Raw genomic sequence first — 57671 nt, 5'->3', positions numbered from 1 at the left:
TGCAAAATGGTTTTCTCTATTCTTATGATTCTGATCAAGAAAATAATGTTTATTTAAATCGTTACAATCCAACAACACAGTTATCTACAAATTTGGGTTATTATAATAGTAATGATATAGGAATTCTATTTCCAGATGGAAGTTGCTATGATTCAGACAACAAAATATTCTATTTTATTACACAAGATGAAAATGTAAAAAAATTAGTCAAATCGACAATTACAACTAATGGCTTCTCTTATAACGTTACCCCTTTGTCTGGACCAAATATCATTGGAAATATTGGCTTAGAATACAGTAATGAACAAAATAATATTTATATCATATACCCACAATTTAATTCAAACACCAGTACTTCTACTTTAAATGTAGGTATATTAAATTCTGAAACTGGAGAGGTTTCTAACTTAGTAAATATAGTAGAAGTTACAGGACTTCAGGTTTTCAACAGAACATATGATCAAGCAACTGAAACATTGGTTTTTATTGCTATTGATTTAGATAACCAACAAAGATTATATAGATACAATACAATTACCAATCAACTCGTAAATCAAGCTTTACCACAAAACACAATTATAGAAATTGAAGCCGACAATTATGATTATGCATTAACCCGTTTTGGAATATTAGGAAATACTGAAAATTTTTTAAACTCAATTACTATTCATCCTAATCCAACTAAAGACATGTTGACTGTACATTTCAATAACTCAGATTCTGAATACGAAATTTTTGATCTAATAGGAAAATCGGTTCAAAAAGGCACGATTCAAAATGGACAAAAAATTGATGTAAATCATTTTAAAAAAGGTGTTTATATTATCAACCTCAAGTCGAATTCATTTAATGAAAATAAAAAAATTATTGTTGAATAAGCTATAATTACATAAACAAAATAGTATCATGTAATGAAATAGTTTTACACAAAAATGTATTTTTTTATGGTCAAGACAATTCAAAATAATCCTTTAGTGTGGTTACAAAAATGATTCAGTTTTATAGTAAAAAATATACTATAAAACTGCATCTTTATTTCAATTTCTCTAGAGAATTTATATGTTTTCTGTACAAAAATTTATTTATTTCTCTAGGGAAATTGATTAATTTCCCTAGAGAATTTATTTTTTAAAACAGTACATTCAAATAATTAAGCAGTAAATGGCACAAAAATAATGGTTTCAACGGTATAAATTTCTAAAAAATTAACTCATTAAATTTCAATTAGATCCTTGATTTATGTAATTAATAACCTAAATAGTATAACATTTAAAGGCTAAAATTGACTAACCTTTGTTTCATAAATATTTAAACAATGAAACAAAAAAACGTTCTAGTAACTATTGCGATAGTTTTAGCTACTTTAATTATTTGTTGCGCAGAAGATGATTTTCAAGAGACTGCTGGGATGTGCCCAATGATCATTGATAAAAATCCAGATAAAGCGGCTACAAACATACCTCTTAATCAAGTAATCACGGTTACTTTTAATGAGGAAATGAACCCTTCAATTTAAAATCTATGGTGAAGGTGAAAACGAAAAAGTAGCACCTTTTGAAAATAAATATCCTGAAGAACGATTTTATAATAGAACTATAATTATAGATATCATAAAATAAATATTAAAAAATCCGATTTGAATTCAAATCGGATTTTTTTTAACAAGTTAGGCGTTAAAGAGCCTTATTTTGTTATAAAAAATCACTACCTTTGGTAAGTACTTTACAAAAATTATCATCAAAAAATTATGAAACAGTATTTCGCAAACATAATTGAAATGATAAAATCTTTCTTAAAAGAAATTGGCGAAATATCTTATTTTGCAGGTCGATTTTTTAGAGAATTTCTATTTCCACCCTACGAATTTAAAGAATTCTTACGCCAATGCTATTATATTGGTAACCGTTCACTATTTTTAGTTGGGGTAACGGGATTTATTATTGGATTGGTTTTCACGTTACAGTCGCGACCTACCTTGCAAGAGTTTGGAGCTGTTTCTTGGATGGCTTCCATGGTGAGTGTTTCTATAATTAGAGAAATTGGTCCAATCATCACCGCTTTAATTTGCGCGGGAAGAATTGGATCGGGTATTGGAGCCGAATTAGGTTCTATGAAAGTTACCGAACAAATAGATGCTATGGAAGTTTCAGGCACCAATCCGTTTAAATATTTAGTCATAACCCGAATTCTAGCTACTAGTCTAATGTTGCCGCTGTTAGTTATTTTTGGCGATGTGTTGGCTATCTATGGTTCCTATTTAGTGGAAAATGTAAAAGACAATGTATCGTTTCAACTTTACTTTAATCAAGTTTTTAATATATTAGAATTTAGCGATCTTATTCCGGCAACCTTAAAAACATTTTTCTTTGGTTTTGCCATTGGATTAATAGGTTGCTACAAAGGGTATTATTGTAAAAAAGGCACGGCTGGCGTTGGAAAAGCAGCCAATGAAGCAGTTGTTTATACCTCTATGCTCCTATTTGTAATTGATTTTATTGCCGTTTTTGTAACCAACATTTTTTATGACATGTAATATGGAAACAAAAAAAGAGCCCATAATAGTAATAAAAGATTTGCATAAAACTTTTGGAACCAACACCGTTTTAAATGGCTTTCATATGGTTTTAAACGAAGGAGAAAACTTGGTAGTAATGGGGAAATCAGGTTCTGGAAAATCGGTGATGATTAAATGTGTTATTGGATTAGAAACACCCGATAGTGGCTCTATTTTTGTAATGAACAAAGAGATTAATATGCTTGAACGCGAGGAAATTGACGAACTTCGCACCGAAATTGGCTTTCTTTTTCAAGGAAGTGCCTTATATGATTCAATGTCAGTTCGAGAAAATTTAGAATTCCCATTACGAAGACACACCAAAAAATTTGGCAAAATTGATGACACCACTCCGTTAGTTATGGAAGCATTAGAAAGTGTAGGTTTAGCAAGCGCAATTGACTTAATGCCAAATGAACTTTCTGGCGGTATGAAACGTAGAATTGCCTTAGCTAGAACCTTAATACTAAAACCAAAAATAATTTTATACGACGAGCCTACAACAGGTTTAGACCCAATAACTTCAAAAGAAATTATACTTTTGATGCAATCCATTCAAGAAAAATACAATACTTCCTCTATTATCATTACGCATGATGTAGATTGTGCCAAAGCAATCGCAAATCGAATGGTTTTATTAATAGATGGAATTAACTATATTGAAGGGACTTTTGATGAATTAAACGCTTCAAACGATCCGAAAGTGCAAGCCTTTTTTAAATAAAATAGTATGGAAAAAACAGATCGACAAAAAATACGATTGGGTTTATTTATCATTATAGGTTCGCTATTTTTTTTAGCAGCAATCTATTTTGTGGGAAATAAGCAAAATTTATTTGGTAATACAAGTAACCTAAAAGCGGTTTTTGGCAATGTAAGCGGCTTACAAGTAGGAAATAACGTTAGATATGCCGGAATGGATATTGGAACCGTTAAGAGCATTGAAATGGTGAATGATACAACTATAAATGTATCAATGGCCATTGAAGATAAAATGCTAATACACATTAAAAAAGATGCCATAGCCACCATAGGTTCTGACGGATTAGTAGGTAATATGATTATTAATATTATTCCAGGAAAAGGAAATGAAAATGCTGTTATTCCTGGCGATATTATTCAATCTTATAGTAAATCTAGCACTGATGAAATGCTAAAAACATTAGATGTAACCAACAAAAACGCAGCACTTTTAACTGCCGACTTATTAAAAATAACGCATGAAATCAACAAAGGAAACGGAACCGTTGGTGTACTTCTTCGAGATTCATTAATGGCGCAAGATTTAAAAGCTACAATGAATTATTTAAAGGAAACCACAAAAGGAACCACTGCATCTGTAGCTAATTTAAATAAAATGATTGCTGATTTGAATCAAAAAGACAATGTAATTGGCGTTTTAAAAGATAAAGAAGTGGCATCACAAATGAAAACTATAATTACCAATTTGGAAAAATCGAGTACTGAAATTGATAAAGTGGTAACCAATTTGAATGCTACTATTACCAACATCAAAGAAGGTAAAGGAGCTATAAATTATTTATCAAACAATCCTAAACTTGTACAACAAATTGACTCAACTATTACAAATGTAAACAAAGCTAGTATAAAATTAAATGAAGATTTAGAAGCTTTAAAACACAATTTTTTGTTTAGAGGCTATTTCAAAAAACAAGCTAAGGAGAAAGCGAAGCAAGGGAAATAGCTATTGATGTAAATAGCTGCTGAAACAAATTTTTTATTCAGAAAAATCAAAATCATACATAAATTCATTAAGTAGACCTTCAGAGCTTTCTAATCCAACGATATCCATTAGCTCTTCGTAATAAGTGCATATTCTTTCGCGATTTTCTGTATCTAATTCTAAATATATTTTTGAGAATCTTTTTAAGCCTTTTTCAATTGCATTTTGGTATTCATTATCAGAAGCAATTCCTTTACTCGCAACATTTTGAAAATCTTTAGCCGATTCATTTATCAATTCGGTTAATATTGGTTTCAATTTTTCGTCTCCAATTCCCGGATAAAATATTTTCGAATCAGGTAAAAACTTTTCTTTTGAAATAAATTCTTCAAACTTACTCATAGCGGTATTTGGAGTGTTAATTTTATTTTGACCACATGAATTAAATGTCGTTAAAAAGATAATTGAAATTAAAAAAGTAAACTTTTTCATTTAGTTGGTTATATAATTTATTTAATCTATTCGCTACGTTCAAGTCTCCTTCGTCGAAAGGAAAAAATTAAGCCTACAACTTCTCCTTCACCAACTTCAAAACCAATTCAAATTGCTCTTTTTTACTAAGTGATGAATTATCAATTTCAATAGCATCAACCGCTTTTACAAGTGGCGAATCATCTCTATGAGTATCAATGTAATCACGCTCTTCCACGTTTTGAAGTACTTCTTCAAAAGTAACGTGTTGTCCTTTTTCTACTAATTCATCAAAACGGCGTTGTGCTCTAGTTTTCGAACTTGCTGTCATGAATAATTTTAATTCGGCATCTGGAAAAACAACGGTACAAATATCTCTTCCATCCATCACAATACCTTTGTCTTTGCCCATTTCTTGCTGTTGTTCTACTAATTTAGCACGCACTTCAGAAATTTCGGCCACTTTACTCACCATGCGTGAAACTTCAATGGTTCTGATTTGCATTTCAATATTTTCGTTATTCAAATACATTTCAGCAAATCCTAAAGTAGGATTGAATTGAAAACGCAAATTAATCGTTGGCAATTGAGCAATCAAACTGGGTTTGTCTAAATGTGTTTCAGAAACCAAGTTGTGTTGCATCGCAAAATATGCTACAGCACGATACATTGCACCGGTATCTACATAAACATAACCTAATGCTGCAGCCAATTGCTTAGCCAATGTACTTTTTCCTGTCGACGAAAAACCGTCTATTGCTATGGTAATTTTTTTCATATTTTGTCACGAAAACGCTATGGCGCTAGTTTCTATTTAATATTTTTCTAAACTAATAATTTTAAAACATATAAGTCATAAAAGTTTTTTAAGTATTACTTTATGAATAATGAAGTTCATTTAAGCTAATCACTAATTACTTTTCACTAATCACTCTTTTCTACTCCAAATCAATCATCAATCCAAACAAACTGGTATTGGCTGCTACGGTATATCTTGAATACGAATAATCAAATTTAACCTTTCCAAATCGAATTCCAAAACCAACGGAAATTCCAGAGAAATTTCGTTGCTCTAAAATTCGTAACTCTTCACTTCTTCTAAAATTATACCCTAATCTAATATTAAAGCCTTTCTCTGGAAACAATTCTGCTCCTAAAATTAAATGGCGTAAAGCATTGTTAAAAAAAGACACTTTTTCTTCTGTAGTACCTCCATCTAAGTTACTCTCTGCCCTGTTTGGATTTGAAAAAGCTATATTCCATTGTTGTAAATTTTCAAAGGTCATGTGCCAACGAATGGGAACATTTTCCATCAATTGTGAAATTCCAGCATCTATAGCTAAAGGAAGTTTTTCATTGGTATCTTCATAAGGTTTGATTTGAAATCCTAAATTTCTAACCGTTAAACCATAATTAATGTCGTTATCATAATCAACATATAAAAATCCTAAATCTACAGCAGCTCCCCATGAATTATAACTTTCTAAGGTAGATGAAATTAATTTTGCATTGGCACCCACATACATATCTGTCCATGGCAAATTATAAGCATATCCAAACGACAAAGCGGCTTCGCTTCCAGTAAAATCGGATGTTTGGTTGCCTAATTCGTCTCTTCCTTCAAAAGTTCCGTAATTGATGTAACTAATTCCTGCGTGAAAGGTTTGTAAATGTCGGTCATAAGTATACGCGTAAGCAGCCGTTCCGTAGGACACTTCGCCATAATAACTTCCGTAATTTGCAGATAATCGATTGTGCATTTTTGCATTAATTGTAGCCGGATTATAAAACGCTTGATTTACATCGTAATCAACGACTGTAACCGTTTTTCCTCCTAATGCAGCTTGTCTTGGTGATTGTGCTAAGTTTAAAAACTGATATACACTTTTACCTCCTATTTGACTAAAAGTAGTAGTCGATAGTAGAAATAATAAAAGAATTACAATTTTTCTTCGCATTGTATGGTTTTAATCTTACTTATAACGCAACTGCGAAGATAAAATTATATCAGATAGTAAACAAAAAAAGAACTCTCAATAAATGAATTAATGAGAGTTCTTATTGGTATACTATTAAATTCCTAGTATTTATTTTTTAAAATCCAATGATTTTGCATTTTTTACCTTTTGTTGGGTAATGGCAATATCTAATACTTCGCTCATTTTATCCACATAATGAAACGTTAAACCTTCAATGTAGTTTGGTTTAATTTCCTCAATATCACGTTTGTTTTCTCTACATAAAATGATTTCTTTGATATTGGCTCTTTTGGCAGCTAAGATTTTTTCTTTGATACCACCAACAGGTAATACTTTTCCTCTCAAGGTAATTTCACCTGTCATCGCAATATTTTTCTTGATTCTTTTTTGAGTAAATGAAGAAACCATTGAGGTTAACATAGCAATACCAGCACTTGGTCCGTCTTTTGGAGTGGCACCTTCTGGCACGTGAATATGAATGTTGTAATTGTTTAAAACTTCAGGATTTATGCCTAAAAATTCAGCATTTGCACGAATGTATTCCAAAGCAATTGTCACCGATTCTTTCATAACCGTTCCTAAATTCCCAGTCATGGTCATGGCTCCTTTTCCTTTCGAAATTAAGGATTCAATAAATAATATATCGCCTCCTACAGAAGTCCAAGCTAATCCAGTAACTACACCCGCTACATCATTATTTTCGTATTTATCGCGTTCCATTCGAGGCGATTTTAATACTTCTAAAATATCGGCATCCGAAACTTTTACGTTGTAGGTTTCGTCCATTGCAATTGATTTTGCGGCATGACGCACCACTTGAGCAATTTTTTTCTCTAAACCACGAACACCTGATTCACGCGTATAACCAACTACGATTTTTTCTAATTGTTTTTTTCCAATTTGTAAATCTTTTGCGGTTAATCCGTGCTCTTTTAATTGTTTTGGTAATAAGTGTGTTTTTGCAATCTCGATTTTTTCTTCAATTGTATAACCCGTCATTTCGATAATTTCCATACGATCACGAAGTGCAGGTTGAATGGTTGACAAACTATTGGATGTTGCAATAAACATCACTTTTGATAAATCGTATCCTAGTTCCAAGAAATTATCATGGAATTCTTTGTTTTGCTCTGGATCTAAAACTTCTAACAACGCCGATGATGGATCGCCATTATGACTGGTCGATAATTTATCAATCTCATCTAAAACAAACACTGGATTTGATGTTTTTGCTTTCTTAATATTTTGAAGAATTCGTCCTGGCATAGCACCAATATAAGTTTTACGGTGACCACGAATTTCTGCTTCGTCCCGTAAACCACCTAACGACATTCTGATGTATTCTCTTCCTAAAGCTTCGGCAACCGACTTTCCAATGGAAGTTTTTCCCACTCCTGGAGGTCCGTACAAACAAAGAATTGGCGATTTCATATCGTTACGCAATTTCAAAACTGCTAAATGTTCGATGATCCGTTTCTTTACTTCTTCTAAACCGTAATGATCTCTATCAAGAATTTTCTGAGCGCGTTTTAAGTCGAAATTATCTTTTGTAAACTCGTTCCAAGGCAATTCTAAAAACAACTCGATATAATTGCGTTGAATACCAAAATCGGGTGAATTTGGATTGGTTCGTTGCAATTTAGATAGTTCTTTTTCGAAATGTTTTGCTGTTTTATCGTCCCATTTTTTCTTTAATCCTTTGGCGCGCATTTCTTCAATTTCAGCTTCATACGAAACACCTCCCAATTCCTCTTGGATGGTTTTCATTTGTTGCTGTAAGAAATATTCGCGTTGCTGTTGGTCTAAATCAAATCGAACTTTGGATTGAATATCGTTACGAACTTCTAACTTTTGAAGCTCTAAGTTCATAAAACGTAAGGTTTCAAGCGCTCTATCTTTTAAATTAGGAATCGATAATAATTTTTGCTTTTCTTCTACTGAAAGATTCATATTCGAAGAAACGAAATTGATTAAAAACGGATTACTTTCAATGTTTTTAATAGCAAAAGTAGCCTCAGTAGGGATATTTGGACTTTCCTTAATAATTTGAATAGCTAATTCTTTGATTGATTCTACAATCGCTTTAAACTCTAAATCTTTTTTATTTGGACGTTCTTCCGTAACCTCTTTAATTTTAGCTTTAAGATATGGCTCTTCTTGCGTAAAATTCTCAATTTCAAAGCGTTTTTTCCCTTGAAGAATTACGGTTGTATTTCCATCAGGCATTTTTAAAACACGCATGATTCGGGCCACTGTTCCAATATGATGCACATCGCTTGGTGATGGATCTTCTTCGTTTTCATCAATTTGCGCCACTACACCAATAATTTTTCCTTTGGCATTGGCATCATTAATCAATTTAATTGATTTATCTCTTCCTGCGGTAATAGGAATTACAACTCCAGGAAATAAAACAGTGTTTCGTAAAGGTAAAATGGCTATATCTTCAGGTAAAGCCTCATTATTCATTTCTTCTTCATCTTCCGGCGTCATTAAAGGAATCAATTCTGAATCGGGATCCATTTCCTGAAGTGACAAATTGTCAATCGCTAATATTTTGTGATGTGGCATATGTATAAATATGGTCTTTTTGTCAGTATATTAAATTATTATCAACTATTTAAAATTACAAATAACAAGCTTATTTTATTGATAATCAAATCATAAATTAACCTTAAACAGCAAATTCAAAAGTTATAGTTCAAGATGTATGCCATAAAAAAATCCCGAAACAATCGGGATCTAAAATTTATTACATCAATTGTTTATTTCGTGAAAACTATTTGGAGATTAGATGTTAAATAAATTGGTTCTCCACCTGAAGTAGTTCCTACAACTTCTCCATTTTGAACTGTTGAAACTATTGTGTTTCCAGATAAAGTAGCAACATCTGTATATTCAACGCCTTCATCTAAATAAGTTATAGATAATTGATTACCCGATAAAGCCCAAGTTCCTGTAAAATTTCCTTCATCAAAACATTCAATTGTTGAAGTTGCTCCATCCATATTAATATCAATACCCTTACTATTTGCAACAAAAGTATTATCACCGTTTAAAGTAATAAAACCCCCATTAAAACAATTTGTTTCATCCATTTGATTAGTTGAAGCAGTACCATCTCCATTCAAATCGGTAGGAATTGAAGAATTAAAAGCGGTCATATAATAGGTGCCTGTAACCGATGAACTTGCAGAAATATCAATTGCTGGATCAATTGGTTCGATATCACAAGAAACAGTTACTAATGCTATTGATAAAATTAAAAATTTTACGCTTGATTTTATAGATTTCATAATTATATTTTAAAAGTTTTCAAATATAAAAAGATATTTTATTTTTTTGGTACTCTGAGTAATAAAAGTAAACCTATTATAAAAAATAAAATTAGAAATAAAATGGCATTTTGAATTTTGCCTGTAACATCGGCGATATAACCATAAGTGAACATACCTATTACAATTCCTATTTTCTCTGCTACGTCATAAAAACTAAAAAATGAGGTTGTGTCTTTAGAATCTTCAGGAATAAATTTTGAATACGTTGATCGCGATAAAGATTGAATTCCTCCCATAACCAATCCTACGAATACTGCAGCTATATAAAAATCATTTGGCGTAACTACAAAATACGCATAGGTACAGATTAAAATCCATGAAAAATTTAATACAATTAAAACAAATATGTTTCCATAATGTGTAACTAGTTTTGATGTTAACCAAGCACCTAAAACAGCCACTAATTGAATCAATAAAATACTAACTATTAATCCTATTGTTCGTTTACTATCACTTCCCCATTGCACTTCTTTTTCCCCAAAATAAGCGGCAATAATCATAATGGTTTGCACTGCCATACTGTACACAAAAAAAGCTCCTAAATAACGTCTTAAGGATTTCAATTGTTTAATTTGTTGCCAAACTTTTTGCAATTCTTTAAAACCATTAAAAACTACATTTTTATGCAGTTTGTTTTCATTCTTATTATTTGGCAAATAATGGTAAGTATACTGACTAAAACCTATCCACCAAATTCCAACTAATAAAAATGAATATTTCATCATTTGCAGTCTTTCAGCATCATTCTCTACTGACATCACCATCGCTAAACAAATCAATAATAAAATAACACTTCCAACATAACCCAAACTAAATCCTTTTGCACTGATTTTATCTTGTTGTTCTTTGTGAGCAATATCGGGTAAATACGAATTATAAAAAACTAAACTTCCCCAAAAACCTATTAAAGCTAACAAATAAGAAACCAAACTTAAAACAACTGTATTAAGTGAAAAGAAATACAATGAAATACATGAAATAGCTCCAATGTAACAGAAAAGTTTCAAGAAAAACTTCTTATTTCCCATGTAATCAGCAATACCAGATAATAATGGTGATATAAATGCAATGATTAGAAATCCTATTGCTGTTACATAACTTATTAAAGCTTCGCTTCTAACCGAAAAACCAAGTAATACAATTTCTTCAATGTTTTTTTGACGAAACAAAGCGCCATAATACAACGGGAAAATAGTAGACGAAATTACCAAAGCATAAACCGAATTTGCCCAATCATAAAAAGCCCAAGCGTTTAGAAGTTTAGAATCTCCTTTAAGAAGTTTTTGCATAGCGATTATTTTAAAATAAAAATCCCGACAGTGTCGGGATTCAAATATAATAGTATTTTTTTAATTATTTAAAAGTAACTCCAAACTTAGCTGCTTCTGCTTTTGCTTGTGGAATTAACTCCTTAATTTTTGCAATTCGTGTAGCATTACTTGGGTGCGTACTCATGAATTCTGGCGGTGCTTGACCTCCAGATTGAGAAGCCATTCTTTCCCAAAATGCTACAGCCATATCAGGATTGTAACCAGCAATTGCCATCAATGTTAATCCGATCATATCTGCTTCGCTTTCATGAGCTCTACTAAATGGTAACATCCCTCCAAATTGAGTGGTTGCGCCATAAGCTGTCATGGCTAATTGTTGCGTTTCTTCTGATTTATTTCCTGTTGCTAGACCAACACCAAGCGCTCCTGCTTGTTGTAAAACTCCTGCGCTCATACGTTGTTGCCCATGATTAGCTAAGGCGTGAGCTACTTCATGCCCCATAACTGCTGCCATACCCGCATCATCTTTACAAATAGGCATAATTCCAGTATAAAAAACAATTTTTCCTCCTGGCATACACCATGCATTGACTTCTTTACTTTCAACTAATTTATATTCCCAAGCATAACCATCTAAATAACCTGCATTCCCATTTGCATTTAACCAGCGTTCAGCAGCAACTTTAATTTTAGAGCCTATATTTTCTACTCTTTTCGCATCTGATGTACCAGTAATTACTTTATTTTCAGAGAGAAACTGATTGTATTGTTGAAACGCAGAAGGTAAAATTTCGCTATTTGAAACTAATGCCAAGGTACTTTTCCCTGTAAATGGATTTTTTGCACAAGAAACTACAAATGCAAAAGCTATCAGTCCAACAATTTTAATTTTTAAATTCATCGTAATTATTTTTCACAAATTTACGTCTTTTTAATTTTCACTTGTTGCTTAAATCCAATTTTCATGTCTTTTTTAACTATTTTTTATAATCTCTTTTTTTACACCTATTTTATATATGTTGTACCTTGCGTAAAATTTTACAAAATGCCCAAAAAGAAACAACAGCAATCTCAAGTCATAGAAATTCCAAAAGCTATTTTGTTTACAGCTAAATTTTTACAAGCTATTTCTACTCCTCTTACCATTAAATTTGCAGCTAAACTTTTTACAACCCCCATAAAACATAAATTACCGAAGCGTGAACTTCATATGGAACACGAAAGTGTCCAAAAAAGCATACTAGTTCCCGAAATTCAAAAAGAAATTGTAGTGTATGAATATGGAAAAAGTGATAAGAAAATCTTATTAGTGCACGGTTGGTCTGGAAGAGGAACGCAATTAGTTAAAATTGCAGATGAATTAGTAAAAATGGGCTATATGACTATTAGTTTTGATGCTCCGGCTCATGGAAAATCGAAAGGAAATTCATCAATTATGATTGAATTTATTGCTTCGATTTTAGAAATTGAAAAACAGTTTGGACCGTTTGAATTTGCTATTGGGCATTCACTAGGCGGTATGTCGGTTTTAAATGCGATAAAACAAAATCTTAACGTAAAAAAAGCTATCACTATAGGTTCTGGCGATATTATTCAAGACATTATTGATGATTTTATAAGTAAATTAAAACTTAAGCCTGTCTTTGGAATTAAACTAAGAGATCATTTTGAAGCAAAATATGGTGGGAAAATGGATGATTATTCAGCATATAAAGCTGCAGAAAAAACAAACATTCCTGTTTTAGTTATTCATGATATAGATGATGATGATGTTTCAGTTAAAGCAGCTTACAATATTCAAAAACACTTGAAAAATCCTGAAATTATGATTACGCAAGGATTAGGCCATCGTAAAATTTTAGGTGATGAAGCTGTAATTCAAAAAATAAAAGAGTTTATTTCAATGAACTAAAAAATTCTACTTCTCGACTACCTTACAAAGTTAGACACTATTCTACGGGATTTTTTAGTTCATTAATTGTTGAAGTGGTTTCAATTGATCTAAATTAACTTGTGATTTTTGGAGCAAACTAAGCATGTTCATAATATGTGTCGGATTAATATCTTTTCCAAGAACACGTACTACTGCAAATCCATTTTCTTTTTTACCTACTAAGACTACAAATTCTTCAATATGTTCATCATCTTCGCCCACAAAATAAATAGCAGCACCATCATTACCAGAACCTGCTTTCATTAATTGCTGATAGCTTTCATCTTTTAAAATGGTTTTTACTTCTTTTATTTCTTCTTCATAACCAACACTATTTGTAGAATCAGTTCTAAAAGCTAAAATATTCATTTTTTCAAACGATTTTAAAGCCGCTATTTCTGTTTCAGACAATGCCATTTTATCGGTTTTAATAATACTAGGAGCTAAATCAACAGCAATAAACTTAGAAGATTCTGTATTCTCTACGAAATACTTTTGAAGTGAAGGCTTGTCTTCGCAACTGCAAAGTAACATCACAACAGAAACTAGCAATAATAACTTTTTCATGGCTTATTTTTTAGAAGCTTTTTTCAAATCATCACCACCTGGCAAGCTCATTTTTTCTGTTAACATAGAAATTTCATCCAAACTAAAATTACCTGTTAAAGATAAAACAACTGTACTAGCATCTTTCATATTCGCACCTTCAATAAACATTAAAAGTTCTCTAACAATATTTTCGTTAGCACCTGATTTTACATAAATCTTTACGTTTTTTCCATCGCCATTAACACGCATTAATTCTTCTAAAGGGTTCGATTTTAAATAACTATTTACAGTTGCTTTCATATCTGCACTAATTTTTGCATTACTAGTTGTAAACACTTTTAAGTTGTCTAATTTTTTTAGTAAATTAAAATATTGCTGTAATTCTTTATCTTTTGGATCAGCTTTAACTTTACTCATCATTTGAAACATCGTTTTATTTACAATAACCGATTGAATCATTGGATTGTCTTCATATTTATCAAACGCTGTATTTTGAGCAAAAGAAACCGTTGATGCCAATAAAAACGCTATAACTACTACTAAATTTTTCATTCTTTCTCTTATTTAAAAATTGTTTTTTTTGTTTTTTCGTATTCTTCTAAATAGACTACACTTTCCATGCCAATATTTACTTGTTCTGAAACCATTAACAATGCTTTCTGTGTCGCGGCAAAGGCTTCTTCTGGATTATCGTACGTTCCTAAATCTTCATTCTTAGGTTCAGACGGATAAAAATAGAAGGTTGCCAATCCAAAAAGTACAACAAAACTTGCTGCGATACCCATCCATTTTACAGTTCTTTGTTTTCTGGGTTCTAATGGAAGTTTTTGCTCGAATTGCGTTCCTTTTTGCATTTCAAAGTAACCAAACAGCGATTGATATTTTGCCAAATGTGGCGCCACATCATTGGAAGAAAAATAGGCCTTTAATTGTTTTTCTTCTGCTATTGTAGTTTCTCCTTGAAAGTATTTTTCCAATAATTGTTCAACTAACTTGAGTTCCATAATTATGTGTTTTTTCTATTTGTTCTCTTAAGGTTTTTCGTGCTCTTGATAAAGCTACTCGAACCGCTGTTTCATTCATTTCTAATACTTGAGCAATTTCTGAAAATTCGTATTCTTCAATTTCTCTTAGTTGTAATATCAATCGTTGTTGTTCGGGTAAATTGTTTATTAACTTTTCGGCCCACTGCAACGTATTTTGATGTTCAATTTGTGTTTCAACACTAGCTTGCTTGTCTTGATAATTGTTATGTACAATTTGCAAATTAGTAGCTCTCTTGCTTTTTAGTTGATCCAAACAATAATTTTTGGTCATCGTCATTGCCAAGGCTTCCACACTATTATATTGTTCCAAAGAACTGTTTTTATTCCACAACCTTACCAAAACTTCTTGAGTAGCATCTTCTGCTTCCTCCGTACTCACGAGCATTCGTTTCGCTAAACGAAATAACTTATCCTTAAAAGGAGTAATTATTTGTACAAACTCGTTTTGATTCATTTTAGTTAGTTGGTTTATAATGAAGACGAATGTAATTTATTTTTGTTACAAAAAGAAAAAAGGTTTTGATAAATAAATACCAAAACCTTTTAAAATCAAATAATTAAACTTTATCTAAAACAGAAAATTCAAACCTAATTTGTAATTTCTTCCTCTGGTATTATAACCAATTACTTCTTGAAAATCGTCGTTTAAAATATTAGTTACTGCTCCAAATATTTGCAAACGATTTGGTAGCAACTCGTATGAAATATTAGAATTAACCAATTGATAAGTTGCTAAATTAACAGCTTGTGTTGCCCAAATATTCGAATCATAATAAGCATCACTTCTTTTATCAACAAATTGATAATTGATTCCAAATGTTCCTCTTTTAAATTTGTAATTCAAATCTACATTTCCTTTGTGTTTGGGAATTAAACGGTTTAATTGTTTTTCAACTTCTGTGAAAGTATAGTTTCCTCCGATATTAAATCTTTCAGATAAATTGTATCGAATACTTGCTTCTACTCCTTTTGCATTGAAAGTGGCGTCAATATTAATATAGTTTGATACAAAAGTTACTGGATTGGTGTAAAATCCAAACGTATTTCCCTCTTCTCTATAAAAACCAACTGCATTAATGGTTAATTTCTTGTCTAATAATTGCGATTCAAAACCTAATTCTGCCGTAGCATTTTCTTCTGGAGTTAAATCTAAATTTCCATAAGGACCATATAATTGATATAAACTTGGCGTGATGAAAGCTGTGCTATAAGAAGCTAAAACTTTCAAAGGTAAGTTCTCAAATGAATAACTCGGATTGAAATTATACACTACTTGATTTCCGTATTCACTATGTGTATTGAAACGAGCTCCAGCGTTAATGTTCAAACCAAATTCAGAATTAAACACAACAGTTGCATAAGGATCTAATAAATTGAACTTTGCTCCTTCTCTTGCTACATCGGTATAAGCGTCTTTTTGCGTCATATCGAAATATTGATATTGAGCGCCAACCACTAAATATACTTGTTTACTGAAATTGTATTTATTAAAAGCGTCGATAGATGCCGTTCTACCAGTATAGTTGTATGTATCAACTGTTCCAGACCAAGAATTTGAGATATTTATTGTTCTATCTATAGTAGATACTCCTGCATTAATTGCAAATTCTCCTTTATTGTATTTGTATTTTGGCAAAAAACCAATTCTAAATTGTTCCGAAAAACTATTGTTGTTCAAATCATCAGAATTTGCAATAAAACCATCAAACGAATTGTCAAACGTATTTTTAATTCGGTCGTAATTTCCAAAAAACTCAAAACTTAATTGATCATTCGCCTTGAAACCCATTTTCTGTAACACATTTACTCTTGAAAATGAATCTTCTTCAAAATTTTCTCCTGCTGCTTCCGACATTCCTTTGGTCTCCGTACTATTTAAAGTGGTCATGTACGAAACTTTATTAATGGTTCCGTTAAGCGATACACCCTGATTGAAATCTTGTGCACTTGTTTTTGAAGTTTCCGAAGTATTTTGCGTTCCCATATTCATGTACGCATTCCCTGAAATTTCTTTTTTTGCTGATTTTTTTAACGTAATATTGATAACTCCAGTTGCTGCTCCAGTTCCGTATAACGTACTTGAAGCGCCTTTCATTACTTCAATTTTCTCGATTTGTTCCACTGGAATCAAACGTAAATCATACTCCAAATTAATTCCTGAAGCATCTGTTACTGGAACACCATCAATGTAAATCGCAACTTGACGATTACGACCACCACGAATGTAATAGCCTAAATTTTTTCCACCAAACGATTGATTCCCGTTGATTTCCACTCCAGCCACTTGACTCAAAACGTTAGCCAAATTTTGACCTTTTTTTGCTTCTAAGTCTTGCGATGTAATGACTTCAATAATTTTACCTGATTTTTCTTTGCTTTGCGCAAATTTAGTGTCCGAAACGACCACTTCTTTAAGATTGGTCACCTTTAGCGTATCTGTTTCTTGTGCATACGCAAAAGCAGTAGCTAGTGTAAATACACTTAAGCCAATAAACTTTTTGTTCATTTTAGGGTTAATAAAAACATGCTGAAATAATTTTTTCAACACATAGAATCGTAGATGAAATAGAACATAAAAAGGCATTTCATTTAACATAGACAACATAGTGCTATGTGTAAAAATCATTTTCTAAAACAGCCTTTAAAATAAACTAAACACTATGTGACTATGTGTTTAAACCAATCACTTCAATCAATAATTAATAATTTGGGAGAAAAGCACAGAATTTACCCATACTCAAACTTTTTTTCCCGAAAGTTTGTTACTCAATGAATGTGGCAGGTCTCCTGGCTTGCGTCTTGTTATCAACCTTCTCATTCGCCAAGGCGAACAATGGTATTGTAGATAATAACAAGCTTAATAGCTTACAGTTGCGGGTACAGCTTAGGTATTACACCTAATTCCCTTTTAATGTTGTTTTGAAAAATTCAGAAACAACAACCAAAATTCGAGGGCAAAGGTAAGTATTTTTTAAAAGTTTACAATCTTAATTTATATCTTTGAATTTCATATTTTTAAATAAATTCAAAATGAGAATTTTAGTTTTAAGTTTGTTCATCTTTAGTTTTACATTTACACAAGCTCAAAAAATTGAAGTGCGTGAAGTTAAAGTTTCAGATCCTCAAAATGTTTTAGTCCAAGAAGCAGATACAGTTAGAGATTTAGAGTTTGAAAATACGGCAATCCCTTTTGCAGTAGTTGAACAAGTTCCGCTTTTTGGTTCATGCGAAAAAATTGAAAAAAACTTGCAAAGAGAATGTTTTCAAGAAGAAATTAAAAAACATATTGAAAAACATTTAAAATATCCTGAAGAAGCGAAAGAAAATAAAATTGAAGCTCGAGTTTTCGTTACATTTGAAATTGAAAAAGACGGAAAAATATCAGTTGAAAGAGTAAAATCGAACTTAAGAAATGAATATGGAATACTTTTTGAAGCAGAAGCAAAAAGAATAATTAATTTATTACCCAATTTTATTCCTGCAACACAAAGAGGTAAAATTGTTAAAGTTATTTACGCTATTCCAATAAATTTTAAATTGTAACTTACTTCTTCTTATTCATCTTACGCCACAACCAAATAAAGCCAATTACAAAATGTGCTAAAATAATTGTTGCTACTGCATAAAGGAAAGCATTTGAATCTGTTCTCATGTTTTTTTATGACAAATTTAGTGGTTTTATTAGTTTCTTTCTGTCTTATTTGTTACACAAAGTTACATGAAAAAACCTTTGCATCTTTGCGAGCAGAAAATAAAAAACTACTTTTGCAAAAAACATTTTCATGCGCCATTATATCTTTTTAGTTGTTTTATTTTTAGGATTTATCCAATGTAAAGAATCGGAAAACTCAACAAGTCTTTCTAATTCAGTCCAAAACTATATTCAACATGCGGAAGGATTTTCTATTGAAAAATACGATGGCTTTTCGGTTGTAAAAGTTTCTAACGCTTATCCTGAAGCTAAAGATGATTATACATATATACTTCATAAAAAAGGTGTTCAAATTCCAGATAGCTTACAACAATTTACTTCGATTGAAGTTCCAATTAAAAAAGTAATCGTTACTTCAACAACTCATATTCCAGCTTTAGAATCATTAGGAGTAGAAAATACTTTAATTGGTTTTCCAACCACACAATATATTTCTTCTGAAAAAACAAGAGCAATAATCGATGCTGGAAAAGTGAGGGATTTAGGTTCCAATCAAGGATTAAATACAGAAGTTATTTTAGACATTCAACCTGATGTAATCGTAGGATTTAGTGTGGATGGCGATTTAAAAACCTACAAAAACTTAGAAAAAAACAGTCAGAAAATAATCTTTAACGGCGATTGGACCGAAAAAACACCTTTGGGAAAAGCCGAATGGATTAAGTTTTTTGGTGCTTTATATGATTTAGACAAAAAGGCGACAGAAATCTTTAATTCGATTGAGAAAGAATACAATTCGGTAATAGCATTAGCTAAAAACACTAAAACCCAACCTAAGATTTTTGCAGGAGCTATTTACGAAGACCAATGGTTTTTACCGCAAGGCGATAGTTGGGCAGCCTATTTCTTAAAAGAAGGCAACGGAAATTATTTGTGGAAAGATTCTAAAGGAACCGGAAGTTTAGCTTTGTCCTTCGAAAGTGTTTTAGACAAAGCAAAAGACGCTGATTTTTGGATTGGTCCAGGACAATTTACTTCGATACAAGAAATTTTAGATAACAACCCAAATTACATTCATTTCAAAGCAGTTAAGAACAAAAAAGTGTATTCGTTTAGTACTAAAAAAGGCAAAACAGGTGGCGTAATTTATTACGAATTAGCGCAAAATAGACCTGATTTAGTTTTAAAAGATATTGTAAAGATTTTACACCCTGAAGTGTTGCCAAATCATGAATTGTTCTTTTTTGAAAAGTTAAAGTAAAATTGAAACCTAGCTTCAAATTGAAACACATAGTCACATAGCTCAACTTTATGTCGATTTTAGGCGTTTCACTTTACATAGTCAACATAGCTATGTGGTAATGAAATAGCTTTAACAGTAATTTACTTTAATTTTTTCTATGTGCCTATGTGTTTAAAATCCCAAAAAACGTAATTTAGCCAAAAATTCAGCGCATGCCATTAACCAAAAAACAAAACCTTCTTTTTATACTCTTGCTTGTAGCAATGGTGTTTTTGTTTTTGGTTAATATTAGCTTAGGTTCCGTTTCTATTCCTTTGAAAGAAGTGGTTAACGGACTTTTATCGCAAGAAATGAGTAAGAAAAGTTGGGAAATTATTCTGTGGAATTTCCGCTTTCCAAAAGCCATAACAGCTATTTTAGTTGGAATTGGACTTTCAATGAGTGGTTTATTAATGCAAACGTTGTTTAGAAATCCATTAGCTGGACCTTATGTTTTAGGATTGAGTTCTGGAGCAAGTTTAGGAGTGGCTTTTATCATTTTAGGAACAGGCTTTTTACCTACTTTTCTTTCTACTTTCTTTTTATCGAATTACGGATTGATTTTAGCATCAAGTTTAGGTAGCTTTTTAGTTTTTATGGCCGTTTTAATAATTTCACAAAAGCTGAAAGACACCATGGCCATTTTAATTGTAGGATTAATGTTTGGAAGTTTTACCAGCGCGATTGTTTCAGTTTTGTCGTATTTTACTTCGGCTGAAAAATTACAGAAATTCACTTTTTGGTCGATGGGAAGTATTTCAAATTTATCTTGGAATGAAATTTCACTTTTATCTGTTTTTGTTTTCATTGGAATAGTTATTAGCTTTATGGTTATAAAACCTTTAAACGCATTACTTTTAGGAGAAAAATACGCTCAAAGTATAGGAATCAACTATAAAAAAACCCGTTTTTTAATTATTATAGCAACCAGTATTTTAGCAGGAAGCATCACCGCATTTGCAGGTCCGATTGCTTTTATTGGGTTGGCGGTTCCACATATGGCGAAATTGTTGTTTCAAACGAGTAATCATTTTGTGTTGTTTTGGAGTACGCTTCTGCTTGGTGCGATTGTTATGTTGTGTTGCGATACGATTGCTCAAGTTCCAGGAAATGATATTACATTACCAATAAACGCAATAACATCAGTAATTGGAGCACCTGTGGTGATTTGGTTATTAGTTAGAAAGAAACGTTTTTAAATTAAAACAAAAAAAATAAAACCACATAGATACATAGGTATATTTTATGTTGAGATTATTATAGAAAACTTGTTTTTACAGATAGAGTAAATGAAATAATTTTAATCTATGTTTCAATGTGGTAAATTAAAAAAAATATGACACAGAAATATTTAGACGAACTCACATTTAAAGTTATTGGAGCGGCTATTGAAGTACATAAAAACATGGGAAGTGGATTATTAGAAAGTGTTTATCAACAATGTATTATAGAGGAATTAACCAATAGAAATATAAATTTTGTTTCCGAATTTAAAGTTCCTGTAGTTTATAAAGGAAAAGAACTTGATATTGAATTCCGTTGTGATTTATTCGTTGAAAATTGCTTAATAGTCGAGTTAAAGTCTGTTTCTGAAATAAAACCAATTCATGATGCTCAAGTTTTAAATTATATGAACTTATTAAAAGTCCCAAAAGGAATTATAATTAACTTTAATTGTTTCAATATATTCCGAGAAGGTCAAAAAACTTTTGTAAACGAATATTTTAAAAAATTAGAAAAAGAATAAAACTATACAAAACTTTAGTTTCTAGATAAAACTCTTAAAAAAATCAATGTTTCTATGTGGTAAAACCTATTTCAAAAGTTTGAAAAAGAATAAAACTATACAAAACTTTAGTTTCTAAATAAAACTCTCTAAAAAAAACTATGTTTCTATGTGGTAAAACCTATTTTTGTATTTCATAATGACCCAACAAAATTTCACCATACAAACCAAAAACCTTTCGATTGGCTACAAAACCAAATCGGAAACAATTACTATTGCTCAAAACATCAATCTTGGTTTAGAAAAAGGCAAATTAATTGCTTTAATAGGTGAAAACGGAATTGGGAAATCTACTTTATTAAAAACATTAACAGGAATTATTCCTCCTTTACAAGGCGAAGTTTCTTTACTCCATAAATCGCTTCAAAGTTACAAACCACTTGATTTAGCACAAGAATTAAGCATCGTATTAACTGAAAAATTGCCACCAAGTAATTTAACCGTATACGAAATCATCGCTTTAGGTAGACAACCTTACACCAATTGGTTAGGCACTTTATCTGAAGAAGACAAAACTAAAATTGAAGAAGCGATTACATTAACAGAAATCCAACATTTAATTCATAAAAAACAAGACGAAATTAGTGATGGTCAGTTGCAAATTGCTTTGATCGCACGCGCTTTGGCACAAGACACTTCCGTAATTATTTTAGACGAACCTACAACCCATTTAGATTTAGTGCACAAAGCAACTTTATTGAAATTGTTGCAAAAACTCACACACGAAACGGGTAAAACCATCCTTTATTCTACACATGACATCGATTTAGCGATTCAAATGAGTGATGAAATGATTATATTTACACCAACTCAAATAGTTCAAAACCAACCTTGTAATTTGATTCAAACTGAGATTTTCAATACGTTATTTGATAACGAACATTTGACTTTTGATGCAACTATAGGTAAGTTTAAAATCAAATAAATTACAAATCAAAACCACTAACTTCGAGAACTTCACCTGCTTTTAAATCATTTAAATGAATGTTTCCCACACGCACTCGAACCAATCGTAAGGTAGGAAAACCAACAGCTGATGTCATTTTACGCACTTGACGAAATTTTCCTTCTGTTAAAGTTATCGAAACCCAAGAAGTTGGCCCGTGACGTTCATCTCGAATCTTTTTACCGCGTTCGCCTAAATCTGGAATCGTTTCCAAAATAGATGCTTTACATTTTTTGGTAATGTATTTTTTTCCGTGAAAACCAATTTCTACACCATTTCTAAGTAGTTCAACGGCTTCTTCGGTTACAATTCCATCCACTTGAGCATAATATTCTTTTTCTACTTTTTTACTTCGGACGATTTCGCTCATCATGCCGTCTGTTGTTAACAGAAGTAAACCTTCAGAATCTTCATCTAAACGACCAATTGCCATGGTATTTTCGGGAAAATCATACAATTCTCCAAGTAATTTTTTAGGTCTTTTTAGTTCATATATAAACTGCGACAAATAGCCATAAGGCTTATGAATAAGGAAATGATGATGCATGCTAAATATTTGTTGCAAAAATACATTTTTCAAATTTGAAGTTTGATTTAATTCCGTATTTTTACATTTTACAATTCATTTATGCCAGAATCAATGCTTATTTTAATTACATTTATTGTTGCACTTGCCATAGGAATTTTCCTTGGAAAGATGCTTTTTACTGCCCAGTCACAATCCGAAAAATCAGGTTTAGAAGAACGAATTAATGGTTTTTTAGGTCAAATAGAACAATTAAAAATCCAGTTTCAAACCGAAAGAAATCAGTTTGAAAAATCGCTTTTACAACTTAGTTCTGAAAAAGAAAACCTTCAAAAAGAAAAAGAATCGTTAGCCATTCATTTAGCCAAAAAAGAAAATGATTTCGATAATCTTTTAGAACGTAATAAAGAACAAAAGCAAGAAGTAGAGCAACTTCAAGAAAAATTTACCAAAGAATTTGAAAATTTGGCTAATAAAATTCTAGAAGAGAAAACGGTGAAATTCACCGAGCAAAATAAAGAGAATCTTAAAAATATTTTGTCGCCTCTACAAGACAGAATTCAACTTTTTGAAAAGAAAGTCGAAGACACGCACAAAGAAAGCATTGATTATCATGCTGCTTTACGTCAGCAAATATTGGGACTTCGTGAAATGAACGAACAAATGAGTAAAGAAACCATCAATTTAACCAAAGCGCTAAAAGGCGATAGCAAAATGCAAGGAAATTGGGGTGAATTGGTCTTGGAACGTGTTTTAGAAAAATCGGGATTAGAAAAAGATAGAGAATATTTCGTTCAACAAAGTCACACTACTGAAGACGGAAATAGAGTTTTTCCAGATGTTATCATCAATCTTCCTGATGGCAAGAAAATGATTATCGATTCAAAAGTAACGCTTACGGCTTATGAACGTTTCATCAATGAAGAAGATGACAGCTTGAAAAATCAGCATTTAAAAGAACATGTAGTTTCTATTAATCGTCATGTGGAACAATTGGGTAACAAAAATTATCAGGATTTATACCAAATGGAAAGTCCCGATTTTGTATTGTTGTTTATCCCTATTGAATCCGCTTTTGCTGTAGCGTTGAATGAAGATACAACCTTGTACAACAAAGCCTTTGAGAAGAATATTGTGATTGTGACGCCTTCTACCCTTTTGGCAACATTACGCACGATTGATAGCATGTGGACGAATCAAAAACAACAAGAAAATGCCATTGAAATTGCGCGTCAGGCTGGTGCATTGTATGATAAATTTGAAGGTTTTGTTGCCGATTTAATTAAAATTGGCAAGAAAATGGATGAAGCCAAGATAGAATACGGAAACGCTATGAACAAATTGGTTGATGGTAAAGGAAATTTGGTAAACAGTGTTGAAAAATTGAAAAAAATGGGAGCCAAAGCTAAAAAATCACTTCCAGAAGCTGTTTTAAAAAGAGCTGAAGAATCTGGCGAAATTGCGTTACTTTCTAAAAACGAAAACGAATAAAAAAAACTATGTTTCGAAAAATATTGCTTTACATCGCCTTATCACTTACTTTAATCTCAGTGACCTATTTTTCCTTTATTTACTACATTCCTTACAGCGAAGGGGTACGTTCTGGGGAATTAATCAAAATTAGTCACAAAGGATTTATTGTGAAAACTTGGGAAGGCGAATTGAGTCAAGGAATATCAGGAGCTCAAATCTTTGCATTTTCAGTAATGGAAAATGAAGATGTAGTAATAGCAGAAATGAAAAAATGGCAGGGCAAAAAAGTTACTTTAGAATTTGAAGAACGCTATAAAACTTTCTTTTGGTGGGGCGACACTCGCTATTTTATTACCAAAGTTACTCTAGAAAATTAAACATATATGGAAACCGTAAATACAGTTGAAGCATCAAAAATTACCTTGTCGGAATTAATGTTACCCTCGCATTCTAATTTTAGTGGTAAAATTCATGGTGGCTATTTACTAAAATTAATGGACCAAATTGCTTTTGCATGTGCTTCAAAATACTCGGGTTGCTATTGTGTAACTGCATCTGTGGACACAGTTGATTTTTTAAATCCTGTTGAAATTGGCGAATTAGTCATTCTGAAAGCATCAGTTAATTACGTTGGAAAAACTTCAATGATTGTTGGTATTCGAGTTACATCAGAACACATTCAAACTGGAATAAAAAAACATTGTAATTCGAGTTATTTTACTATGGTTGCCAAAGATGAAAACGGAAATAATGTAAAAGTTCCTCGTTTAATTTTATCCAACATGAATGAAGTTAGACGATTTTACGATGGAGTCAATCGAATAAATAATAAAAAAAAGCATAAAGAATTAGAAATTAACTTTGATTATAAATCGGCTCAATCATTAGAAAACCTTAAAAATTATAATGTTGAAATTTCTGAAAACCTGATTAACAATATATAACGTTCTGAAAAATATATTGTCATTTTAAAAAAAAAGTTATATTTGTCATACTATAAACAAATAAACCCCTAATAATATGACAAAAAAATACGCTTTTTTATTATTTTTTGCCATTTCAATTATTTTAATTTTTTCATGTACAGATCATGATGATGAAGAATATATCGCAGTTTCTCCTGTTACTGTAGATTTAACCCAAGTTCCTTATCCAAATCTATCAGACTATCATTTTTTTGAAGGTGAAATGAAAAATCAAATTCCTTCACTAGATGTTATTCCTTACGAACCAATTTCTTCACTATTTACTGATTATGCCCATAAAAAAAGATTTATTTGGTTACCAAACGGAACCAAAGCAACTTATAATGGTGATGATAAAATTTTAGAACTACCTGTAGGAGCGGCAATTATTAAAACATTTTATTATGATAATGTACTCCCTTCAAACACAACTAAAATAATTGAAACACGCATAATGATAAGAAAATCTGATGGTTGGATATTTGCAGATTATGTATGGAATGAAGAACAAACAGAAGCCTATTTAGATTTAAATAGCAGTGTGAAAAATGTTTCTTGGCGAGATGAAAACAATGTTACTAGAAATGTTGAATACCGAATTCCAAACGAAGCACAATGCATTGTTTGCCATAAAACCAAAAGTTATATCAATGGAGTATATAATCAAATCAACATTCCAATAGGCATTAAACCACAAAATTTAAATAAAACATACACATATGGTTCAGAAACTGTAAATCAACTTACAAAATGGATTAATCTAGGTATTTTAGAAAATAATTTTAATCTTCCTTCCGAAGAAAATACTACTGTAAATTACAACGACATAAATAATTCTTTAGAAAAAAGAGTGAGATCGTATTTTGATATAAATTGTGCACATTGTCATAAAGAAAATGGTCATTGTGATTACAGACCAATGCGATTTGCATTTTCTGAAACAAACAACAATTTATCCAATATGGGTGTTTGTGTAGATACACAAGATATGCAAGATTTTTCCCCAGAACTAAGTAAGATTATTACTCCAAGAAGAACAAATCAATCAATGTTATATCATAGAGTAAATTCGATTGATGAAACATACAGAATGCCACTTCATGGAAGAACTATTATTCATACTGAAGGGGTGTCACTTATAGAAGAATGGATTAATTCATTAGAAGATTGTCGATAATAATATTTAAAATATGAAAAAAAATTACTTTTTAATAGTATTCGGATTGTGTTTTGGAACTATTTTAGCACAAGATAATTGTGCAACTGCATCACCAATTACATCCGCTGGAGTTTACAATATTAGTGCAGTTAATGGAACAGAACTGCCACAAGTTACTTGTACTTATACAAATACATCAACTACTGCTGCTGAATGGTATGCTTATACTCCTTCCGAAGATTTTATAGTAACAGTAACTTCTGATTTAGTAGAAAATATTTGCTTAGATACTCGTTTACGTATTTATAGTGGCACTTGTGCTGCCTTAACGTGTGTAGTTGCTGACGATGATTCAGGAACCATTTCTTGTACTACAAATTCTAACACATACTTATCTCGCGCGTCGTTTAATGCTGTCGCTGGCACTACTTATTACATTGTTTGGGATAATCGATGGGCTTCTACAGGTTTTAATTTTCAAATTAGTGAAATTCCCGCTGGATATAACCCATGTGCTGCTGCAACGGCTATAACTGCTGGTACTACAACAGTTAATGCAATTGACCAAACCAATATTAATACCGCTTGTTCCTCAACTACTTTATCTAAATGGTATTCATATACACCATCTACTAATGCGATGGTTACCGTTTCATCAGACCTAATAACTAATATATGCAAAGACACTAATTTTAGTGTGTATACAGGTAATTGTACAACGGGATTAACATGTATCACTAATGATGATAATTCAGGAATAATTGCTTGTAATTCAGGGAATACTAATTCTAACCTTTCAGTAAAAACATTTGAAGTAGCTGCTGGAGTTACCTATTATATTGTATGGGATAACAAATGGAGTGCTACAGGATTTGATTTTACTATAACAGAAGTTCCTATTATTATTCCAATTACCTATACTACAGAGAGTATTTCTACTATTAATAGTTCGTATAATATTTGTGTTGTAGATATGAATGGTGACTTTAAAGATGATATCGTAGGTATTAGTGCTGCTAATATGAGAATTCATTATCAAGCAAACACCCCTGGAACATATACAATAACCGATCATCCTTTAACAGGTTCTGTTTTATTACCATATTGGAGTATGGCTGCAGGAGATTACAACAAAGATGGCTATAATGATATTGTTTTAGGAAATGGAAGTGGGGCTACAATCTTAACCTCAAATAGTAATGGAACAGCCTTTACAACATATACACCTGGACAATATATATTTTCTCAAAGAACTAACTTTTCTGATTTAAATAATGATGGTAATTTAGATATTTTTGTTTGCCATGATATTGCTCCTAGTTGTTATTATTTAAATAATGGAAATGGTAATTTGTCATTTTATCAATCAACTGTTACCGCTGGTTCCATGAGTATTGCAACTTCAACAGGGAATTATGCAACGCTTTTTACTGATTTTGATAATGATGGGGATAGTGATGTATTTGTGTCTAAATGTTCTGGACCTCCATGTGAATTGTATCGTTATGACGGAAATAATATTTATACCAACATTTCTGCCATTGCAGGTATTAATGTAACTCCTATTCAAACTTGGTCGTCAGCTATTGCAGATTTTGATAATGATGGGGACATGGATATTATAATAACTGCTAGTGCAAGTTTACACAAATATTTTAGAAATAATCTTGACACTACCAATACTACAGAAGAGGCTTTTTCTAATATTACCTTAGGCTCGGGTTGGGATACTAATACATCTACTAATATTGATAACATAGCATATGATTTTGATAACGATGGTTTTGTTGACGTTTTAGGAGGAGGAAGTAAAATTATGTTTAATCAAGGTAATAGTACATTTTCACCTATTAATTATACTGGAATTAGTGTTGGAGCTGTTGGAGATTTGAATAATGATGGATTTTTAGATATTCAAAACGGTACAACAATACGATATGCGGTACCAAACGGAAATAATTGGATTAAATTTTCTTTACAAGGGATTCAAAGTAATAGCAATGGAATTGGAGCTAGAGTTGAAATTTATGGTACATGGGGCAAACAAATTAGAGATATCAGAAGTGGTGAAGGTTTTAGATACATGAGTTCGTTAAATGCTCATTTTGGAATTGGAACAGCAAATAGTATCTCACAAGTAATAATTAGATGGCCCTCTGGATTAGTTGATGTTATAAATAATCCTTCAATCAATCAATCACTACATATTATTGAAGGTTCAAGTCCATTAAGTTTAGTAGACAATGGAAACTCACAAATTATTTTACATCCAAATCCAAGTAGTGAGATAATTACACTTGCAAATATCGAAATGCTCAATATTAAAAATATTTCGATCATTTCTACATTAGGAAAAGAAATTAAAAAAGTAAAACTTTCTAACTCAAGTTTCTCAGTTTCAGATTTATCAGAAGGTCTATACATCTTACTCATTGAAACTTTAGAAGGCAAGAAATACTCCGAAAGCTTTATAAAGAAAAATTAAATATAGAATGAACCGAGCAAAGCTCGGTTTTTTTTATTGAATTTTTAAAATTTTAATTAAAATTAATATTCATCTATATTTATACTACAATAAAATAATTTATTACTTTTACGAAACAAAAAACAAATCCAAATGAAAAAAATCGCACAAATTGCACTAACAACCTTGTTATTTGTAGGAGTTACTGTTAATGCACAAACACAATTAAAAAAAGGCTCAGTAACTTATAGTATGACAATGCCAAACGCAACAGAAGAAATGGCAGCAATGGGTGAAAGCACAATTACAGTTCATTTTGACGAAAAAATGCAAGCTACCGACATGAGTATGATGGGCGGCATGATGTTGATGAAAACTATCGTTCCTAATGAAAACAAAAAAGACTCAAAAATGACTGTTGAAGTTATGGGTATGAAATACGAAATTACAGATGCTGGTGAAGATGCAAGTAAAGCAAGTAATAGCGTTGGTAATCTTGAAAATGCAAAAGACATTGTTTACGATAAAAAAGACACAAAAGAAATTGCAGGTTTTAAATGTTATAAAGCTACCGTAAACATGAATGATGGGACAAAAAGTACTTTTTATATAACAGAAGCTATTGCACCACAAATGGTAGCCCCTGAATCAAACATAAAACTTGCTGGTTATCCATTGGAAATCACAACTCAAACTGCGCAAGGAGACATGGTTATGAAAGCTATTAAATTTTCAAAAGATGTTCCTGCGGAAGCATTTAAAGTTGGAGAAGGTTTTACAAAAACTACTATGGCAGAATTTCAAAAACAAATGGGCGGTATGTAATACTAACCAAATAATTTATAAATAAAAAAGCCATCTCATTATTAAAATATGAGATGGCTTTTTTGATTCTTTTACTTTCTATTAAAAAGCAGCTGAACCAACCATCGTGATAACAGCACCAATAATTATAAGTAAATACAAAGAAAATATAACTATAATAGAAATTCCTAAAAATTTGTGATGTGATTTTAAATTCACAAAAGCATCTGCTAATAAATTACTATCATTAAACTGAAGCGCAGTTTTTACATTTGAAGAATATTTATACAAATAATAAATCGGAAAAAAATAAAGCACAGCCATTAACAAATAAAATAATGACAAGAAATTTTTCATTGCGCCAAAAAAACCAAAACTACTAACTTCGTCTGGTAAAGTTGATAATGTTATAGTCATAACAATTGCAGCAAGCACCATTAAACCTACACCAATAAACCCCATAATTGACAAGAAAAAAGTCCATTTTGCGCCTTCTTTTAAAGCGTCTTTAGCCAATTGATTTAATTCTAAATTTTGTTCCATATTATTTTTCGAATTCTTTTAACGTATTAATTATTATCGAAACACAATCTCTTAATTGTTCCTCAGTCATTACTAAAGGTGGCGCAAAACGAATGATGTTTCCATGTGTTGGTTTTGCTAATAAACCGTTTTCTGCTAAACGTACACAAATATTCCAAGCTGTATCGCTTTCTTCGGTATCGTTAATTACAACAGCATTCAACAACCCTTTTCCTCTTACTAAAGTAGCAATGTTTGAAGTTTCGATAAATTTTGCTAATTCATCACGGAAGATTTTTCCTAATTTTCTAGCATTTTGAGACAAACTTTCTTCAGAAACTACTTCTAATGCCGCCATAGCAACCGCAGCTGCCACTGGATTTCCTCCAAAAGTTGAACCATGTTGTCCTGGCTTGATAACATTCATAATACTATCATTTGCCAAAACAGCCGAAACTGGATAAGCACCACCTGATAATGCTTTTCCTAAAATTAGAATATCAGGTTGAGTGTAAGTAGCTTGTTTTTCACATTTTGCTTCACATGTACAATTTCCACAAACCGCTAATAACGAACCTGTTCTTGCAATTCCAGTTTGTACTTCATCGGCAATAAACAATACATTATTAGCTTTACATATTGCTTGCGCTTTTTTAAGAAAATCGGTAGCTGGTGTATAAACTCCTGCTTCTCCTTGAATTGGTTCAACTAAAAACCCTGCAATGTTTTTTGAAGAACTCACTGCTTTTTCTAAAGCATCAATATCATCGTAAGGAATGCTTATAAATCCTGCTGTGTAAGGTCCAAAGTTTTTTCTTGCGTTTTCATCGTTTGAAAATGAAATGATTGTAGTAGTTCTTCCGTGGAAGTTACCATCACAAACAATAATTTGAGCATCATTTTCGTTGATTCCTTTTTTCTCGTAAGCCCATTTTCTACACAATTTTAAAGCGGTTTCTACTGCTTCAGCACCTGTATTCATTGGCAATACTTTATCAAATCCGAAGTAATTAGTAACAAATTGTTCGTACACTCCTAATTTATCGTTGTAAAATGCTCTTGATGTTAAGGTTAATGTTTGCGCCTGCTCTACCATTGCTCCTACAATTTTTGGATGACAATGTCCTTGGTTTACTGCAGAATAAGCTGAAAGAAAATCATAATATTTCTTTCCTTCCACATCCCAAACATAAACTCCTTCTCCTCTACTTAAAACTACTGGTAGTGGATGATAATTGTGTGCACCATACTTGTCTTCTAATTCAATAGCTTCAGCTGGACTCATTTTTTCTAAAACTGACATAAAATGTTTTTTATTGATTGTTACATCGCAATTCCTTCTTTATGGTGAGAAATCAACCGATTACAAAAGTAGTAAATTTTGTTAGAAGATGGAAAAAATCACCCATCACCAATCATCCATCAACTATTCAAACATTTCCAACAACGTCGAAACCGTATTCCAATTTCTAATGGTGGCCACAAGATTGAGTTTTTTTTCGATATATTTTTGGTCTAATCTTGTTTTTCCTGCTCCAACCGCGTATTTGATGTAAATTCTACTTTTATCGATAGCGGCTTCATCAGGTTTGAATTGACTTATTTTTAAATCATTAATGGCGCTTCCTTGTAATTCTTTGGACAAAAAAGCCACATACAATTTTTTGGTATCGCATTCTTTTTCGTGGAGATATGGACTATTTTTTAAACACGCACTTAAATCTTCTTTAGAGACAACCACTATAGGAACTTCTAAACCTAATTCTTTAAAAATTTCTTGTTTAATTTTAAACCCTACACTAGCGCCATGTTCTTCTTCTGAATCCACAAAAACATTTCCCGATTGAATGTAAGTTCGTACATTTTGAAATCCCGCGTTTTCTAAAACAGTTTTCAAAGAATCCATTTTAATCATGTTGTGTCCTGAAACATTAATTCCGCGTAATAAAGCTAAGTGGGTTTTCATTTTTTAAAATTTGGCATAAAAGTAAAATATATTATCAAATCCACCCAACAATTCTTATTTTTGCGTCATGGGAAAAAAGAAAACAGACAAAATCGTATTCGAAAACGTAAAAATCCTTGATGCAGGTGCAAAAGGTGTATCAGTGGCAAAAGCGCCTGATGGCAAAGTAATATTTCTTCCAAATGTAGTACCAGGCGATGTGGTAGATGTACAAACCATGAAGAAAAGAAAAGCGTATTACGAAGGCAAAGCTATAAAAATTCACGAATTTTCAGAACATAGAATTGAACCAGTTTGTGAGCATTTCGGTGCTTGTGGTGGTTGCAAATGGCAAAATATGAAGTACAGCCAACAATTGTTCTATAAAAATCAGGAAGTATTTAATAACTTGAAACGTATAGGTAAGATTGAATTACCTGATCTTGAGCCAATTTTAGGTTCCGAAAAGCAATTATTCTACAGAAATAAAATGGAATTTGGTTTCTCGAATGCGCGATGGATGACCGATGCGGAAATTCAATCGGGAACTGAATTTGACAATAAAAATGCCTTAGGTTTTCATATTCCAAGAATGTGGGATAAGATTTTAGATATTGAAAAATGTCATTTACAAGAAGATCCATCGAACGAAATTCGTAACGAAATCAAACGTTTTGCAAACGAAAACAATCTTACGTTCTTCAATGCAAGAGCTGTGGAAGGTTTATTAAGAACTTTGATGATTCGTACTGCTTCAACTGGTGAAATCATGGTGCTGATTCAGTTTTATGAAAACGATAAAAACGGAATCGAATTGATGATGAATTTCTTGGCGGAACGTTTTCCTCAAATCACTTCTTTACAATATGTTATCAATCAAAAATTGAATGATACATTGTATGACCAAGACATTATTTTATTCAAAGGGCGCGATTATATTTTGGAAGAAATGGAAGGTTTACATTTTAGTATTAATGCGAAATCATTCTATCAAACCAATTCTAACCAAGCATATGAATTGTATAAAATCACTAGAGAATTTGCAGGTTTAACAGGAAATGAAACGGTTTACGATTTATATACAGGAACCGGAACAATTGCTCAATTCGTTTCTAAAAAAGCGAAGAAAGTTATTGGTGTTGAAGCCGTTCCTGAAGCAATTATTGATGCAAAAGCGAATGCCGAACGCAATAACATTACTAATTGTGAGTTTTATGTTGGTGATATGAAAAACGTTTTCAACGATGAATTCATTAACCAACACGGACAACCAGATGTTATCATAACCGATCCACCGAGAGATGGAATGCATAAAGATGTGGTAGAAATGTTATTGAAAACAGATGTGCCAAAAATTGTGTATGTAAGTTGTAATTCGGCAACACAAGCTCGTGATTTGGCTTTGATGGACGAAAAATACAAAGTAGTTCGTGTACGTCCTGTGGATATGTTTCCGCAAACACATCATGTGGAAAATGTGGTTCTTTTAGAAAAAAGATAATATGAAAAAAATAGCTTTTATAACCCTATCCTTACTTTTAGCCGTTTCATTTTGGAATTGTGAAAAAGATGATATCTGCGTGGATGGAACGCCTGTAACACCTCGATTAATTATTGAGTTTTATGATGCGGCTAATCCTACTGTTTTGAAGAATGTTACCAATCTTAGAGTAGAGGAATTGAATACAGATAACGGAGTAGTTTTTAATGAAGACATGGATGAAACTGTTCCTGCAAGGTATTTAGCAAACGGGAATAAAATTGCTATTCCATTAAAAACATTTTCAGAAACTTCAGCATTTGAATTCATCTTTAATTATGGTGATGCTGCAGCTAATATAGATGTCATTACTTTTAATTACACAAAAGATGATGTTTATATTTCTCGTGCCTGTGGATATAAAACAATTTTTAATTTAATTGATATTACTCCTACTCCATTTCCTGTCTCAGGATATTGGATTCAAGATATTGACATCATACAATCTAATATAGAAACCGAAAATGAAGTACATGTTAAAATTTATTTTTAGTCTGAGCTTGGTCTGCGTTTCGTTATTAGGAAATGCTCAAACCAAAGACACTACAAAAGTTTTATATCCAGAGCGTTATGGTTTACGCTTAGGTATTGATTTACATAAAATTGCTAGAACTTTTTATGAAAAAGACTACAGAGGGCTGGAAGTGGTTGGAGATTACCGATTAACTAAAAAGTTTTACGTTGCCGGTGAAATTGGAAACGAAGACAAAACAATTGACGACGACCGCCTGAATTTCACCACGAAAGGAACCTATTTTAAAGTAGGTTTTGACTACAATTCTTTTGAAAACTGGCTCGATATGGAAAACATGATATACGTTGGAATGCGTTATGGTGTTAGTAGCTTTAGTCATACTTTAAATACGTATAAAATTTATGATCCCACGAATTATTATGGGGAAACAATCATTACTTCTGGAGCAAAATTTGATAATTTAAATGCCAGTTGGGTTGAAGTAATTGGTGGTATTAAAGCCGAACTTTTCAATAATTTATATTTAGGTTTTTCTGTACGATTGAACTATTTAGTTTCCAACAAAAAACCAGCAGATTTTGACAATCTGTTCATTCCAGGGTATAATCGAACATACGATGGAAAATTTGGAGCTGGATTTAACTACACACTAAGTTATTTCATACCTATTTACAAAAAGAAAAAAGAAATAGAACCAACCAAAAAATAAATAAAAATTCCTCAATCACTTGAGGAATTTTTATTTATATCAAGTTGTTTAAACAATTCTTTATAAGCTAATCTCCACTTCAACTTCAAATCAAGAACTCGATAAAAACCCAATAAAATCGTTAAAAATATAGCAATATAGAAAATTAAAAATATTATATTTGAATATTACAATAGCCTGTAATCAAACAACAAAATAAAAATCACATGAAAATAAATTACTTCATTAGAAATAGTATAATAACAATTATTGTTGTTTCGTTAATTTCATCCCCTATTTATGCTTGTACTGGTATTACATTACTCTCAAAAGATGGCGGTGTTGTTGTAGCTAGAACCGTAGAATGGGCATTGAATGATGCACAACACAATCAACTATTAGTAGTTCCCAGAAATAAAGAATTCAAAGCACAAACTCCTGAAGGAACAAATGGCAAAAGTTGGAAGGGAAAATATGGTTTTGTAACCCTTACCGCTTATGGACAACCTTATGGCCCAGATGGTGTCAATGAAGAAGGTTTATACGTAGGTGTTTATTATTTACCGGGTTTCGCAGAATATGCAGTTTATGACAAAACTAAAGCTTCTAAATCTATGAGTGTAGGAGATTTAATGCAATGGATGCTGTCTTCTTTTAAAACCGTAGATGAAGTAATTACGCAACTTAACAACGTTATTGTGGTTAATGTTGAAAACAAAGATTTTGGTGGCGCAGCACTCCCTTTTCATTTTAAAATAGTTGATCCAAGTGGAAGTAGCAAAATAATTGAAATTGTAAATAAAGGTGAGGTAAAAATATACGATCCGTACTTAGGGGTTATTACTAATTCTCCAACATATGATTGGCATCTTATTAATCAACGAAATTATTTAAATCTTTCAAATTCACCCAATCAACAAAAAGTATTTGGTAACTACGAATTAAATCCGTTAGGTGGAGGTTCTGGATTAATAGGTTTGCCTGGTGATTTTACTCCCCCATCAAGATTTGTTAGAGCAGCTGCTTTTACAGCTTCGTGCCGTCCATTAAGTACCTCAATTGATGCTGTATTTGAATCTTTTAGAATACTTGACAACTTCAATATTCCACTTGGTGCTCAAATGCCTTCAGAAAAAACACCATCAGATATTGTTAGCGCAACTCAAATCACATCTTCGTGTGACTTAAAAGAAAAAGTCTATTATTATCATACCATGTGGAATAGACAAGTTAGAAAAATTGACCTTAAATTAATAGATTTTTCAGCAATCAAAGAACAAATCATTGATGATGATGTACTTAAAGAAAATGTCATAAAAGATGTAACTCCCTTGCAATCAAAAAAGAAAAAAACAACTAAAAACTAAAAGCCTATGAACATTTTAGATAAAATAATTCATTCCACTGAAAAGACAATTTACTACATATTATCATTTTTATTACTTTTATTTGTAGCCTATGAAGTTTTTGATCTTGTTACGTTATTTTACGAAGAAGTAACCAAAGCTTCAATTGAAAATAAATCAATAGCACTTACTGGAGTTCCATTATTTTTTAATATCATCATTGCATTAGAAATTATGGAAACTTTCAAAGGGAACAATGAAAATATTTTACGAAAAGTCAAACTAATTTTATTAATTGCATTAACAGCCATAGCTAGAAAAGTAATTACTATGGATGTAAAACATATAGGTTTTGAAACAGAGTTAGGGATTTCAATATTAATACTAGCAATTTGTATCGGTTATTTAATATTAAACAATCCAAGACTTCATAAAAAACAAAAGTAACCCATTTTATAGCTTAATAACACACAAAATCCCGAACTCACATTCGGTATTTTGTTATTGAATTTCTTTTACACCTTTAATAAAAAGCCACTTCATGAAGATTTTTTCTCCGTTGTGCGTTTTTATCGCTTGAAACTTTGGTGCTAAAAGCAAAGCTACCATAAAAGCAGTCATTGGTATCCATATTCCATTCAAGTGCGTGAATTCACTAACTAAATATAATGTCGGTAAATAAATCACTACGAATCCTAAGAAATTATATAAGAATGATTTTACTTTTTTTGTCATTGTTTATAATGTTTAATTGTTAAATTGATGGCTATCCCTTTTTACTAATTACTACAATCTATTCGTCAGTATTCATATACTTTCCTTTCTTACTGCCTTCGTACATTTCGTATTTCACCAAACGGGCTTCTAATTTACCATTGAAAAGTTTAATTTTTCTACTTGGTTTCAAGCCTACAAATTTCAAAGCTTCTAAATTGGCTGTAATAAACCAAGCATTAGTATTGGGATAATTTTGTTTTAAGGTGTCACCAATTTCTCTGTAAAAACGTTCCATATCAATATCCAAACGCTCTCCATAAGGCGGATTGAACACCATGTGCAACGGTCCTTCGGTTTCTTTTTTAGAATCGAAGAAGTTTTCGTTGGTAATCGTAATATATTCGTCTAAATTGGCGTTTCTAACATTGTCTTTTGCTTTAGCAACCGCACTTGGCGCTTTGTCATAGCCTGTAATCGTATAATGAAATTCGCGTGTTTTCTTTAATAACGATTCTAAAATATTATCAAATAATTCGGCATCCCAATCTTTCCATTTCTCAAAACCAAATTCCTTACGATTAATATTCGCTGGAACGTTGCAAGCAATCATAGCTGCTTCGGCTAAAATAGTTCCTGAACCACACATTGGGTCTAAGAAATGACTTTTTCCTTCCCAACCTGCTAAAATCAACATACCAGCCGCTAAAACTTCGTTGATTGGTGCAATATTTGTAGCAGTACGATAACCTCTATGGTGTAACGAAGCTCCCGAAGAATCTAAAGAAACCGTCACATTATCTCTATCTATATGCACATGAATTTGTAAATCTGGGAAATCTTTATCAATACTTGGACGCTTTCCGTTCAAATCTCTAAATTGATCTACAATCGCATCTTTTGTTTTTAAAGCCACAAACTGACTGTGATTGAAGTTTTCAGAATGCAATGTAGTTTCTACTAAAAACGTATTATGTTCAGTCAAGTAATCCGACCAATCAATAGCTCTGATTCCTTCATACAAGGCTTTGTCGTTATGTGCTTTAAAGGTTTTAATAGGTTTTAAGATTTTTAAAGCGGTACGAAGTGCCAAATTGGCTTTATACATAAATCCCTTATCACCTTTAAAACTCACCACACGTGTACCGATTTCCACTTGTTGTGCACCAAGAATTTGTAGTTCTTTAGCTAATATTTCTTCAAAACCAAAGAAGGTTTTGGCCGTCATTTTATAATTTTCCATTCTTCAATTTCAAGTTCAATTGCAAAAATCAATTGCAATTGCAATAATTAAGATATTCTTGTGCAAAAATACATTAAATTTGCTACTTCAAAGAAACGAATTCAGAATTAATGTCAGATAGCAATAATAAACAACCAATAATAAACAACGAACAACCTTTAAATTGGTTCGAATCTTGGTTTGATACCGAATATTATCACATTCTATACAAGGAACGCAACGACGAAGAAGCACAATTGTTAATGGACAATTTAACTCACTATTTAAACCTTCCAGAAGACGCTAAAATCTTAGACTTAGCTTGTGGAAAAGGGCGTCATGCGATTTATTTAAATTCGTTAGGTTTTGATGTTACGGGTGCCGATTTATCTGAAAACAGCATTAAAGAAGCGTCTGAATTTACGAATGAAAAACTACATTTTAAAGTGCACGATATGCGTGAAACGTGTAACGAAAAATACGATGCTATTTTTAATTTGTTTACGAGTTTTGGCTATTTTGAAGACGATGCCGATAATTACAAAACCATTAAAGCCATTCACAACAGTTTAACCGAAACAGGATTTGCGGTTATCGATTTTATGAATGTGGATTATGTTTTGGAAAATTTGGTTGCCGATGAAATAAAATCGGTAGACGGAATTGATTTTCACATCAAACGTTATTTGAAAGACGGACACATATACAAAGAAATTGATTTTGAAGATAAAGGTGAAAAGTTTCATTTCACCGAAAAAGTGCAAGCACTTCGTTTAGAAGATTTCGAAAAAATGATGGAGGAAGCGGGCATTTATCTTTTGGATATTTTTGGCGATTATAAATTGCGAAAATTCTTTAAAACTCAATCGGAACGTTTAATTATGATTTTTAAATAATGCAATATATCATCACCTTTTCAGCTGTTATTTTAGGTTTTTTAATCGCATTATTTTTAAAACCTCAAAAGAAAAAAAACATCAAATTATTGTTGGCGTTCAGTGGTGCTTTTTTATTATCGCTAACCGTTTTACACTTACTTCCTGAATTATTTAGTGAAGGAAACAATCATGTTCACGAAGGAGAAGATGCACACGCTACTTTACCGGTTGGCGTTTTTATTATGATTGGAATATTGTTCCAAATTTTATTGGAATTTTTCTCAAAAGGTGCAGAACACGGTCACGTTCACGTACACACCGACGAACATAACGAATTGCATCAAATTCCTTGGTTGTTGTTTATTAGTTTGTGTATTCATGCCTTGTTAGAAGGTTTTCCAATTCACGAAAACAACAATTTATCCTACGGAATTGCGGTTCACCACTTTCCTATTGCCATTATTTTAACCTTGTTTTTCGTAAATGCGAAGATGAATAAAATGATGATTTTTGCTTTCATGTTTTCCTTCGCATTAATGACACCACTAGGAACTTTATTAGCAGAACAAATGCATTTTGCCCAACATTACTCAAAAGAAATTTCGGCAGTGGTAGTTGGGATTTTATTTCATATTTCGTCTACTATCATTTTTGAAAGCAACGAAGGACATAAATTCAATTTGGCTAAAATTACCATGATTGTATTTGGTTTTGTATTAGCATATATAATTGAAATGGGACATTCGCATTAAAAGATATCGCTACATAAAATGTATGTAGTTTTTAGTTAAATTTGAACAATATTTAAAACAATTGATATGGGATTATTTTCTGCGCTTCTTGGCAATGCAGGTGCTGTAAATCAGGAAACTTTAGTAAAAGAGTATGGTAAACTTTTAATTACAGGTGAAGAAATTGAGTTAGGTTTCAAACTAATTCGCGATACTTTTATTTTTACCAACAAACGATTAATTTTAGTTGAAAAACAAGGAATTACAGGCAGTAAAATAGAATACAAATCGATTACTTACAAAAGCATTTCACGTTTCAGTATAGAGACAGCTGGAACTTTTGACTTAGAGGCCGAATTGAAAATTTGGGTTTCCAGTGAAGCACATCCTAGTGTTGTGAAACAATTTAATAAATCTGTTAATGTGTATGATGTGCAAAATGTTTTAGCACATCACGTTCTAAAATAATCGCATGAACTTTACCAAAACCACTGAACAAGCTTCCAAATACGAACATTTAGAAAAAATGTCGGTTACTGAATTGTTGACGAATATCAACAACGAAGACAAATCTGTTCCGTTAGCCGTTGAAAAAGCATTACCTCAAATTGAAACTTTAGTGACTGAAATTGTTTCGAAAATGAAACAAGGTGGTCGTTTGTTTTATATTGGCGCAGGTACTTCAGGACGTTTAGGAATTGTAGATGCTTCAGAATGTCCACCTACTTTTGGAGTTCCTTTTGATTTGGTAATTGGAATTATTGCAGGTGGCGACACTGCCATTAGAAAAGCAGTAGAATTTGCCGAAGACGACAGAAAACAAGCTTGGAAAGATTTACAACAATGGAATATCAATAAAAATGATGTGGTTGTTGGAATTGCCGCTTCGGGAACTACTCCTTATGTAATTGGCGGCTTAGAAATGTGTAATCAAAATAACATCAGTACGGGAAGTATTAGTTGTAACGCAGAAAGTCCGTTATCAAAAACAGCTAAATTTCCGATTGATGTGGTAGTTGGTCCTGAATTTGTTACTGGAAGCAGTCGCATGAAAGCAGGAACGGCTCAGAAGTTGGTTTTAAATATGATTTCTACTGCAACTATGATTCAGTTGGGTAAAGTAAAAGGAAATAAAATGGTGGATATGCAATTGAGCAACACCAAATTAATTGATAGAGGTACGCGAATGATTATGGATGAAATTCCAGTTAATTACGAAGAAGCAGGAAAACTTCTAGAAACCCACAGAAGTGTGAGGAACGCAGTTAATTTTTTCAAGAATAAAATATAATGGCAACAGATAAAAACATATTAGCAAAAGGAGTAAAATATCTTTCAAGTGCTTTGCCTTTATTATTTCTTGGTCCAATAATTATTAATAGTTCTTTTAAAAACCAAGAAAGCCCTTTATATCCTTATGTTTTAGGATTAGGAATTATAATTGCATTAGCGGCTATGTTTTTAATTTTTAAAGGAATTACGACCTTGGTAAAAAGCATGTTTGATGGAGATAAACAAAAGTAATAAAAATATCAATTTCAAAAAGCAAATATGAAATTCAAAATACAATATTTTATTTGTAGTTTATTACTACTTACGTTACTAATTTCTTGTTACAATCAGGAACGTAATTGTAAAGATTTTAAAACAGGAAAATTTATTTCGGAAACGGAAATTGAAGGTAAAAAATTCACAAGTACTTTTGAACGAAATGATTCTATTCAAATTGAAAGCTATAAAGGGAAAATAGATACTTTTAAAGTACGATGGACGAATGATTGTGAATACATTATACAAAACAATAATCCCAAAAACAGAGAAGAAAAAAAACCTGTACAAATGAAAATTTTGACCACTACTACTAATTCATACACTTTTGAATATTCATTTGTTGGTGATTCAAAAAAACAACGTGGTACTGTAACAAAACTAAACTAGTCAACGTATAATTAGTTCTAAAACCAAAACAAAAAATGGAAGTATTTTTAAATCCCGATGCATGGATAGCACTGTTAACCTTAACTTTTTTAGAAATTATTTTAGGAATCGATAACATCATTTTTATTTCGATTGTTACCGGAAAATTACCGCCAGAAAAACGAAAAAAAGCAACACGAGTTGGGCTATTTTTAGCCATGTTTATGCGTATTGCCTTGCTTTTTGGAATCACCATTTTAATTGCCATGAAAGCACCTTGGTTTAGCTTTGATTTTGGATGGTTTTCTGCTGACATTACAGGTCAAGCCTTGATATTGTTACTTGGAGGACTGTTTTTAATTTACAAGAGTACTAAAGAAATTCATGAAAAAGTAGACCACAAAGGTGAAGAAGAAAAAGAATTGAAAACTTCGGCTACCAAATCATTTGCAAGCGTTATTGGTCAAATTTTATTAATTGACATTATATTCTCTGTCGACAGTATTTTAACCGCAGTTGGTATGACAAACGGAATCGAAGGCGCTTTATTAATTATGATTACAGCTGTAGTAATATCTGTGGGAATTATGATGTTATTCGCGGTTCCTGTTGGAAATTTTGTAAATGCAAATCCTTCCATTCAAATTTTAGGATTATCATTTTTAATCTTAATCGGATTTATGTTGATTACCGAAAGTATGCATTTATCCAATGCTGAATTAGCGGGTCAACACGTAGGAGCCGTTCCAAAAGGTTATTTGTATTTTGCAATTACCTTCTCATTGGCTAATGAGTTTATCAATATGAAGATGCGTAAGAAAAATTAATTATAAAATGATTATATAAAAAATGTCCCGATAAATATCGGGACATTTTTATTTTATAAAAGATACTGTTTAAGACAATCCTGTAATCACTCCGTTATTATCAATATCAATTCGTTCTGCGTTTGGAACTGTTGGTAAACCTGGCATTCGCATTACTTCACCTAACAAAGGCACAATGAATCCAGCACCACTCGCAATTTCAAATTCACGAACCGTAATATCAAAATTCGTTGGGCGACCAATTAACTTTTCATTGTCTGAAAAACTCGCTGGTGTTTTAGCCATACAAACCGAAAAATGACTAAAACCTAAATCGTTAATCATCTTTAATTGTGATTTAGATTTTGGAGAAAACTCTACTGAATTCGCTCCATAAATTTCTTTAGCAACTGAATTTATTTTATGTTCAATACTGTCCGATGGTTGATATAAAGGTTTATAATTGGCATTTCCTTTATTAATTTCTTCTACCACCTTTTCAGCTACTTCCGCAGAACCTTTTCCTCCATGAACAAAAGCTGTACTTACAATTGCTGTAACTCCTTTAGTAGCACATAATGCTTTTAATTTATCATATTCAGCTTGTGTATCATCTGGAAAAGCATTCACACAAACCACTGGATTAATTCCAAATTTTTGAATGTTTTCGATGTGCTTTTCTAAATTGCAAAAGCCTTTTTCAATCGCGCTTACATTTTCTGTTTTAAAATCTTCCGCCGCTAATCCAGCATGATGTTTAATCGCTCTAATTGTTGCTACTAAAACGACCGCATCTGGTTTTAAACCACTTTGTTCGCATTTGATATGTAGAAACTTCTCTGCTCCTAAATCAGCACCAAAACCAGCTTCTGTCACAACGTAATCTCCAAGAGATAATCCCATTTTGGTTGCAATTGCTGTATTTGTACCTTGCGCAATACTTGCAAACGGTCCGCCATGTAAAATTGCAGGATTTCCATCAATTGTTTGAACTAAATTAGGTTTGATCGCATCTTTCAATAAGGTTGCCATTGCTCCTACTACATTCAAATCTCTAGCGAAAATAGCTTTTCCTTCTAAAGTTTTTCCAACGAATATATTTCCTAATCGAAATTTCAAATCTTCTAAATCTTTTGCCAAACATAAAATCGCCATCACTTCTGAAGCTGGTGTAATATTGAAACCATCTTCACGCATAGTGCCATTAGCTTTCGCACCAACACCAATAATAATCTGACGAAGTGAACGATCGTTCATGTCCATCACACGTTTCCACGCGATTGATTTTGGATCTAGATTTAATGAATATTTCGTGTTTTGCAAGTTGTTATCAATCACAGCCGATAACAAGTTATTCGCTTTTTCAATTGCCGAAAAATCACCAGTAAAATGTAAGTTGATATCTTCCATCGGTAACACTTGAACATAACCACCACCAGCTGCTCCTCCTTTTAAACCGAAAACAGGTCCTAATGAAGGTTCACGTAAAACGGCAATTGCTTTTTTACCAATGTAATTCAAACCATCTGTTAATCCAATAGACATTGTAGTTTTTCCTTCCCCATATTTGGTTGGCGACATGGCAGAAACTAAAATCAGTTTCCCTTTAGGGTTTTCTTGTTGCAAATGAAGAGGTAATTTGGCTTTATACTTGCCGTAGAATTCTAAATCGTCTTCTTCAATATTGATTTTTTTAGCGATTTCTTTTATGTGAGACATCGTTGCATTTTGAGCAATTTCAATGTCTGATGGAAATGTTGACATATTGTTGTGTTTTGTTTGGGTGCGAAATTAAAATTTTTATTTGGGAAGAAAAATGATAAAAATCAATAAAAAAGCCTACAAGGTTATAAAAACCTTGCAGGTCATCTTATTACTCTAAAGACAACGTAATTTGTCCGTCGTCGTCTAATTCTATATTGAAATCTTGAATATCGTTTCCTTCTTCAGAAATTTCATCGGTTGCTATTTCTGGTTCGTCTAAAACTTCTTCATACGGAAGTGGATCTAATAGATTAACCTGCTTAATTTTATCCGTAGTTAATTGATTTCCTAACGCTTTGATTCCTTTTACAGCTATGAATTGTTCTAAATCAACCACTTGATTTTCTTTTTGAACTCCTTTTACTTTAGCAAAAATAACCTCAGCGACCGGACGCCAATCGGTTGAAACAATTTCTAATTGCGATTTCTCGTGTTCAGTGATGAAAATTTCCTCTTTGTTTTCGTTTTCAACTAAGAAACGTTTTACAAAATAACGGTCTTTTTCGCCACAATAATAAATACACGAAACTGGTTTATTTGAATTCCATTTTTCCAACACTATCATATCTTCTTCGAAATGCGTAGTCAATTCTGGAATAATGGTCTTCAACTTTCCGGATTGGTTCACAATCAACAAACGATCATTTGGACGGAATTCTCCTAACAACTCACCTCTTCCATCGACATTTAAGCGTTGTACGGTATCATCAAACCAAACTTTTCTTGGACGCAAAGTTGAAATTCCTTTCTCTTTTAACTCGATTTTTTTGATTGGATATTTGGTCACCGTGTTACCACGAGAAGCTCTTCCTTTGATAGCAATGTCCGAGAAATCAACATCCCATTTCAGTTTTTTCACGCTTCCTACTTGGCGTAATAAAATCGTAACCACTTCGGCTTCTCCATTTGGATTGGCAGAGAAATAAGACACCATTGAACCTGGTTTTTCTTGAGTTAAATCATAAAACTTATCACGAGTTACACCCGAAACATTGAAACGTTTGATAAAAGTGGAACCATTTTTACCATCACGATACATCATGTTGTAAATCGTTCGTTTGTCGTTTTTATCAAAAACAGCGATGTGAATAATGTCTTTTCCAACGAATTTTTTATCATCTACTTTCGCTACCATCATTTTTCCATCACGAAGGAATACAATTACATCATCGATGTCCGAACAATCGGCAACATATTCGTCTTTCTTTAAACCGGTTCCAAAGAAACCTTCTTCTTTGTTCACATATAGTTTTGTGTTTCTCAAAACTACTTTCGTTGCTTCAATATTATCAAAACTTCTTAATTCGGTTTGGCGTTCGCGCCCTTTTCCGTATTTGTCTTTTAGTTTTTGGAAGAAATCAATCGTATAATCAATAATATGATCCAAATGATATTTCACTTGTTCCATTTCGGCTTCCAATTTCGAAATCGCTTCATCGGCTTTATCCGAGTCGAAACGTGTTATACGAATCATTGGGATTTGCGTCAATTTTTGCAAATCATCGTCGCTAATATCCCGAACAAATGATTTTAAAAACGGCTCAAATCGATCATACATATATTTGTACAACGATTCTCTGTCGGAATACAATTTGAAGTCAATATACATTTCTTCACGAATGAAAATCTTTTCTAACGTAGAGAAATGCCATTTATTTTCTAATTCGTCTAACTGAATTTCCAATTCGCGTTTCAGTAAATCAACCGTTCTATTGGTCGAAATTTTCAACATATCAGAAACTCCAATAAACAATGGCTTATGATTTGCAATCACACAACCTAAAGGCGCTACCGAAGTTTCGCAAGCCGTGAACGCATACAATGCATCAATAGTTTTATCTGGAGAAACACCAGCTGGCAAATGAATTAAAATTTCAACCTCAGCCGCCGTGTTGTCTTCAATTTTCTTAATTTTGATTTTCCCTTTTTCGTTGGCTTTCAAAATACTATCAATCAATGTTGACGTATTGGTTGAAAACGGAATTTGGGTAATCACCAACGTTTGTTTGTCTAACTGCCCAATTTTTGCACGCACACGCACACGACCGCCACGCAATCCATCATTATAATTGGAAACATCAGCAATACCTGCGGTTGGAAAATCGGGAAATAAGGTAAAAGGTTTCCCTTTTAATATTTTGATAGAAGAATCTATTAATTCGTTAAAATTGTGTGGTAACACTTTGGTCGATAAACCTACGGCAATACCTTCTGCACCTTGTGCTAACAACAAAGGAAACTTCACCGGAAGATTAATCGGTTCGGCACGACGACCATCGTATGACATTCCCCATTCGGTGATTTTTGGCGAATACAACACATCGTGACCAAATTTTGAAATTCGGGCTTCGATGTATCGGGAAGCAGCGGCACTATCTCCTGTTAAGATATTTCCCCAGTTTCCTTGCATGTCGATGATTAGGTCTTTTTGACCAATTTGCACCATGGCGTCACCAATACTTGCATCTCCGTGAGGGTGATACTGCATGGTGTGCCCAACGATATTGGCTACTTTATTGTAACGACCATCATCTAACTCTTTCATGGAGTGCATAATACGACGTTGCACCGGTTTAAAACCGTCTTCAATCGCTGGAACTGCACGTTCTAGAATTACATACGAAGCATAGTCCAAAAACCAATCTTTGTACATTCCTGTAACTTTGGTAATGGTGTCTTCTGGGTTTTCGTTGTTTTCGTAAAAATGATGTCCTGTAGAAACACGAATATCGTCAAAACCTTCCTCGTTTGTGGATTGGTCTTGATTATCGAAATTTTCGTCTTCGTTTGGAATGATGTTATCTTCTTCTTCGTCTTTCATTATAGAACTGAATTAACTTTGTTAAGAGTAATTATTTGTGTTGATTCAATTATATTTACATTTGGTGATTCGGTTAAATTAAATGATTTCAATTCATTTACTAAATCATTAAAATCTTCACTCAATACGAAAATAGCTTTATCAAGACCAATAACATCACCAATAATTTGCTTTTTATTTACATCATTAGCATCTTTTTCACTTAATGTTAGTAAATAACATAATGACCTTCTATGAACATATTTTAAGGCTATAGCCTCTAAATCTGCTTGCTTATATCTTTCTCTAAATGAGGTTTTAGCGCTTAAACAAATTGGCCCTCTATCGGTTGAGTAAAGCATTAAATCATAACTAATATTAGGAACGAAAGCAACTTTAGAACTTAAAAAAATCGGTAAAATATTCTCTCTTATTAATAATGTCGCAAGAATATATTCAAATATTTTTCCATTGACACTTCTTTGTTGTTGCTCGTTTAAATTGGAACCTTCTCTAAAAACAAGATAAGCATCCCAATAAATTTTCACATAATCTACAGGCTTAACATACTCAACCTCAAAAAAACTAGGAAACAAATCTTCAAAAATTTTTCCTGCTAAAGTATCATCTCCTCTTACTATACCTAAATTTTGTAACAATCCCATTTAAATCAATTTAACCGTTTCTAAAATCTTTAATGCTGTTGCTTCAATCGCTGGAACTGCAACCGAATTTCCAAACTGTTTATATGCCGAAGCGTCAGCTACAGGAATAATAAAATTATCCGGAAAACCTTGTAATCTTGCCCATTCTCGTGGTGTCATTTTACGAATACCGTCCCTATTTACAGTCCCTTTTATATGAGTCGTAGGAGTGTAATCAACAATCCTGTGGTCAATAACTAAATTTCTCTCTCTTCCCATACCTCCAACTACTATTGCATTAGCAATTCCATCGTCAGGAATTATTGCATAACCAAACCCATTTCCTTTATTTTCATGTCTAGCCTTATGATTGATTAAAGTTTGAACATATTGAGTTGAAAGATAATACTTTGTTGGAGGAACTTTCTCTTCTTTTACTTTTTTAAAAGTTACTTTATTATTAGTAGGTTCAGGATATTGAAATTCATTTATTTTCAAATCTTTACGAAATCCAACTATATATATTCTTTCACGATTTTGAGGAACACCAAAATCTTTTGCATTTATAATTTTTGGTTCTGGAACATAATAATTTAAATCATTTCTTAATACATTTAAAATTGTTTCAAGTGTTTTTCCTTTATCATGATTTCTTAAACCTTTTACGTTTTCAAGAAAAATCGCCTTTGGTTTGTATTTTTTAATTATTTCTGCAACATCAAAAAACAAAGTTCCTCTTGTGTCATCAAAACCGCCTCTTTTTCCAGCTATTGAAAATGCTTGACATGGAAAACCAGCACACAAAACATCAAAATCATCAGGAATAAACTTTTTAATTCTATTTTTAGTAATATCGCCAAATGGTACTTCACCAAAATTAGCCCTATATGTTTTTTTTGCTTCTTTATCCCATTCACTTGTAAAAACACATTTACCTCCTAAATTTTGCATAGCAATTCTAAAACCGCCAATTCCTGCAAATAAATCAATAAACTTAAATTTATAATTTTTGGGAGTTGGAAAAGGAACATTTTCAACTTCAAATAATAATTGTTGTAAAGCTTCTTCTTCAAAAATTTGAATATTTTCTTCTTCTTGCTTATAAGAAATATATTCAGAAAGAGCTATTAAAGCATAATCTTTATAATACTTTGAAACACCATTATGTATATTATGTAAGTAATGAGTCAAAACAGCTTTATTATCATTCTCAGCTTCAACAATTCTTACCTGAAAGCGTTTGCCGTCAAATTCATCAATACTTATTTTTTCTTTAAAATTAATCATCCTAACATTTTTAATAACAAAAAATTTACAATTAATTCTTCTCCACAACATCCAACTCCACTTTCAAATTGTTGATGATAAACTCTTGTCGGTCTGGGGTATTTTTACCCATGTAGAACTCTAACAAAGTTTCAATAGAAGTGGCTTTATCTAACATCACAGGATCTAATCGAATGTCTTGCCCAATGAAATGTTTAAACTCATCTGGCGAAATTTCTCCTAATCCTTTGAATCGGGTGATTTCTGGTTTTGGTTTTAGCTTTTCTATGGCGTTTACTCGTTCTTCTTCGCTGTAGCAATAAATCGTTTCTTTTTTATTTCGCACACGGAACAAAGGCGTTTGTAAAATATACAAATGTCCATCTTTAATCAACTCAGGGAAAAACTGCAAGAAAAACGTAATCAACAACAAACGAATGTGCATACCATCGACATCGGCATCGGTTGCAATTACGATATTGTTGTAACGTAAATCGCCCATATCTTCCTCGATGTTTAATGCGGCTTGCAATAAATTGAATTCTTCGTTTTCGTATACGATTTTCTTAGTCATTCCATACGAGTTCAAAGGCTTACCACGTAAACTGAACACCGCTTGTGTATTAACATCACGACTCTTCGTAATCGAACCCGAAGCCGAATCTCCCTCGGTTATAAAAAGCGTACTTTCTAAACTTCTTGGATTTTTCGCATCGGTTAAATGCACACGACAATCGCGTAATTTTTTATTGTGAAGACTGGCTTTTTTAGCGCGGTCTTTGGCTAATTTTCGAATACCCGAAAGTTCTTTACGTTCGCGTTCAGCTTGTAAAATCTTACGCAATAACGCATCGGCAACTTCTGGATTTTTATGTAAAAAATTATCTAACTTAGTTTTGATGAAATCATTTACAAACGAACGCACTGAAGGACCATTCGGACCAATATCGGTTGAACCTAATTTGGTTTTAGTTTGTGATTCGAAAACAGGTTCTTCCACTTTAACCGAAACCGCTGAAACAATCGATTTACGTATATCAGACGCTTCAAAAGGCTTGTTGTAAAACTCTTTGATGGTTTTTACAATTGCTTCACGAAAAGCACCTAAATGCGTTCCTCCTTGCGTGGTATTTTGTCCGTTGACAAATGAATGATATTCTTCTGAATATTGCGATTTACTGTGCGTAATTGCCACTTCGATATCGTCGCCCAACAAATGAATCGTTGGATACACCATATCGTCTTCATGAATCGCTTCTTCTAATAAATCTTTTAAACCGTTATCTGAAAAATACTTTTCGCCATTGTAATAAATGGTTAATCCCGTATTTAGATAACAGTAATTTTTGAGCATCTTGATGATGTACTCATTTCGGTATTTGTAGTTCTTGAAAATCGCCTCATCGGCAATAAACGAAACTTTGGTTCCTTTACGCTTGGTTGTTTCTTGAACGTCTTCTTCTAAGGTTAGATTTCCGGCAGAGAATTCCGCTGCTTTTTGTTGATTATCACGTACCGATTCTACACGGAAATAATTGGAAAGTGCATTTACGGCTTTTGTTCCGACACCATTTAAACCTACTGATTTTTTAAAGGCTTTGGAATCATATTTTCCACCTGTATTCATTTTGGAAACTACATCAACGACTTTTCCTAACGGAATGCCTCGACCATAATCGCGCACCGTAACGAGTTTGTCTTTGATGGTAACTTCAATGGTTTTTCCTGCACCCATGACAAATTCATCGATACAGTTATCCAATACTTCTTTTAATAAAATATAAATACCATCATCGGGCGAAGAACCATCACCTAGTTTTCCGATATACATACCAGGACGCATACGAATGTGTTCTTTCCAATCGAGGGAACGAATATTGTCTTCGGTATATTGATTTTGCTCTAACATAGACAGAATTTGGATTTTGTGCAATATAGCATTTATCTCCAAATTTTAGAAGCGAAAAACCGATAAGTTATTGACAAAATATGGTTAAGAAGATAGAAAAAAGAGAAGGAAAAAAAGATTTTCTAACTACTCATAATGTCTAAAAATCCCACTATCTGAAATTGTCCAAAGAGCAGCTTTTTGATTGGCTGCTTTTAGGGCTTGATTTGCCCAAGAATTGCAAGTATAAAATAACGAATAACTTCCGTTGGCTTCATAAAAAACGTCGTGTTTTCCGTAAACTGCATCCGTTTCAATTTTTAAAAATTCACCTGATTTGGTTTTAAAAGATTCATTAATGAATAGAATCAACTTTTTGTAATTATCAGAAGAAATTTGAAGTTTCTTACAAGACTTACTTTCTTTCAAATCTTTGTAAAAGGTTACATGCATTGCCGTTGTACTCAATCCAGAAGCAGCTTTCAAAGCTGTACTTGCTTTCAAATCTGCCCAAGTGGGCGTTTCTTAGTAAAAACCTTTATCACCCCAACCCAAAGCAACATATTGATATGTAGTATCTTTTGATTTAGTATGTTCAAATTTCAGTTGGTTTGACCAATCATAATGTTCGTTTTTAATAGGTAGAAGAACATCTGTATGAACGCCATTTGTTAGAATGTAGATTGGAATTTCTTGATGGTTTTCAGCAAAATCTTCATTTACCGAAACAAAAGACAACAACGTTACGATTAACAAATACGTCAACAATGATAGAATGAAAATCGCTAAATATTTCAGCAGTTTTTTGATGATTTTCATAGCTTTTTATTTAAACAAGTAATTGCTTTCGTACTCAAAACCTTCTTTTCGTAATAACTTTCTAAAATCGGCACGAGATGGCGTTAAAACAACGTGAAGTGTATCGTTTTTACTCATTTCAGTAACAAATGGAATTTTAAGTTCGGATTTTAATTTAGTAAAATCTTTTTTGGTTGCTAGTTGAGTATGACTTACTCCAATAGTAGATAATTTCAGAATACTGGTTTGGTATTTCCCATCTACTTCCTTATTTAAAACTAACGAAGATTTATATTGTTTCGCTATTTCATTTTCTGCAAAGGAAAAAATAGTATCTAAACGTTCTATTTCGAACGTAATTGTATCGCCTTTTATAAACGTTTTATAAGCTTTACTTTCAGATTTATCATAAACTTGATTGTTTCGAAATTCTAATTCGGGAATAGAATCCAATTCTGATTTTAAAGAGGTAATGGTTTCAATTTCTTTAATATAAGCGCATTTTGGCTCCACTACCAAACGATGCGAATAATCCATTGTATACGTTCGAACAAACTTTTTAGGAAATTCAATTATAGCATCAACATTGGTGGGCTGGGCTTCAGAAAAATAGATAAAACTATTTTCTATAGCAGATTCTTTACAAGATGTAAATAAAAGCGTTCCCGCTAAAAGAATTAGGTAATTTTTCATGGTTGTTAGTTTAAAATAGCAAGACAAAACTTATGCCAAAATATTTTATAACTAAACTTACCTATTTTCTTGTTTTAACCAATCGGTTTTTTTCTTAATAATTTTAATAATTACAATGGCAATTAATAAAAATATCATACCATATAATAGAAAAGGATTTGGTGCTTCATCATTTTTTAGGTAAATCCCAACATAATCGAAAACAAAGAAAATAGCAAATAAAACAAAGATACCTGTAATCTCTTTTCGCACTACTTTTTTCCAACTTAAGGACAAATCAGCCTTTATGAAATTTTTAAAATCAGGGACAAATACTGGTACTTTATTAGACCAATCGGTATAAATACTTCCGAATTTATTTCTTAAAAACTGCTCCTCTGCATACATTATTCTTTCATAATATACCCAATAGGAAAGGGAGAATGCCACAACAAACCAAAAATTTCCAGATAAAATTGCGGGTCCAAGCCACATGAAATAATTTCCCACATACAAAGGATGTCTTACTAAAGAATACATTCCTTTTGTATTCAAAGTATCAGCCACTTGATTTTTTACAGTTCTACCCGAAGTGTTTTTAGGTGTAAACCCAATAACGCAAATTCTAATGAATAAGCCAAAGAGTCCAATTGCAAGACAAAACATTTCAAAATAAATCTCGTATGGGGAATTTTTTAGAAAAAAAGAATCAGGATTTAATTCTGTTTGAATAAAAAGCACAAAACCTATTACCAAAATAATGATAGGTAAAACACCTCTATATCTAAAGAGCCAAAGTCCTTGTTTTTCAAATTCTTCTTGTAATGCCATAGTTGAATTTATTTTATTAGTAAACTAGATATTACACATTAAATCTAAAGTGCATTACATCACCATCTTTTACAATGTATTCTTTTCCTTCTACTCTTAACTTTCCAGCTTCTTTTACTTTAGCTTCAGAACCAAAGTTAGAGAAATCTTCAAATGCAATCACTTCAGCACGGATGAATCCTTTTTCGAAATCGGTATGGATAACTCCTGCTGCTTTTGGTGCTGTATCTCCGATGTTAATAGTCCAAGCGCGAACTTCTTTAACACCAGCCGTAAAATACGTTTGCAATTTTAATAATTTATACGCTGCACGAATTAATACAGCCGAACCTGGCTCTGTTAATCCCATGTCTTCTAAAAACACTTGACGCTCTTCGTAGCTTTCTAATTCGGTAATATCTGCTTCTGCTCCTACTGAAAGAATAATCACTTCTGCATTTTCATCTTTTACTAACTCACGAACTTGGTCAACATATTTGTTTCCGTTTACAGCTGAAGCCTCGTCTACGTTACAAACATACAAAACAGGTTTTGTGGTGATTAATTGGAATTCTTCCATCATATCCACCTCATCTTGATTTTGAGGAACCACCGTACGAGCCGATTTTGCTTCCATCAAAGTCTCACGAATTCTATCTAACAATGCTTTTTCAGCTTGGGCTTCTTTATTTCCAGTTTTGGCAGCACGATTGGTTTTTTCCAAACGTTTTTCAACTGTTTCCAAATCTTTTAATTGCAATTCAATATCGATGGTTTCTTTATCGCGTATTGGATTTACATTACCATCAACGTGCACAATATTATCGTTATCAAAACAACGTAAAACGTGAATAATAGCATTACATTCTCTAATGTTTCCTAGGAATTGATTTCCTAAACCTTCTCCTTTACTTGCTCCTTTTACCAAACCTGCAATATCTACGATATCTACTGTTGCCATTTGAACACGCTCTGGCTTCACCAATTCCTCTAAACGAGCAATACGTGGATCTGGAACGTTTACCACACCAATATTTGGTTCTATAGTACAAAACGGAAAGTTAGCACTCTGCGCTTTAGCGTTTGATAAACAATTAAATAAAGTTGATTTTCCAACATTTGGCAATCCTACAATTCCTGCTTTCATTCTGAATGTATTTTTTAAAAGTGCGCAAATATACTTTAATCCTAATTAGTATCAAAGTATTAAATAAAAGGAGTTCATTTAGATTGCTTAATTATTCTTTAGGATTTTGCTCTTCGTTTTGAATATCTTCTTTTGCTTTTCCTAGACTTTCTATAACCGCTTTCTCTTCTGCAGTAGAAACAAAACCTGATTCAACATCCCAATAATTCGTAAAAAAAGAAGTTTTCTTATTGATTAGAGATTTTCCTTTAAATATATTTTTATCGTTGTATTCAAAAGGCTGTTTATCGAAATCTGTAATAACCATGTGATTTTTCACTTCTATTCTTCGATCTTTTTTCTTGTAGCGTTTTTCAAAACCAATTACTTCTTTTGAATTGGCTAAATAGTAAACATCACCATCCAATCGAAATGTGTTTTTAAATTCTAATTTATAGACTTTTCGACTAGCAAACATGCTCTCTTTATACTTTTGAAGTCTTTCTGAGGAAACATAAGAACTCAACTCAACAATTATTTTTTTATTACTATCATACACAATAATAAAATCGGATAGAATCCCTTGATATTCTGGAAATGGAACAATTTTAATCACTAAATAATCTTCATTTGAAGGATATGTTTTAATGGAAAAATCATATGTTTTCTTAGCACTATTATCAAGTACTTCATCTAAATATTTAAACTGATAATAATTTTCAATAATATTGTTTAAATCATATCCTAAAATATTAGAATCAATGTCTCCATCTAAAACTCCAACGGCTCTATTTTGTTCTACTAAAATATCTGTTTTAATATTTTTTTCATTTCCAAGTATTTGAAAATTAATCAATCCATCGTTAAAAAAAACTATTTCACTATCGCGTTTATAAAACTCCCGTAAATAGATTTTTAAATTCATCGGGATTGTCATTTTATCTTTAGAATTTTCAACAATTCTCTTTAAAATTTGTTGGGGATGATCTTTAGTAATAATGAATTCTTCAAGTTGTTGCGTATTTGGCTCCATATAGACCACATTTTCATTTTTATTTAATGTGGCTATTTTAATAACAATGGTTTTATAAGACGAATGAATAAATTCCAAATCAGAACTTTTACTTAAACTAACAAATGCTTTCCCATCTTTATTAGTTAAAAATCCTTGTCGTGTTCTTAAAGCAGTTATGGTAACTTCTTCTATAGGCAAATCTGTATCAAAATCTTTTACAATAATTGTATATTCGATACTTTGTGAGAAAACCATCGAAGAAAAAAACAAGAATAAAAAAGTAAGTTTTTTTATCATAAAAATTTGCTATCTATCAAATTTAACGAAAAAATGTCAAAAACACACTTCTAATCCTATTTTTTATGGCTATAAAACAAAAAAGAGAACTTTCTATTGAAAATTCTCTTTGATTATTGATTTTAAAAACGATTATTCGTTATGTAAAAATGATTGTCTGTTTAATAACGTTTCTTCGCTCTCCACATGATTATCATCTGGCACACAACAATCTACTGGACAAACCGCAGCACATTGTGGTTCTTCATGAAACCCTTTACATTCGGTACATTTTCCAGGAACTATGTAATAAATATCATCAGAAATTGGAGTTTGAGACGCATCGGAATCAACTTCTGTTCCATCAGGTAAAATTACTTTTCCGCTTAATTTTGTACCATCTTTCCATCTCCAATCATCAGCGCCTTCATAAATTGCTGTATTTGGACACTCAGGCTCACAAGCCCCGCAGTTGATACACTCGTCTGTTATTATAATTGCCATGTTTGCTTTTATGTTTAGAAATTAGAATTCAGAAAAACTTGATATTCTAATATAATGATTAATTTTGCGCTACAAAAATACAATGTAAACCAAATATAAACAAGTTACAAATGTTACAAATTGAAATAAAATCGAGTTTTGTTGAATTAGGAAATTTCTTGCGTCAATTTTCTGAAGACAGAAATACAAAAAACGCTTCGGTTTTACAAAACGATTTGTTCTTTCACGATTTTGAAGATTTAATAACTCTTTCACAATCGCATAATGGCTGGTTTACCCCTGAACACGTTTACTTTAGCATTCAATCATGGGCAAAAGCATTAACGGAAGACAACTTAAATAACTGGATAAATCCATATGATTTCTCCAATACAACCACAAAAAAAGTAGGACTAGTTTTAGCTGGAAATATTCCATTAGTAGGCTTTCATGATTTTCTTTCGGTATTAATTTCTAGTCATGACGTATTAGTAAAAACATCCTCAAACGATCAATATTTATTAAAATTTTTAGCAAAATATTTGATTGCTATAGAACCAAAACTTAACTCAAAAATAACGTTTGTTGAAGGTAAATTAGAAGGTTTTGATGCTGTTATTGCAACAGGAAGTAATAATACCGCTAGATATTTTGAATATTACTTTAAAGATAAACCAAGTATTATTCGTAAAAACAGAAATTCTGTAGCTATTTTAAATGGACAAGAATCATTTGAAGATTTAGTGCTATTAGGCGAAGATATTTTTAGATATTTTGGATTAGGTTGTAGAAATGTTTCTAAACTTTTTGTTCCTAAAGGTTATAATTTTGACAACTTCTTCAAAGCGATGTATGAATACCGCGATGTAATCAAATATGAAAAATATGCTAATAATTATGATTACAATAAAGCGGTTTTCTTAATGAGTAACTTTCAATTATTAGATAATGAATTTTTAACAATCAAAGAAGATAGTAGTTACGCATCCCCTATTTCTTCTGTATTTTATGAATTCTATGATAATTTAGAGGAATTAAATTCTCGATTACTAACTGAAACTGAACAAATTCAATGCATCGTCTCTAATTGTTTTGCTCAAAATTCTGTTGCTTTTGGACAAACACAACAGCCTAAACTTTGGGATTACGCAGACAATGTTGATACTTTAGCCTTTTTATCAAAAATATAATTTCATTTTTAATAATTATTACCTAATAATAAAACGTTTTCGTTAATAATATTATAGAATTATTATCAAATTAAAGGATGATATTTATTTGTTATTTACGAAATTTGTCGTTTTAAAAAAATATTCAAAAATAACTACTTCCACAACAATGAAAAAACACAACTACAGTGCTGGTCCATGCATACTTCCTCAAGAAGTTTTTGAAAAATCGGCGCAAGCTATTTTAGATTTCAATAATTCTGGCTTATCAATTTTAGAAATTTCACACCGAAG

59 protein-coding genes, 1 pseudogene and 1 riboswitch (2 of these 61 running past the window's edge) are annotated in these 57671 nt (G+C 32.0%); of the genes and pseudogenes, 31 read left to right on the top strand and 29 right to left on the bottom strand.

Features of this window, described 5'->3' with window-relative positions; all coding sequences use genetic code 11:
• The 5 genes from RSE15_RS12595 to RSE15_RS12575 form a co-directional block, all read left to right on the top strand.
• Window positions 1-878 carry the 3' portion of a T9SS type A sorting domain-containing protein gene (locus tag RSE15_RS12595; RefSeq protein WP_324068897.1) on the top strand. The gene continues 358 nt to the left of window position 1, outside the view, so only the last 878 of its 1236 coding nucleotides appear in the window; its start codon lies beyond the left edge, outside the window; it ends in the stop codon at window positions 876-878.
• A gap of 437 nt (window positions 879-1315) precedes the next feature.
• Complete coding sequence (locus RSE15_RS12590) at window positions 1316-1516, top strand: Ig-like domain-containing domain (RefSeq protein WP_324068896.1); 201 nt, start codon at window positions 1316-1318, stop codon at window positions 1514-1516.
• A gap of 231 nt (window positions 1517-1747) precedes the next feature.
• Window positions 1748-2533: an MlaE family ABC transporter permease gene (locus tag RSE15_RS12585; RefSeq protein ID WP_324068895.1), complete on the top strand. Its 786-nt coding sequence runs from the start codon at window positions 1748-1750 to the stop codon at window positions 2531-2533.
• A 1-nt stretch (window position 2534) separates the two neighbouring features.
• Window positions 2535-3278, top strand: coding sequence for an ABC transporter ATP-binding protein (locus tag RSE15_RS12580; RefSeq protein ID WP_324068894.1), 744 nt, complete (start codon window positions 2535-2537; stop codon window positions 3276-3278).
• Between the two features lie 6 nt (window positions 3279-3284).
• The gene (locus RSE15_RS12575; protein WP_324068893.1) at window positions 3285-4259 is read left to right on the top strand and encodes an MlaD family protein; all 975 of its coding nucleotides are present in this window, start codon (window positions 3285-3287) and stop codon (window positions 4257-4259) included.
• Between the two features lie 33 nt (window positions 4260-4292).
• Here the strand turns inward: RSE15_RS12575 and RSE15_RS12570 are convergent, their stop codons facing one another.
• The 7 genes from RSE15_RS12570 to RSE15_RS12540 form a co-directional block, all read right to left on the bottom strand.
• Window positions 4293-4730 carry a DUF4844 domain-containing protein gene (locus tag RSE15_RS12570; RefSeq protein ID WP_324068892.1) on the bottom strand — a complete coding sequence of 146 codons (438 nt, stop codon included), beginning with the start codon at window positions 4728-4730 and terminating at the stop codon, window positions 4293-4295.
• 73 nt (window positions 4731-4803) lie between these two features.
• The gene (gene cmk / locus RSE15_RS12565) at window positions 4804-5487 is read right to left on the bottom strand and encodes a (d)CMP kinase (RefSeq protein ID WP_324068891.1); all 684 of its coding nucleotides are present in this window, start codon (window positions 5485-5487) and stop codon (window positions 4804-4806) included.
• 160 nt (window positions 5488-5647) lie between these two features.
• Window positions 5648-6667: a type IX secretion system protein PorQ gene (porQ, locus tag RSE15_RS12560; RefSeq protein ID WP_324068890.1), complete on the bottom strand. Its 1020-nt coding sequence runs from the start codon at window positions 6665-6667 to the stop codon at window positions 5648-5650.
• Window positions 6668-6796: 129 nt separating this feature from the next.
• Window positions 6797-9259 carry an endopeptidase La gene (lon, locus tag RSE15_RS12555; protein ID WP_324068889.1) on the bottom strand — a complete coding sequence of 821 codons (2463 nt, stop codon included), beginning with the start codon at window positions 9257-9259 and terminating at the stop codon, window positions 6797-6799.
• Between the two features lie 194 nt (window positions 9260-9453).
• On the bottom strand, window positions 9454-9984 hold the full coding sequence (locus RSE15_RS12550) for a lipocalin-like domain-containing protein (protein ID WP_324068888.1): 531 nt from the start codon (window positions 9982-9984) through the stop codon (window positions 9454-9456).
• Between the two features lie 38 nt (window positions 9985-10022).
• The gene (locus RSE15_RS12545; RefSeq protein ID WP_324068887.1) at window positions 10023-11315 is read right to left on the bottom strand and encodes an MFS transporter; all 1293 of its coding nucleotides are present in this window, start codon (window positions 11313-11315) and stop codon (window positions 10023-10025) included.
• Window positions 11316-11379: 64 nt separating this feature from the next.
• Window positions 11380-12198, bottom strand: a complete 819-nt coding sequence (locus RSE15_RS12540) for a M48 family metallopeptidase (protein ID WP_324068886.1) — start codon at window positions 12196-12198, stop codon at window positions 11380-11382.
• Between the two features lie 144 nt (window positions 12199-12342).
• On the opposite strand from RSE15_RS12540, the gene RSE15_RS12535 reads away from it, so the two are divergent.
• Entirely contained in the window at window positions 12343-13209 is an 867-nt protein-coding gene (locus RSE15_RS12535; RefSeq protein WP_324068885.1) for an alpha/beta hydrolase, read from the top strand.
• 54 nt (window positions 13210-13263) lie between these two features.
• Here RSE15_RS12535 and RSE15_RS12530 read toward each other — a convergent pair whose 3' ends face one another.
• The 5 genes from RSE15_RS12530 to RSE15_RS12510 form a co-directional block, all read right to left on the bottom strand.
• On the bottom strand, window positions 13264-13797 hold the full coding sequence (locus RSE15_RS12530; protein WP_324068884.1) for a GFO_1091 family lipoprotein: 534 nt from the start codon (window positions 13795-13797) through the stop codon (window positions 13264-13266).
• A gap of 3 nt (window positions 13798-13800) precedes the next feature.
• Window positions 13801-14331 (bottom strand): GFO_1090 family protein, encoded by a 531-nt coding sequence (locus RSE15_RS12525; RefSeq protein ID WP_324068883.1) that lies wholly within the window; start codon window positions 14329-14331, stop codon window positions 13801-13803.
• 8 nt (window positions 14332-14339) lie between these two features.
• The gene (locus RSE15_RS12520; protein ID WP_324068882.1) at window positions 14340-14783 is read right to left on the bottom strand and encodes a PG0215 family putative anti-sigma factor; all 444 of its coding nucleotides are present in this window, start codon (window positions 14781-14783) and stop codon (window positions 14340-14342) included.
• A complete protein-coding gene (locus tag RSE15_RS12515; RefSeq protein WP_324068881.1) occupies window positions 14764-15279 on the bottom strand; it encodes a GFO_1088 family ECF-type sigma factor in 516 nt (171 codons plus the stop codon). Before RSE15_RS12515 ends, RSE15_RS12520 begins: the two co-directional genes overlap by 20 nt.
• A 114-nt stretch (window positions 15280-15393) precedes the next feature.
• Window positions 15394-17331, bottom strand: coding sequence for a TonB-dependent receptor plug domain-containing protein (locus tag RSE15_RS12510; RefSeq protein ID WP_324068880.1), 1938 nt, complete (start codon window positions 17329-17331; stop codon window positions 15394-15396).
• A gap of 253 nt (window positions 17332-17584) precedes the next feature.
• Window positions 17585-17786, bottom strand: a riboswitch (cobalamin riboswitch).
• A 69-nt stretch (window positions 17787-17855) separates the two neighbouring features.
• On the opposite strand from RSE15_RS12510, the gene RSE15_RS12505 reads away from it, so the two are divergent.
• From RSE15_RS12505 to RSE15_RS12485, 5 genes are all read left to right on the top strand, one after another.
• Window positions 17856-18368: an energy transducer TonB gene (locus tag RSE15_RS12505; protein WP_324068879.1), complete on the top strand. Its 513-nt coding sequence runs from the start codon at window positions 17856-17858 to the stop codon at window positions 18366-18368.
• A gap of 239 nt (window positions 18369-18607) precedes the next feature.
• Window positions 18608-19738 (top strand): ABC transporter substrate-binding protein, encoded by a 1131-nt coding sequence (locus RSE15_RS12500; RefSeq protein WP_324068878.1) that lies wholly within the window; start codon window positions 18608-18610, stop codon window positions 19736-19738.
• Between the two features lie 194 nt (window positions 19739-19932).
• On the top strand, window positions 19933-20958 hold the full coding sequence (locus RSE15_RS12495; protein ID WP_324068877.1) for a FecCD family ABC transporter permease: 1026 nt from the start codon (window positions 19933-19935) through the stop codon (window positions 20956-20958).
• Between the two features lie 137 nt (window positions 20959-21095).
• Complete coding sequence (locus RSE15_RS12490) at window positions 21096-21506, top strand: GxxExxY protein (protein ID WP_324068876.1); 411 nt, start codon at window positions 21096-21098, stop codon at window positions 21504-21506.
• A 178-nt stretch (window positions 21507-21684) separates the two neighbouring features.
• Window positions 21685-22470, top strand: coding sequence for an ABC transporter ATP-binding protein (locus RSE15_RS12485; protein WP_324068875.1), 786 nt, complete (start codon window positions 21685-21687; stop codon window positions 22468-22470).
• A 1-nt stretch (window position 22471) separates the two neighbouring features.
• Here RSE15_RS12485 and RSE15_RS12480 read toward each other — a convergent pair whose 3' ends face one another.
• Entirely contained in the window at window positions 22472-23038 is a 567-nt protein-coding gene (locus RSE15_RS12480; protein ID WP_324070477.1) for a pseudouridine synthase, read from the bottom strand.
• A gap of 81 nt (window positions 23039-23119) precedes the next feature.
• Here RSE15_RS12480 and rmuC point away from each other — a divergent pair, with 81 nt between their 5' ends.
• From rmuC to RSE15_RS12450, 6 genes are all read left to right on the top strand, one after another.
• The gene (gene rmuC / locus RSE15_RS12475; RefSeq protein ID WP_324068874.1) at window positions 23120-24508 is read left to right on the top strand and encodes a DNA recombination protein RmuC; all 1389 of its coding nucleotides are present in this window, start codon (window positions 23120-23122) and stop codon (window positions 24506-24508) included.
• An 8-nt stretch (window positions 24509-24516) separates the two neighbouring features.
• Entirely contained in the window at window positions 24517-24867 is a 351-nt protein-coding gene (locus RSE15_RS12470) for a 6-phosphogluconate dehydrogenase (protein ID WP_324068873.1), read from the top strand.
• 6 nt (window positions 24868-24873) lie between these two features.
• Window positions 24874-25434: an acyl-CoA thioesterase gene (locus RSE15_RS12465; protein WP_324068872.1), complete on the top strand. Its 561-nt coding sequence runs from the start codon at window positions 24874-24876 to the stop codon at window positions 25432-25434.
• A gap of 76 nt (window positions 25435-25510) precedes the next feature.
• Window positions 25511-26632: a hypothetical protein gene (locus RSE15_RS12460; RefSeq protein WP_324068871.1), complete on the top strand. Its 1122-nt coding sequence runs from the start codon at window positions 25511-25513 to the stop codon at window positions 26630-26632.
• Window positions 26633-26645: 13 nt separating this feature from the next.
• Entirely contained in the window at window positions 26646-29099 is a 2454-nt protein-coding gene (locus RSE15_RS12455; RefSeq protein WP_324068870.1) for an FG-GAP-like repeat-containing protein, read from the top strand.
• A 132-nt stretch (window positions 29100-29231) separates the two neighbouring features.
• Window positions 29232-29903 (top strand): hypothetical protein, encoded by a 672-nt coding sequence (locus tag RSE15_RS12450; RefSeq protein ID WP_324068869.1) that lies wholly within the window; start codon window positions 29232-29234, stop codon window positions 29901-29903.
• A gap of 81 nt (window positions 29904-29984) precedes the next feature.
• Here RSE15_RS12450 and RSE15_RS12445 read toward each other — a convergent pair whose 3' ends face one another.
• From RSE15_RS12445 to RSE15_RS12435, 3 genes are all read right to left on the bottom strand, one after another.
• Window positions 29985-30425 carry a DUF5362 family protein gene (locus RSE15_RS12445; RefSeq protein WP_324068868.1) on the bottom strand — a complete coding sequence of 147 codons (441 nt, stop codon included), beginning with the start codon at window positions 30423-30425 and terminating at the stop codon, window positions 29985-29987.
• Window position 30426: 1 nt separating this feature from the next.
• Entirely contained in the window at window positions 30427-31707 is a 1281-nt protein-coding gene (gene rocD / locus RSE15_RS12440; protein WP_324068867.1) for an ornithine--oxo-acid transaminase, read from the bottom strand.
• A gap of 123 nt (window positions 31708-31830) precedes the next feature.
• Window positions 31831-32370, bottom strand: coding sequence for a DUF1697 domain-containing protein (locus RSE15_RS12435; RefSeq protein ID WP_324068866.1), 540 nt, complete (start codon window positions 32368-32370; stop codon window positions 31831-31833).
• 67 nt (window positions 32371-32437) lie between these two features.
• Between RSE15_RS12435 and rlmD the strand changes: the two genes are divergently transcribed.
• From rlmD to RSE15_RS12410, 5 genes are all read left to right on the top strand, one after another.
• Entirely contained in the window at window positions 32438-33850 is a 1413-nt protein-coding gene (rlmD, locus tag RSE15_RS12430) for a 23S rRNA (uracil(1939)-C(5))-methyltransferase RlmD (RefSeq protein WP_324068865.1), read from the top strand.
• A 1-nt stretch (window position 33851) separates the two neighbouring features.
• Entirely contained in the window at window positions 33852-34382 is a 531-nt protein-coding gene (locus RSE15_RS12425; protein WP_324068864.1) for a DUF6452 family protein, read from the top strand.
• Window positions 34363-35073, top strand: a complete 711-nt coding sequence (locus RSE15_RS12420) for a DUF6048 family protein (RefSeq protein WP_324068863.1) — start codon at window positions 34363-34365, stop codon at window positions 35071-35073. The genes RSE15_RS12425 and RSE15_RS12420 overlap by 20 nt, the downstream gene beginning before the upstream one ends.
• A 206-nt stretch (window positions 35074-35279) precedes the next feature.
• Window positions 35280-36419 (top strand): linear amide C-N hydrolase, encoded by a 1140-nt coding sequence (locus RSE15_RS12415; RefSeq protein ID WP_324068862.1) that lies wholly within the window; start codon window positions 35280-35282, stop codon window positions 36417-36419.
• Window positions 36420-36425: 6 nt separating this feature from the next.
• Window positions 36426-36845: a phosphate-starvation-inducible PsiE family protein gene (locus tag RSE15_RS12410; RefSeq protein WP_324068861.1), complete on the top strand. Its 420-nt coding sequence runs from the start codon at window positions 36426-36428 to the stop codon at window positions 36843-36845.
• A gap of 54 nt (window positions 36846-36899) precedes the next feature.
• On the opposite strand, the gene RSE15_RS12405 is transcribed toward RSE15_RS12410, so the two are convergent.
• Complete coding sequence (locus RSE15_RS12405) at window positions 36900-37133, bottom strand: hypothetical protein (protein ID WP_324068860.1); 234 nt, start codon at window positions 37131-37133, stop codon at window positions 36900-36902.
• A gap of 58 nt (window positions 37134-37191) precedes the next feature.
• The gene (locus tag RSE15_RS12400; protein WP_324068859.1) at window positions 37192-38340 is read right to left on the bottom strand and encodes a THUMP domain-containing class I SAM-dependent RNA methyltransferase; all 1149 of its coding nucleotides are present in this window, start codon (window positions 38338-38340) and stop codon (window positions 37192-37194) included.
• Window positions 38341-38465: 125 nt separating this feature from the next.
• On the opposite strand from RSE15_RS12400, the gene RSE15_RS12395 reads away from it, so the two are divergent.
• From RSE15_RS12395 to RSE15_RS12365, 7 genes are all read left to right on the top strand, one after another.
• Complete coding sequence (locus RSE15_RS12395) at window positions 38466-39230, top strand: SAM-dependent methyltransferase (protein ID WP_324068858.1); 765 nt, start codon at window positions 38466-38468, stop codon at window positions 39228-39230.
• Entirely contained in the window at window positions 39230-39964 is a 735-nt protein-coding gene (locus RSE15_RS12390) for a ZIP family metal transporter (RefSeq protein WP_324068857.1), read from the top strand. Before RSE15_RS12395 ends, RSE15_RS12390 begins: the two co-directional genes overlap by 1 nt.
• Window positions 39965-40030: 66 nt before the next feature.
• A complete protein-coding gene (locus RSE15_RS12385; protein WP_324068856.1) occupies window positions 40031-40411 on the top strand; it encodes a PH domain-containing protein in 381 nt (126 codons plus the stop codon).
• Window positions 40412-40415: 4 nt separating this feature from the next.
• Window positions 40416-41234 carry an N-acetylmuramic acid 6-phosphate etherase gene (murQ, locus tag RSE15_RS12380; RefSeq protein WP_324068855.1) on the top strand — a complete coding sequence of 273 codons (819 nt, stop codon included), beginning with the start codon at window positions 40416-40418 and terminating at the stop codon, window positions 41232-41234.
• On the top strand, window positions 41234-41467 hold the full coding sequence (locus RSE15_RS12375) for a DUF6095 family protein (protein WP_324068854.1): 234 nt from the start codon (window positions 41234-41236) through the stop codon (window positions 41465-41467). Before murQ ends, RSE15_RS12375 begins: the two co-directional genes overlap by 1 nt.
• A gap of 27 nt (window positions 41468-41494) precedes the next feature.
• Entirely contained in the window at window positions 41495-41881 is a 387-nt protein-coding gene (locus RSE15_RS12370; protein WP_324068853.1) for a DNA topoisomerase IV, read from the top strand.
• 35 nt (window positions 41882-41916) lie between these two features.
• Window positions 41917-42687 (top strand): TerC family protein, encoded by a 771-nt coding sequence (locus tag RSE15_RS12365; RefSeq protein ID WP_324068852.1) that lies wholly within the window; start codon window positions 41917-41919, stop codon window positions 42685-42687.
• A gap of 69 nt (window positions 42688-42756) precedes the next feature.
• Here RSE15_RS12365 and RSE15_RS12360 read toward each other — a convergent pair whose 3' ends face one another.
• The 11 genes and pseudogenes from RSE15_RS12360 to RSE15_RS12310 form a co-directional block, all read right to left on the bottom strand.
• Window positions 42757-44430, bottom strand: a complete 1674-nt coding sequence (locus RSE15_RS12360) for a formate--tetrahydrofolate ligase (RefSeq protein ID WP_324068851.1) — start codon at window positions 44428-44430, stop codon at window positions 42757-42759.
• A 109-nt stretch (window positions 44431-44539) separates the two neighbouring features.
• A complete protein-coding gene (locus RSE15_RS12355) occupies window positions 44540-47251 on the bottom strand; it encodes a DNA gyrase/topoisomerase IV subunit A (RefSeq protein ID WP_324068850.1) in 2712 nt (903 codons plus the stop codon).
• Complete coding sequence (locus RSE15_RS12350; RefSeq protein ID WP_324068849.1) at window positions 47251-47895, bottom strand: PDDEXK family nuclease; 645 nt, start codon at window positions 47893-47895, stop codon at window positions 47251-47253. The genes RSE15_RS12355 and RSE15_RS12350 overlap by 1 nt, the downstream gene beginning before the upstream one ends.
• Window positions 47896-49161 carry a DNA cytosine methyltransferase gene (locus tag RSE15_RS12345; protein ID WP_324068848.1) on the bottom strand — a complete coding sequence of 422 codons (1266 nt, stop codon included), beginning with the start codon at window positions 49159-49161 and terminating at the stop codon, window positions 47896-47898. It lies immediately after the preceding gene.
• Window positions 49162-49192: 31 nt separating this feature from the next.
• On the bottom strand, window positions 49193-51049 hold the full coding sequence (locus tag RSE15_RS12340; RefSeq protein WP_264368994.1) for a DNA topoisomerase IV subunit B: 1857 nt from the start codon (window positions 51047-51049) through the stop codon (window positions 49193-49195).
• A 126-nt stretch (window positions 51050-51175) separates the two neighbouring features.
• Window positions 51176-51847, bottom strand: a pseudogene (locus RSE15_RS12335) (TIGR02117 family protein).
• A gap of 6 nt (window positions 51848-51853) precedes the next feature.
• On the bottom strand, window positions 51854-52519 hold the full coding sequence (locus RSE15_RS12330; protein ID WP_324068847.1) for a hypothetical protein: 666 nt from the start codon (window positions 52517-52519) through the stop codon (window positions 51854-51856).
• Between the two features lie 57 nt (window positions 52520-52576).
• Entirely contained in the window at window positions 52577-53329 is a 753-nt protein-coding gene (locus tag RSE15_RS12325; protein WP_324068846.1) for a methyltransferase family protein, read from the bottom strand.
• Between the two features lie 31 nt (window positions 53330-53360).
• Window positions 53361-54455 (bottom strand): redox-regulated ATPase YchF, encoded by a 1095-nt coding sequence (gene ychF / locus RSE15_RS12320; RefSeq protein WP_324068845.1) that lies wholly within the window; start codon window positions 54453-54455, stop codon window positions 53361-53363.
• A gap of 91 nt (window positions 54456-54546) precedes the next feature.
• On the bottom strand, window positions 54547-55746 hold the full coding sequence (locus RSE15_RS12315; RefSeq protein ID WP_324068844.1) for a peptidase associated/transthyretin-like domain-containing protein: 1200 nt from the start codon (window positions 55744-55746) through the stop codon (window positions 54547-54549).
• Between the two features lie 132 nt (window positions 55747-55878).
• Window positions 55879-56229 (bottom strand): 4Fe-4S dicluster domain-containing protein, encoded by a 351-nt coding sequence (locus tag RSE15_RS12310; RefSeq protein ID WP_324068843.1) that lies wholly within the window; start codon window positions 56227-56229, stop codon window positions 55879-55881.
• 110 nt (window positions 56230-56339) lie between these two features.
• On the opposite strand from RSE15_RS12310, the gene RSE15_RS12305 reads away from it, so the two are divergent.
• Window positions 56340-57398, top strand: coding sequence for an acyl-CoA reductase (locus tag RSE15_RS12305; protein ID WP_324068842.1), 1059 nt, complete (start codon window positions 56340-56342; stop codon window positions 57396-57398).
• Window positions 57399-57546: 148 nt separating this feature from the next.
• Window positions 57547-57671, top strand: partial view of a 3-phosphoserine/phosphohydroxythreonine transaminase gene (gene serC / locus RSE15_RS12300; RefSeq protein WP_324068841.1) — the beginning only. The gene runs 946 nt beyond the window's last position; only the first 125 of its 1071 coding nucleotides appear in the window; the start codon lies at window positions 57547-57549; its stop codon lies off the right edge, out of view.

Source organism: Flavobacterium sp. (assembly GCF_035195345.1).
Taxonomy (GTDB): domain Bacteria; phylum Bacteroidota; class Bacteroidia; order Flavobacteriales; family Flavobacteriaceae; genus Flavobacterium.
Note: the sequence above shows the minus strand (reverse complement) of the source record. Positions and strands in the feature narration are given on the sequence as shown.

Coding starts and splice junctions, on each gene's coding strand:
- RSE15_RS12360 (WP_324068851.1), bottom strand. CDS start 44,430: ATGTCAACATTTCCATCAGACATTGAAATTGCTCAAAATGCAACGATG.
- RSE15_RS12405 (WP_324068860.1), bottom strand. CDS start 37,133: ATGACAAAAAAAGTAAAATCATTCTTATATAATTTCTTAGGATTCGTA.
- RSE15_RS12550 (WP_324068888.1), bottom strand. CDS start 9,984: ATGAAATCTATAAAATCAAGCGTAAAATTTTTAATTTTATCAATAGCA.
- murQ (WP_324068855.1), top strand. CDS start 40,416: ATGAACTTTACCAAAACCACTGAACAAGCTTCCAAATACGAACATTTA.
- RSE15_RS12505 (WP_324068879.1), top strand. CDS start 17,856: ATGAGAATTTTAGTTTTAAGTTTGTTCATCTTTAGTTTTACATTTACA.
- RSE15_RS12365 (WP_324068852.1), top strand. CDS start 41,917: ATGGAAGTATTTTTAAATCCCGATGCATGGATAGCACTGTTAACCTTA.
- RSE15_RS12515 (WP_324068881.1), bottom strand. CDS start 15,279: ATGAATCAAAACGAGTTTGTACAAATAATTACTCCTTTTAAGGATAAG.
- rmuC (WP_324068874.1), top strand. CDS start 23,120: ATGCCAGAATCAATGCTTATTTTAATTACATTTATTGTTGCACTTGCC.
- RSE15_RS12545 (WP_324068887.1), bottom strand. CDS start 11,315: ATGCAAAAACTTCTTAAAGGAGATTCTAAACTTCTAAACGCTTGGGCT.
- RSE15_RS12325 (WP_324068846.1), bottom strand. CDS start 53,329: ATGGCATTACAAGAAGAATTTGAAAAACAAGGACTTTGGCTCTTTAGA.
- RSE15_RS12435 (WP_324068866.1), bottom strand. CDS start 32,370: ATGAAAACCCACTTAGCTTTATTACGCGGAATTAATGTTTCAGGACAC.
- RSE15_RS12355 (WP_324068850.1), bottom strand. CDS start 47,251: ATGAAAGACGAAGAAGAAGATAACATCATTCCAAACGAAGACGAAAAT.
- RSE15_RS12570 (WP_324068892.1), bottom strand. CDS start 4,730: ATGAAAAAGTTTACTTTTTTAATTTCAATTATCTTTTTAACGACATTT.
- RSE15_RS12395 (WP_324068858.1), top strand. CDS start 38,466: ATGTCAGATAGCAATAATAAACAACCAATAATAAACAACGAACAACCT.
- RSE15_RS12425 (WP_324068864.1), top strand. CDS start 33,852: ATGAAAAAAATAGCTTTTATAACCCTATCCTTACTTTTAGCCGTTTCA.
- RSE15_RS12470 (WP_324068873.1), top strand. CDS start 24,517: ATGTTTCGAAAAATATTGCTTTACATCGCCTTATCACTTACTTTAATC.
- RSE15_RS12330 (WP_324068847.1), bottom strand. CDS start 52,519: ATGAAAAATTACCTAATTCTTTTAGCGGGAACGCTTTTATTTACATCT.
- ychF (WP_324068845.1), bottom strand. CDS start 54,455: ATGAAAGCAGGAATTGTAGGATTGCCAAATGTTGGAAAATCAACTTTA.
- RSE15_RS12530 (WP_324068884.1), bottom strand. CDS start 13,797: ATGAAAAAGTTATTATTGCTAGTTTCTGTTGTGATGTTACTTTGCAGT.
- RSE15_RS12345 (WP_324068848.1), bottom strand. CDS start 49,161: ATGATTAATTTTAAAGAAAAAATAAGTATTGATGAATTTGACGGCAAA.
- porQ (WP_324068890.1), bottom strand. CDS start 6,667: ATGCGAAGAAAAATTGTAATTCTTTTATTATTTCTACTATCGACTACT.
- RSE15_RS12445 (WP_324068868.1), bottom strand. CDS start 30,425: ATGGAACAAAATTTAGAATTAAATCAATTGGCTAAAGACGCTTTAAAA.
- RSE15_RS12390 (WP_324068857.1), top strand. CDS start 39,230: ATGCAATATATCATCACCTTTTCAGCTGTTATTTTAGGTTTTTTAATC.
- RSE15_RS12460 (WP_324068871.1), top strand. CDS start 25,511: ATGACAAAAAAATACGCTTTTTTATTATTTTTTGCCATTTCAATTATT.
- rocD (WP_324068867.1), bottom strand. CDS start 31,707: ATGTCAGTTTTAGAAAAAATGAGTCCAGCTGAAGCTATTGAATTAGAA.
- RSE15_RS12375 (WP_324068854.1), top strand. CDS start 41,234: ATGGCAACAGATAAAAACATATTAGCAAAAGGAGTAAAATATCTTTCA.
- RSE15_RS12350 (WP_324068849.1), bottom strand. CDS start 47,895: ATGGGATTGTTACAAAATTTAGGTATAGTAAGAGGAGATGATACTTTA.
- RSE15_RS12490 (WP_324068876.1), top strand. CDS start 21,096: ATGACACAGAAATATTTAGACGAACTCACATTTAAAGTTATTGGAGCG.
- RSE15_RS12315 (WP_324068844.1), bottom strand. CDS start 55,746: ATGATAAAAAAACTTACTTTTTTATTCTTGTTTTTTTCTTCGATGGTT.
- RSE15_RS12525 (WP_324068883.1), bottom strand. CDS start 14,331: ATGAAAAATTTAGTAGTAGTTATAGCGTTTTTATTGGCATCAACGGTT.
- RSE15_RS12305 (WP_324068842.1), top strand. CDS start 56,340: ATGTTACAAATTGAAATAAAATCGAGTTTTGTTGAATTAGGAAATTTC.
- RSE15_RS12450 (WP_324068869.1), top strand. CDS start 29,232: ATGAAAAAAATCGCACAAATTGCACTAACAACCTTGTTATTTGTAGGA.
- RSE15_RS12485 (WP_324068875.1), top strand. CDS start 21,685: ATGACCCAACAAAATTTCACCATACAAACCAAAAACCTTTCGATTGGC.
- RSE15_RS12400 (WP_324068859.1), bottom strand. CDS start 38,340: ATGACGGCCAAAACCTTCTTTGGTTTTGAAGAAATATTAGCTAAAGAA.
- RSE15_RS12580 (WP_324068894.1), top strand. CDS start 2,535: ATGGAAACAAAAAAAGAGCCCATAATAGTAATAAAAGATTTGCATAAA.
- RSE15_RS12535 (WP_324068885.1), top strand. CDS start 12,343: ATGCCCAAAAAGAAACAACAGCAATCTCAAGTCATAGAAATTCCAAAA.
- RSE15_RS12340 (WP_264368994.1), bottom strand. CDS start 51,049: ATGTTAGAGCAAAATCAATATACCGAAGACAATATTCGTTCCCTCGAT.
- lon (WP_324068889.1), bottom strand. CDS start 9,259: ATGCCACATCACAAAATATTAGCGATTGACAATTTGTCACTTCAGGAA.
- RSE15_RS12480 (WP_324070477.1), bottom strand. CDS start 23,038: ATGCATCATCATTTCCTTATTCATAAGCCTTATGGCTATTTGTCGCAG.
- RSE15_RS12575 (WP_324068893.1), top strand. CDS start 3,285: ATGGAAAAAACAGATCGACAAAAAATACGATTGGGTTTATTTATCATT.
- RSE15_RS12415 (WP_324068862.1), top strand. CDS start 35,280: ATGAAAATAAATTACTTCATTAGAAATAGTATAATAACAATTATTGTT.
- RSE15_RS12310 (WP_324068843.1), bottom strand. CDS start 56,229: ATGGCAATTATAATAACAGACGAGTGTATCAACTGCGGGGCTTGTGAG.
- RSE15_RS12500 (WP_324068878.1), top strand. CDS start 18,608: ATGCGCCATTATATCTTTTTAGTTGTTTTATTTTTAGGATTTATCCAA.
- RSE15_RS12585 (WP_324068895.1), top strand. CDS start 1,748: ATGAAACAGTATTTCGCAAACATAATTGAAATGATAAAATCTTTCTTA.
- RSE15_RS12385 (WP_324068856.1), top strand. CDS start 40,031: ATGGGATTATTTTCTGCGCTTCTTGGCAATGCAGGTGCTGTAAATCAG.
- RSE15_RS12455 (WP_324068870.1), top strand. CDS start 26,646: ATGAAAAAAAATTACTTTTTAATAGTATTCGGATTGTGTTTTGGAACT.
- RSE15_RS12590 (WP_324068896.1), top strand. CDS start 1,316: ATGAAACAAAAAAACGTTCTAGTAACTATTGCGATAGTTTTAGCTACT.
- RSE15_RS12520 (WP_324068882.1), bottom strand. CDS start 14,783: ATGGAACTCAAGTTAGTTGAACAATTATTGGAAAAATACTTTCAAGGA.
- cmk (WP_324068891.1), bottom strand. CDS start 5,487: ATGAAAAAAATTACCATAGCAATAGACGGTTTTTCGTCGACAGGAAAA.
- RSE15_RS12495 (WP_324068877.1), top strand. CDS start 19,933: ATGCCATTAACCAAAAAACAAAACCTTCTTTTTATACTCTTGCTTGTA.
- RSE15_RS12510 (WP_324068880.1), bottom strand. CDS start 17,331: ATGAACAAAAAGTTTATTGGCTTAAGTGTATTTACACTAGCTACTGCT.
- RSE15_RS12370 (WP_324068853.1), top strand. CDS start 41,495: ATGAAATTCAAAATACAATATTTTATTTGTAGTTTATTACTACTTACG.
- RSE15_RS12420 (WP_324068863.1), top strand. CDS start 34,363: ATGTTAAAATTTATTTTTAGTCTGAGCTTGGTCTGCGTTTCGTTATTA.
- RSE15_RS12410 (WP_324068861.1), top strand. CDS start 36,426: ATGAACATTTTAGATAAAATAATTCATTCCACTGAAAAGACAATTTAC.
- RSE15_RS12465 (WP_324068872.1), top strand. CDS start 24,874: ATGGAAACCGTAAATACAGTTGAAGCATCAAAAATTACCTTGTCGGAA.
- RSE15_RS12540 (WP_324068886.1), bottom strand. CDS start 12,198: ATGAATTTAAAAATTAAAATTGTTGGACTGATAGCTTTTGCATTTGTA.
- rlmD (WP_324068865.1), top strand. CDS start 32,438: ATGGGAAAAAAGAAAACAGACAAAATCGTATTCGAAAACGTAAAAATC.